This window comes from Granulicella pectinivorans (genome assembly GCF_900114625.1).
GTDB classification, from domain to species: Bacteria; Acidobacteriota; Terriglobia; order Terriglobales; family Acidobacteriaceae; genus Edaphobacter; species Edaphobacter pectinivorans.
The window spans coordinates 401,437-458,117 of the sequence record NZ_FOZL01000001.1 but is presented as its reverse complement, the minus strand read 5'-3'; the positions used below and the strand labels follow the sequence as shown (position 1 = coordinate 458,117).

The window sequence follows — 56,681 nt, the reverse complement described above, 5'->3', positions numbered from 1 at the left end:
TGCCGTCGATCATGTAGGTCGCCGGGGTGGCGAGTCCTCCGTAGGGCAGCTCCGTGTGCCAGAGGAGCTTTCCGTCGCTCGTGTCGAAGACGTGGAACTGGCGGTCGTAGACGGTGGCTGCGATGAACATGACGCCGCCGGCGGTGACGATGGGACCGCCGTAGTTGGCGCTGCCGGTGTTCGGCATGCCCTGGGCGACGAGCTCGGGATACTCGCCGAAGGGGATGCGCCAGAGGTACTTGCCGGTGTTGAGGTCGATCGCATTCAGAGTGCCCCAGGGCGTTGCGCTGGCGGGGTAGCCTTCTGGATCGAAGAAGCGCCGGTAGCCGGTGAAGCGGTATCGGGAATGGACCTCTCCGGCGGCTTCGAGCTCTTTCTTCTCCTCGGGGAGAGGGCCTGCGCCGAGATAGCGGACGAGCGAGGCGCGGTCGGCATCGGAGAGCTTCGCGAAGGAGGGCATGCGGCCTCTGCCGTCCTTCAGGATGTCTGCGATCTGGGGCTCACTGAGGCGCTCCGCTACGCCGATAAGAGTAGGAAAGACGGGCGGTACGCCGGTCGCCTGCGCTCCGTGGCAGACGGCGCAGTTCTGGCTGAAGAGCTCTGCACCGTGGGGATTGGCGGCGGCAGCGGCGGGTGTGCCGGGTGCGGGAGACCGTCTGCCCTGCGATCCTGTAACTTTAGGGCCTGTGTCCTCTCCGGTGCGGAGAAAGTCTTCCATCTGAGCCAGAAGATCGCCCTGGATGTTTGGAAAAGAGGGCATGCGGCCCTTGCCGCCGTGGATCAGTGCCTCGATCTGCGGGTTGGAGAGCCGTTTGGTGACGCCGAGGAGCGAGGGGAACTCGGGTGGTGAGCCGAGCCTCTGCTCGCCGTGGCAGACGGCGCACTGGCTGAGGTATACGGTCATGCCGGGGCCGTGGGGCTTGCTGTTGTCGGTCAGGGCTCCTGTGGTGACGATCTCCTGGGCGTTCAGGTAGAGGACGCCGGTCTTGCGGTCGATCGCGGGTCCGCCCCACTCGGCTCCGCCGTCGTAGCCGGGGGTGACGATGGTCTGCTGGTCGAGGGCGAGGGGTGTGAACTGGGCGGTGCCGACCTTCATTGCGCGAAACTGTTCGAGTGCCCAGGCGTGGGCCTCGGGGGTGCGTTGGGTAAGGTCGTCTTCGGTGAGGACCTGCCGGGCGTAGGGTTCCGGGGCGAGCGGGTGCGGCTGGGTCGGCGAGCTTACCTCGCCCGGGACGTCGCTCCTGGCGACCTTCATCTCCTCGATGGGGAAGAGGGATTGGCCGGTGACCCGGTCGAAGACATAGAGGTAGCCCTGCTTGGTGGGTTGCGCCACGGCGTCGACGCGCTTTCCATCGTGCAGAACAGTTGCGAGGACGGGGGCGGCGGGGAAGTCGCGGTCCCAGATATCGTGGTGTACGCCCTGGAAGTGCCAGATCTTCCTGCCGGTCTCGGCGTCGAGCGCGAGGAGGGTGTTGGCATAGAGGTTGTTGCCGGCCCGGTCGCCACCGTAGAAGTCGTCGACGGCGGAGCCGGTGGCGGCGAAGAGCATGCCGCGGGCGGCGTCGACCGTGAGGCCGGCCCATGCGTTGGCTGCGCCGGCGTTCTTCCATGCTCCCTCGGGCCAGGTCTCGTAGCCGGGCTCGCCGGGGTGGGGGATGGTGTGAAAGGTCCACTTCATCCTGCCGGTTTTGAGGTCGTAGGCGCGGATATCGCCGTGCGGGGCGGGGTGGGTTTCGGGCGCGCGGAAGCCCACGATGATGGAGTCCTTGTAGATGACGCCCGGGGTGGTCATCGCGACGGTGGCCCGCTTGGGGTCCATGTCGAGGCCTTCGCGGAGGTCGATGCGGCCGCTTTGTCCAAACGTTTCGACTGGTTTGCCCGTTTCGGCGTCGAGCTCGAAGAGGAAGTTCATGATGCCGACGAGGAGACGGCCCTTGCCGCCATCCTGCCAGAAGCATGCGCCGCGGACGGGCTGCGAACCGCTGACCCCGGGGTCGAAGCGCCAGATGAGCTTTCCCGTGGTGGCGTCGAGGGCGATGACTTTCTCGCCGTAGGTGACGCCGTAGAGCATGCGGCCTGCGATGAGGGGCGTGTTTTGCAGGATGCCGGCGTCGCCGGTGTCGTAGCGCCAGACCTGCTTGAGGTTCTTCGCGTTGGTGCGGTCGATCTGGGTGAGAGTGGAGTAGTGGTCGCCGCCGATGCCTCCGTAGACGGTCCAGCCCTGGTTCTGCGCCAGCGCGGCGCAGGGAAGGAGGATGAGGCCGAGGAGGAATTGGATGTAGCGCTTTTGCATGAGCGGCGGCTCCATCGGGATGGATTGATGGCGATCTGGAAACCCCACATCTCCACAGCGAGATGTGGGGCATCCGTCTTGGTGGCGGATTAGGCTCGTGCGGCGCGGATGGCTTCTTCGCGGGCGGCGCGGAGCTGGGTGACGGCGTCGCCGGTAGGGTAAAACTCCATGCAGATATAGCCCTTGTAGTTGAGCTTGGCGAGGAGCTTGTAGACGGCGTTGTAGTTGAGCTCGCCGGTGCCGGGTTCGTGTCGTCCCGGGACGTCGGCGATGTGGACGAGGGAGACGAGGTCGATGTTCTTCTCGAACTTTTCGAGGATGTTCCCGGCCTGTCGCTGCTCATGGTAGACGTCGTAGAGCACCTTGATCTTGGGGCTTTGGACAGCGCGGCACATCTGGAAGGCTTCGGTGACCGAGGTCAGGAAGGACGTCGCGTTCTCGAGCAGGTCGATGGGCTCGATGACGATCTCGATGTCGGCCTTCTCGGCGATGACCGCGATCTTCTTGAGGTTGTCGACGCAAACCTCGAAGGAGGACTTCGCGACGCGCTTGCCGGTGGTGAGAATGATCTGGGTGCAGCCGAGCTTGCGGGCCATGGCGAAGGAGAGGTTGAGGTCGGCAAGGAGAGCGTCGATGGTGTCGGGGTCGGCGAAGGAGCCCTTGACGCCGGCCATGGAGTCGACGCGGAGGCCGAGGGTTTTGAGGTGCGCGGCGGTTTTGAGGGCTTCGTCGTCGGACCATTTGCGCCATTCGCCGACGAGCTCGATCCCGCTATACCCTGCCTTCGAGACCAGTTCGATGGTCTGCTCGAAGGGGCCGAGCTTGTTGAGGGTCCAGAGCATGACGGAGAAGCGGAAGGGCGACGCGGCGGCGGTCTGCGCTACGGCGAGGGAGGGCAGGATCTCCATGGCACCCAGACCTGCGGCCATTGCTACGGCGTTTTGCGCAAACTGACGACGATTCATGGTTTTTATCCTTAGCGTTTTGGTTTTCGTGGAATCGGCTCCGGAGGAAGCCGAGCCAGTATACGGCGCAGGAGCGGGGAGGACAATTGCCGGACGGTGAAGGCACCGGCGAGGGCTTTGCCGCTTCGACCCCACCCCGCGCCACGCGACCGCCCGGATATGGGTGCCGTTCCCCTTGGGAGGGAGGGGCAGCATGTATACTTGAGAAAGCGAAAAATCCGTTTTTCCCCAATTTTGAACGACATTTTAGACCGAAACGCCTCGCACGGCGCGGTCTCCGTTGCGCTCCGCAACGACCATAGGACCCCAAGATATGATCTCCGTCTCCAACGTCACCATGCGCTACGGCCAGAAGCTCCTCTTTGAGGATGTCTCCGTTACCTTCGTCGAGGGCCGCCGTTATGGCCTTACCGGGCCGAACGGCGCGGGTAAATCCACCTTCATGAAGATTCTGACGGGCGAACTCGAGCAGCAGAAGGGCACCGTCGTCCGTCCGCGAAAGCTGGGCGTCTTGAGCCAGGACCAGTATGCGTTCGACGCGTATCGCGTGATCGACACCGTGATTATGGGCAACAAGCCGCTGTGGGCTGCGCTCGAAGAGCGGGAGATCATCTACAACAAGGCCGAGATGACGGACGAAGACGGATCGCGTCTGGGTGAGCTCGAAGGCATTGTGGGCGAGGAAGACGGCTACGAGGCCGAGGCGAATGCGGCGATCCTGCTGCAGGGACTGGACATCGCCGATGAGCTGCACGACCGCAAGATGAGCGAGCTACAGGGCGGCCAGAAGGTGCGTGTGCTGCTTTGTCAGGCGCTCTTCGGCGATCCCCAGGCGCTTCTGCTGGACGAGCCTACGAACTATCTGGATCTGGACTCGATCAACTGGCTGCAGGACTTTCTGGTTCGCTATAACGGCACCCTGATCACGATCTCGCACGATCGGCACTTTTTGAACTCGGTGTGCACGCATATCGCGGATATCGATTACGAGACGATCATCGTGTACAACGGCGGATACGACGACATGGTGGAGCAGAAGACCTCGGTCCGCGCCCGAATCGAGAGCCAGAATGAGCAGCGCGAGAAAAAGATTTCGCAGTTGAACGACTTCATCGCGCGCTTCTCGGCGGGTACGCGTTCGAGCCAGGTGAACAGCCGCAAGAAGGAAGTGGAGCGGCTTGCCCTGACGGATGTCGCCCGCTCGAATATCCAGCGGCCCTTCATTCGCTTCGAACAGATGCGCCCTTCCGGCCGAACCATTCTCGAGGCTGAGAAGGTGAACAAGAGCTATCCCCAGAAGGACGGCAAGATCGAGCACGTGATCCAGGACTTTACCGCCTCGGTTTCGCGTGGCGACAAGGTTGTCCTGATGGGCCGCAACGGACAGGGCAAGACGACGATGCTGAAGGCTCTGCTGGCGAACGGTCCAGGCGTGGATGAGACGGACGTTTCGATCGATTCGGGCGTGGTGAAGTGGGGCCATGAGGCGCAGATCGGTTACTTCGCGCAGGATCACAAGGGATCGATCCAGATGGGCATGACGGCGTCGGACTGGTTGCACCAGTTCGACCCGCAGGCGACGAAGGAAGATATCCGCGGCATTCTTGGACAGATGCTGTTCAAGGGCGAAGAAGGCTTGAAGATGACCAATGCGCTCTCCGGTGGAGAGGCGGCGCGTCTTCTGTTTTGCAAGCTGATGCTGCAGAAACCAAACGTGCTGGTGCTGGACGAACCCTCCAATCACCTTGATCTCGAGAGCATCAATGCATTGAATCTGGCTTTGCAGAAGTATGAAGGAACTGTATTCCTGGTGACGCACGATCTGGATCTGATCAATGAAGTGGCGACGCGAATCTGGCACTTCCATGGAGGACCTTCGAACTTTACGATCGAGGACTTCAAGGGGCCGTACTCGGAGTACCTGTTGCAGCAGCAGATGTCGGCTGCGAAGTAGGCGATTCGAGTCTTCGAGATGCCGTCCCTTCCGGGGCGGCATTGTTGCGTTTGCGCCTGGATTCTGGAGCTTCCGTCTGGATAGGATGAACCATATTTGAGGGGATGAAGCTCGGGTCTCTCTCTGGCAAGCAGAGGCCTCGGCATAGGGGGGCGACGGATGGGATACTAGGGCATGGCTACTGAATCGGTTCAACCTTCTCCGCGTGGCAAAAATGTACTTGGGCAGCCGATGCAGGTGTGCGGCTGCGATCCGATGACCGGTTTCTACCGGGACGGCTGCTGCAATACGGGTCCGGAGGATCTTGGGGTGCATACGGTGTGCTGCATCGTGGATGAGAAGTTCCTTGCGACGTCGAAGGCGCTGGGCAACGACTTGACGACGCCGCATCCGCAGTGGGGGTTTCCGGGGCTGAAGCCGGGCGACCGGTGGTGCGTGTGCGCGGCGCGTTGGCTCCAGGTACAGCAGGCTGGAGCGGCGTGTCCGATTGTGCTTGAGGCGACGCATGAAAACACGTTAAAGATTGTGCCGTTCGACCTTCTGATTCAGTTCGCGGTGATCCCGGACCAGTTGCACTGACGAAGTGGCGTGATGGGGCGTTGACGCCAAAGGGTTTGTGCTGGGGGAAGCAGAAAATGGGGGATTTTCCGCTTTCATGGAAAGGCCTCCGTGGGGATTTCTGTGTTTCGCTTTCCGCTTGACATCCGCGCCGTCAGGCATGAGGCTGGAGGTACCAGACGAAATTTCGATTTTTTGGGCATGTCCGGATCGGCATCGGCGTTTGAGCCGTCTCCTTTTTTAACTGCTCAACTGCCCGCAGCGAGCATTCGGGCACACAACCAGATAACGCCCGTCCGACGTCCAGGCCGATCGCATGTGCCTGACGCGAGACCAAACCGACCCACCCCTTATTGGAGCCACGCAACCCATGACCCTTCCCCTCTCTACCAAACGGTTCTGTACCTTTGCAGCGACCGCCCTGGTCTTTCTAGGCAGCCTGATTCCGGCCTCCGCGCAGACGTCGGGCGTGGGCAATATTGCCGGAACCATTAAGGACTCGACGGGCGCGCTTGTGCCGAACGTGACGGTCGTCATCATCAACACGGATACCGGCATCTCCCGTACGGTGACCACTACGGGTGCTGGTGAGTACACCGCTTCGTTTCTTCAGCCCGGCCACTACGAAGTGATCATCGGCGGCGGAGCGTACAGCAAGGTCGATCGTAAGGATCTTTCAGTGACGGTTGGTCAGATTCTGAGCGTCGATGCTGTGCTGACGGCCGGTTCTGTGAGCACGCAGGTTCAGGTCACCAGCGACGCTCCGATTCTGGATACGGATAAGACCGAAGTCTCGCAGACCATCGGACAGCAGTTGATTGGGAACCTTCCCGTCGCGAGCCGTAACTGGAGCTCCTTCGTTCTGAACACGCCGAACGTCGTGCCGGACGGCGGCACGGGCATGGTGAGCTTCCGCGGTATCTCGGGTTTGTACAACCAGAACTATGTGGACGGCGCGAACAATAACCAGATGCTGTTCTCCGAGGCGCGTGGCCGTTCTTCGGGTGCACCCTATGTTTATTCATTGGATGCGATCAAGGAGTTCCAGGCTGAGACCTCGAACTACTCCGTCGAGTTCGGTCAGGCTGCCGGCGGCCAGGTGAACGCGATCACCAAGTCGGGAACGAACACCCTCCACGGCGATCTGTTCTACTATCTGCGCTACCCGACTCTCAATGCGCTCGATCCGCAGACGAAGTACAACGCGAAGTTCAACACGACGAACACGGCGGCAGCGGCGTTCCTGCTGACGCAGCCGATTCACCAGCAGCAGCAGTTCGGTGGCTCGGTGGGCGGACCGATCATCAAGGATCGTCTGTTCTTCTGGTTTACCTATGACGGCTTCCGTCGCGTGGGCAAGGCACTTTATTACAACAACAATCCGATCACGCAGACGCCGACCGCAAGCAACTCGGGTGGAACGCTGATCTCCCCGACGCAGTGCCCGACGACGATTACGAGCACGCAGTGCGCTTCGGCGATCAACTTCATCCTGAACAACGGTTTCGGCGCTCCGACGCGCTTCTCAAAGCAGAACATCCTGTTCCCGCGTATCGACTGGCACATCAACTCGAAGAACGACATGTTCGTTAACTTCAACGGCGCGAACTTCGATTCGACCTACGGCTACAGTGGAGCCAGCACCTTCTCGGGCAGCTCGCCGACCACGAACGGTCCGACCAGCTACCATGAGCGCTTCCTGATTGCGGGCCTGACCACGCAGATCTCCGGACGTTCCATCAACCAGGTTCACTTCCAGTACGGACGCGATCTCGAGACGGCTGGCGCGAATGCCGCTGCTCCGAGCGTCGGGATCGGAACCCTGACCTACGGCATGCCCAACGCTCTTCCGCGTACGGCTGAACCGGACGAGAAGCGCACGCAGTTCACCGATGTCTTTTCGACCTCGCGCGGCCACCACACCTTCAAGTTCGGTGGCGATGTGAACCTCGTCCACGAGGTCATGATCAACCTGTTCCAGGGTGGCGGCATCTATAGCTACTCGGGCACGAACAACCAGACGAACTTCGCGAACTGGGCCGCTGATAGCTTCCGTGGCCAGCCGGGCAACACGGATCCCTATGCGGGATACCACTTCACCAGCTTTGTGCAGACGGTCGACGTGCTGAATCCGCCTGCGAAGGCCGGTCTCGATGACTTCTGGATGAAGATGTTCGATGGCTTCGCCGAAGACTCCTGGAAGATTCTTCCGAACCTGACGGTCAATGTGGGCGTGCGGTACGACATCCAGATTACGCCCCCTCCGATCAAGAACAACACCAACTACGGTGCGCTTTCGACCAAGTACAGCAGCACGATCAAGAACACGAGCCGTGTGCAGCCGCGTATCGGTATCGCGTGGTCGCCTTACGAGGGTACGGTAGTTCGCGCGGGCTACGGTCTGTTCTCTGCCCTGAACCAGGGTTCGACGTACTACGCGATGCGCGTCGAGAACGGCGTGATCCAGGTCAACTACAACTTCACCGGTTGCGGTTCGACCTGCACCGCGTCGAGTGCGGCTGCGGTCGGTCTGCAGTTCCCCAACGTCCCCTTCCTTCCGCCGGGGCCGCCGCTTTCGACGGCTGTGGTTCCGACCGGTGCGACGCAGCCTGCTGTCTCGGGTTCGGGCGCGCTTGGCTCGCAGAGCTTCCATGGTCTCGATCCGAACTTCGTTCCTCCGTACGCGCATGAGGCGGAGCTTGGTATCGAACAGCAGCTTCCGGGCAAGATGTCCCTTTCGGTCGGATACGTTGGAACGCGCGGTATGCGCCTCCCGGTCTTCGTCGATGCCAACCTGGTTGGACAGACGCCGCATGGTCTGCGCAGCTACAATGTACTCGATGGCACGGCTGCCCATAACCTGGTGAGCCAGATTACGGTTCCCGTCTACCTGATCTCGGATCGTATCAACCCTGCTCTGCAGTCCTACAACACGGGCTTTTCGGTTGCGAACACCTGGTATCACTCGCTTGCTGTAAGCGTTCGCCGTCCCTTCCGGAACGGTCTTGAGCTGATCGGTAACTATACCTGGTCGCACGCGACCGATACCGGTCAGGTCCAGGGTACGAACGGTACGTTCTACGGCGGCGACACCCCGCTCGATCCGAACAAGTTCAGCCGCGATAACGGAAACTCCGATATCGATATCCGCAATCGCTTCGTGATGAGCGCTGTGTACCAGCCCAAGATCATGGAAGACAACAAGTGGGTGAAGCATGGCCTGGACGACTTCCTGTTCTCGACCGGCTTCACTGCCTCGGGTGGTCAGCCGATCTTCCTGGCGATGAGCGGCACGGTCTATTCCGGCGGCGCGGGCAGCTATGGCTCGGGCGGCAACATCTACGGTGGTGCGATCAGCTCCGGTTCGGGTATTGCGACGACCGGCCGTCCCCCGCAGATCGGACGCAACAGCATCTACGCGCCGGGCTACTACAACTGGGATATGCGCGTCACGCGTGAGATTCCGATCTGGGATCGGGTCAAGTTCCAGCTCATCGGTGAGGCCTTCAACGTGATGAACAACCGCATCATCACCGGCGTGAATGGCACCTACTCGCAGTACACCTCGACGGCAGCTACAGGCGCGACAGCGGCCTACTGCCCGACGGGTGGTGCAGCTCCGGCTGGCTCAGCACTGCAGGGATGCATTCTGCCCTTTACCGGAACCGGTTCCTCGGCGTTCGGTGCTCCCTCCACCACGGGCAACAGCCTCTATGGCCCGCGTCAATTGCAGATCTCGGCCAAGCTGTCGTTCTAACGCGCAACAGCAACAAGAAAGCGGCTCCGGAGAGTTTCTCCGGAGCCGCTTTTGTTTGTCTGCGTGAGTCTAAGATGGTGCGCCCGAGAAGATTCGAACTTCTGACCTACAGCTTCGGAGGCTGCCGCTCTATCCAGCTGAGCTACGGGCGCCTAATTAGAATCGTACACGATCAGGCGGCGAGTTGACAGAGGTGCGCCGCACCACGCAGCATCAACAGGAGCGCCATTGGCCTCCACGAAAGCGAGATCTCCCACTTATGTTCCTGCGCACACTCTCTTCTGCTGTCTGTACGGGCTTGCTGGCTACTGCCTCGCTCGCACCTTTTGCGAACGCCCAGATGTCGATGCCGATGGCTCCGGCGGGCAAGGCTCCGCTGTCACCACCGGCGACCGCCACGACGACGTTGGCCGGCAAGACGGTTACCGTAAGCTACAGCGCGCCTTCGCTGCGTGGACGCCACCTGGGTGGACCGGAGATCGTCCCCTATGGCGAGGTTTGGCGTACAGGCGCGAATCCGGCGACGACGATTGTGCTGCCAGAGGGCGTGATGATTGGAAAGCTGATGGTTCCGGCGGGTACGTATACGCTGTTCACGCTGCCGACTGCCAAGGAGTGGACGCTGATTGTGAGCAAGAAGACGGGCGAGTGGGGCATTCCTTACCCCGAAGGATTCGATCTTGGGCGAACTCCAATGATGAAGAAGACGATTGGCTCGCCGCAGGAGGTGATGTCGATCTCGTTCGAGCACACGTCCGGAAACAAGACGGAGCTGCATGTGAAGTGGGAGACCACGGACGTGTGGGTCACGGTTGTGGTGATGTAGTTCGATACTGTGCTTCAACGAAGAGGCCGCCTGATCAGGCGGCCTCTTTCCTGTTGTGCAGAGTTTGATTTACCACTCCTTGGCGGCGGTGTCGGCGACCAGGGGGGTGGAGGCGATGGGTGCCTTCCAGCGGAGGATGGGTTTGCGGGCGGCGGTGGTCTCGTCGAGGCGCTGGAGGCGGGTGGTGTGGGGGCTGGTTTTGACCAGCTCGGGGTTCTCCTCAGCCTCGCGGGCGATCTGCTTGAGGGCGTCGATGAGGAGATCGAGCTCCTCGCGGGACTCGCTCTCGGTGGGCTCGATCATCATCGCCCCCGAGACGACCAGCGGGAAGCTGACGGTGTAGGCGTGGAAGCCGTAGTCGATGAGGCGCTTGCCCATGTCGCCGGTCTTGACGCCGTTCTTGGCCTGGAGCTTGTCGGAGAAGACGACCTCGTGGAGGGAGGGCGACTTGTAGGGCAGCTCGAAGGTGTCGAGGAGCTTGGCGCGGATGTAGTTGGCGTTGAGGACGGCGTCTTCGGTGGTCTGGCGCAGGCCGTCGGGGCCGTTGGCGAGGATGTAGGCCAGGGCCCGGACGAACATGCCGAAGTTGCCGTAGAACATGCGGACGCGGCCTACGGTCTGCGGACGGTTGTATTCAAGCCCCAGGGTGCCATCGGCCTTCTCGACCACGACGGGCGTGGGGAGGAAGGGCTCGAGGATCTTTTTGCAGGCCACCGGGCCGGAACCCGGACCGCCGCCTCCGTGCGGGGTGGAGAAGGTCTTGTGGAGGTTCAGGTGCATGACGTCGACGCCGAAGTCGCCCGGGCGGGTCTTGCCGACGAGGGCGTTCATATTGGCTCCGTCCATGTAGAGCAGGGCGCCCTTGGCGTGGAGGATGTCGGCGATCTTGTGGATCTCGGACTCGAAGACGCCGATGGTGCTGGGGTTGGTGAGCATGAGGGCGGCGGTGTCTTCGTCGACGAGGCGCTCGAGCTCTTCGAGGTCGACCATGCCGAGGGCGTTCGACTTGAGGTTCTGGACCTGGTAGCCGCAGACCGCTGCCGTTGCTGGGTTGGTGCCGTGGGCGGAGTCGGGGATGAGGATCTTCTTGCGAGCGTTGCCCTTGCTCTCGTGATAGGCGCGCACCAGGAGGATGCCGGTGAACTCACCGTGAGCTCCGGCTGCGGGCTGGAGCGTGATGGTGTCCATGCCGGTGATCTCGACGAGAGCGTCGGAGAGGGTCTTCATGATCTGGAGACAGCCTTGCGAGAGGCTCTCAGGCTGGTAGGGGTGCGCTTCGGCGATGCCCTCGAGGCGCGAGACGAACTCGTTGACGCGGGGGTTGTACTTCATGGTGCAGGAGCCGAGCGGGTACATGCCGAGGTCGATGGCGTAGTTCCAGGTTGAGAGGCGGGTGAAGTGGCGGATGATCTCGATCTCGGAGAGCTCGGGCATGATGCCGAGGTCGTCGCGCACGGCTGCGCCGAGTAAAGTGGCAGCGTCGATGGCGGGCACGTCCAGCTCGGCGAGGCGATAGGCCTTCTTGCCGGGGGAGGACTTCTCGAAGATGAGGTCCTCGTTCTGGTTGACGTGGGTGGTGACTTTCTTGGGAGTGCCTACGAATTTATCTGACATTGGAACCTTTCCAGCGTGACGAACTTATTCGGGACTTCGGTGCCGACGGGCTTGCGGTTGGAGTGACTCATCCTGGCTACTTCGCGGAGGCTTTGCGGTCACGAGCTAGTTTGATGGTGAGGGCAAACATCAGAGTGGACATCAGGAGCAGGATACGTGGGCCGATCTTACCGTCGGGGCTCTTCATGACCCAGAAAAACAGAGCGAGGATAGGCACGAGAGCGGCGAGCTGCCAGACGATGAGGCGATTCTCCTGATGGACTTCGGCGTACATCTTGGGGTCGTCGGTGGTGAGTGGCTTCATGGTTCTCCTCTCTGCTTCTGAGGCGGCTAGAATTCTTCTTCGTCCGCCAGGTCGCCGGCTTCGGAGTAGGCTCCGGCAACTGGGTTGTCCAACTCTTCTTCGCGCAGGGAAAGGCCGAAGGCCACTCCGTTTTCGAGTTCGATGGTGAGGGCTACGCCTTCGTCGAAGATGGCCTTGGTGACATTCTGGCCGATCTGCGCACAGAGGGCGTTGCGGTACTCGGGTTCGCCGTATCCAACCGAGAAGTCAGTCAGCAGGACGAAGGGCCACGCGTAGAGGCTGAAGACCGGGCCTTCGAAGCGGAGGCGGACGAAGTCCTGTACGAACTCCACCGCCACCAGCTCCTGTCCTACGATCTCTTCAATATCCATCGTTATGCCTTTGCCAGCGCGGCGGATGCTGCGTCCATCTGCTTGCGGGTGGTGACTTCGGTGGCGCACCAGAGGGTGGCGTTGGGGCCAAGCTCGGGGTACCACTTGGCCAACGGGAGGCCGCCGATGATCTTGTGGTCGAGGAGCTTCGCGTTGGTGGCTTCGGCGTTCTGAGGCAAGTCGAGAACGAACTCGTGGAAGCGGGGTGCTCCGTCGAAGAGGACGTTTCCTTTATCCGCCAAAACGCTCTTCAGGTATGCCGATTTCGCGAGGTTTTGCTCGGCCAGCTCCTTCATGCCTTCCTTGCCGTAGACGGTGAGGAAGATGGTCGTCATCAGCGCAACAAGGGCCTGGTTGGTGCAGATGTTCGAGGTGGCCTTCTCGCGGCGGATGTGCTGTTCGCGGGTGGAGAGCGTAAGGACGAAGCCTCGCTTGCCGTTGACGTCCTTGGTCTCGCCGATGAGGCGTCCGGGCATCTGGCGGAGGAACTTTTCCTTGCAGGCGATGACGCCGCAGTACGGGCCGCCGTAGCCGATGGAGACGCCGTACGACTGGGCTTCCATGGAGACGATGTCGGCCTCGACGGGAGGCTTGACGACGCCCAGCGAGATGGCTTCTGCGATCGAGACGATCAGCAGGGCGCCCTTCGCGTGTGCGATCGCGGCGATGGCGGCTACGTCTTCAATCGTCCCGAAGAAGTTGGGGGACTGGATGAGGACGCATGCCGTGTCGGCGTTGATGGCTGCGTCGAGCGCCTCAAGATCCACGCGTCCGTTGGCGGTGTAGCCGACCTCGGTGGTGGGGATCTCCTGGTGCTGCGCGTAGGTGGCGACGACCTCGCGGTACTCCGGATGCACCGTGCGAGCGATCACGGCGGCGTTGCGGCCGGTGACGCGGACGGCCATCATGATCGCCTCTGCCGCGCCGGTCGAGCCGTCGTACATGCTGGCATTGGCGATCTCCATGCCGGTCAGTTCGCAGATCATGGTCTGGAACTCGAACATGGCCTGGAGCGTGCCTTGCGCGATCTCGGGCTGGTAGGGCGTGTAGCTTGTCAGGAACTCGCCGCGCTGCACCAGCGAGTCGATGATGACGGGCTTGTAGTGCTTGTACACGCCCGCGCCGAGGAAGCTGGCGTAGCCGGTGGCGTTGTTCTCGGCATAGCCCTTGAAGCGGTCGATGATCTCGCTCTCGCCGTGCTGCCGGGGGATGGCGAGGTCGCGCTTGAGCTGGTATTCCGCGGGGATGGTCGCGAAGAGATCGTCGATCGTCGCGACGCCGATCTCTTCAAGCATCTCCGCACGGTCGGTGGGAGATTTTGGAAGGTAGCGCATAGGTCTTAGTGTCCGGTCTCTTCGCTGGTGAAGGTGTCGTAGTCGGTGGAGGAGAGAAGGCCTTCGACCTCGGCTGGGTCGGAGAGCTCGATCTTCATGATCCAGGTGGTGTTGGCTTCGGTGTTGATGGTCTCGGGGGCATCGTTGAGCGCTTCGTTGATCGCGGTGACGGTGCCGGAGACTGGCGAATAGAGGTCGGAGACGGCCTTCACGGATTCAACCGAACCGAAGATCGCGTGGGCGGTCAGCGTGTCACCGACCTTGGGCAGTTCGACGAAGACGATGTCGCCGAGCGAGTTCTGGGCGTAGTCGGTGATGCCGACGGTGCCGATGGAACCGTCGACGGAGATCCACTCGTGTTCCTTGGTGTATTTGAGGTTTGTGGGGTAGGGCATGTTTTTTGAATTCTCCGTCTTCGATTGTATGTTTTATGCAGCTTTTTAGCGGGGTGCAAATCCTGGATAGGGATCGAGTCCGGTGACGACGGCGAAGTGGAGCATGCCACGCTCGGCCAGCGGAAGAGTGTCAACGAGAGCCCGTGCCTCCTCTTCGGAGGAGGCTTCGAGCAGGATGGCTGCGCCGGGTTGGTCCTTGCGGCGCCAGATGGCACGGATGGAGCCTGCGGCATAGAGTTCGCGGACCCGATTCGCTTCGAGAGCGATGAGCTCCGGAGTCCACTGGTCAGGCGGGAAGAGGTCCATTCGGCGTTCGGTGAGGACGAGGAATTGCATGGGGCTCCGGGGTGATCTATCTCAGACGCGGCGGCAAGGCTACACGGTGGGTGCGACGACCTTCTTCGGGCGTTTGTAGAACGGTGTTGGGACGACCTTGGCCTTGACCAGGACGTCGCGGACCTTGACCGCCAGTTCGGTGTCGAGAGCCGTGTATTCGATGGGAACGTAGGCCAGTGCGATGTTCTTTTTCAGGAAGGGAGCGGGCGAGCCGCTGGTGATCTCGCCGATATTGACGCCGTCGGCGTTATAAACTGCGTAGCCGTCGCGACCGATGCCGCGCGCCATCATCTCGATGCCGACCAGCCTGCGGCGTGGGCCACCCTCCGCCTGGATGGCGAGCAGGGCCTCCTTGCCGACGAAGGACTCCTTGTCGAGCTTGGCGTAGCGGCCAAGGTTGGCCTCGAAGACGTTGATGGTATCGGAGATCTCGTGGCCGTAGAGGGCCATGGAGGCCTCGAGGCGGAGGGTGTTGCGTGCGCCCAGGCCGCAGGGCATGATGCCGAACTCGGCGCCCGCGGCGAGAATCTCGCCCCATACGCGGTGGCTGGTGGGCTCGTCCGATGGAATGTAGATCTCGAAGCCGTCTTCGCCGGTATAACCCGTGCGCGCAATCATCACGTTATACAGGCCGCAGACCTTGCCCCAGGTGAACCAGTAGTTCTTGATGGTGGAGAGGTCGGTGTCGGTCAGCTTCTGGAGCGTCGCTTCAGCCTTGGGGCCCTGGATGGCGAGCTGCGTGTAGTAGTCGGAGAAGTCGTTGATGTGGACCGAGGGCATGTGGCCAATGGTTTTGCGAACCCACTGGATATCCTTCTCGCGGGTTCCGGCGTTGATGACGATGAGGTAGTCATTCTCGGAGAGCTTGTGGACGACGACGTCGTCGACGAACGTACCGTTCGGGTACAGCATGGCCGAGTAGTGCGCCTGCCCCACCTGAAGCTTGGAGGCGTCGTTCATGCAGAGCTGGTTGACGGCGGCCAGCGAGCCGGGTCCGCGGAGCTGGATGTCGCCCATGTGGGAGACGTCGAAGAGACCGACGGCTTCGCGGACGGCCATGTGCTCGGCGATGAGGCCGGCATAGGTGACGGGCATGTCCCAGCCGCCGAAGTCGACCATGGAGGCCTTGTGCTCGCGATGACGGGCATTCAGGGCGGTCTTGCGGAGTACGGGGGACGAGGTCATTTCAGCCATGTGCAGGATTCCTTCGACGTAAAAACGTATGGATTAACGATAGCACCGTGATATGCCAGGGGCATCAGGGCAGGTGACGCCTCAGTTCCTGGGCCGTGCCGTCGGTGGCCGGGCCCTGTGTCTGCCAGCGAACAGTGCCGGTGGAGTCAACCACAAGGAGGTACGCGGAGTCGCCGCCTTTGTAGCGTGCCAGGGCGCGCCAGGCGTCTTCGCCGGTGATGATGGGGAGGAAGTGGGCATGCGCCCGTTCGGGGACGGACTTCTTCATGGATCGGGTGACGAAACCACGGAGGGGGCGTGGCACCGAGGCCAGCATGGCCAGCTCGTAGTACTGCACGGTGGGGGAGCCGTTGTAGTCGGCGGCGAGACGCTTGCCCCAGGCCGCGACCTCGTCCTGTGATCCTCGGGAGAAGCCGATGACGAGGATGGCGGTGTGGCCGTGGAGGTCGTCGGGAAGATTGACCTGGTTGCCGGCCAGCGCCTCGGTGTGGACGGCCGGGATGGATTGCGCAGGCAGAGCGAACGCGGACAGCAACGACGCTGCGCAGACGAGATGGGTCAGAGTACGAAACACAGTGAGATCCTCGTGAAAAACTCTCAGTTCTATCCTCTACGAAGTAGGGATGCCAAGTCCTTGGACGCACGAAACGTTGCGACCGCATTCACAATGCAGGCCGATCTGTTCGCGGTGCTGGAGCCAAGGTTGCGGCTATCGGGAGAGCAGGCTTCTGGGGTCGGAGACGAAGATGGCGAAGACGAGTGCGATGCGGAGCCAGAGCTTCATGGCTGCCCTCCTTGGCGTTCGATGCGTGAGACGTGCCCTGCAACGGGATTGTTTCCGGGGCGCATCTGGATCGCGTCTCAAATCACGACGGTCTCGCGATATTCGCCAAACACCGTCCGGAGTGTGTTGGCGATCTCGCCAACCGTCGCATACGCTTCGACGGCTTCGACGATGCGGGGCATGAGGTTGGTGGTGTGGCGGGCAGCTTCTTCCACGGCGCGCAGGGCGGCGGCGTGAGGGGTGGGGTCGCGGCGTTCGCGCAGAGCGCGGAGGCGTTCGACCTGGCGGCGTTCGAGGTCGGGGTCGATGGACTGGGTGGGGGTAGGAGCGGCTTCGCTCTGGAAGGCGTTGACGCCCACCACAATGGTCTCGCCGGAGTCGACGGAGCGCTGGTACGCGTAGGCGGCGTTCTGGATCTCGCGCTGGACGTAGCCCTGTTCGATGGCGCGGAGCATGCCCATGCCGTTGGGGTCGAAGGCGGCGATGGTGTCGAGATAGACCTGAGCACGCCGTTCGATCTCGTCGGTCAGGGATTCCACATAGTAGGAACCGCCGAGTGGGTCGGCGGTCTGGGCGATGCCGCTCTCGTGGGCGAGTACCTGCTGGGTGCGCAGGGCGATGCGGGCCGCCTGCTCGGTGGGTAGTGCCAGGGCTTCGTCAAAACCGTTCGTGTGGAGCGATTGAGTCCCGCCCATGATGGCTGCCATCGCCTCGACGGCGGTGCGTACGATGTTGTTCTCGGGCTGCTGCGCAGTGAGGGTCGATCCTGCGGTCTGGGCGTGAAAGCGGAGCATCCAGGATTTGGGGTCCCTGGCGCCAAACTCCTCGCGCATGATGCGAGCCCACATGCGGCGTGCCGCCCGGAACTTGGCGACCTCTTCGAAGAGGTTCGAGTGGGCGTTGAAGAAGAAGCTGAGGCGCGGGGCGAAGGCGTCGATGTCGAGGCCTGCGTTCAAGGCGGCGCGAACGTAGGTGACGCCATCGGACAGGGTGAAGGCGACCTCCTGCACGGCGGTCGAGCCGGCCTCGCGCATGTGGTAGCCCGAGATGGAGATGGTATTCCAGGCGGGAACCTCCACGGCGGCCCACGCGAAGATGTCGGTGACCAGGCGCATCGCGTCGGCGACCGGATAGATGTAGGTGCCGCGCGCGATGTACTCCTTCAGGATGTCGTTCTGGATGGTGCCGGAGAGCTTCTTCGGCTCGATGCCCGCTCGCTTTGCAGCGACGCAGTACAGCGCGAGCAGGATCGAAGCGGTGGCATTGATGGTCATCGAGGTGGAGATGCTGTCGAGGGGAATGCCGTCGAAGAGGCGCTGCATGTCCTCGATGGAGTCGATGGCGACGCCCACCTTGCCGACCTCGCCAAGAGCCAGGGGCGCGTCGGAGTCGTAGCCGATCTGGGTAGGAAGGTCGAAGGCGACCGATAGGCCCTTGGTGCCCTGGGCGAGCAGGAACTTGTACCGGCGGTTCGATTCCTCGGCGTCGCCCATGCCGGCATACTGGCGCATGGTCCAGAGGCGACCGCGGTACATGGTCGGCTGGATGCCGCGGGTGTATGGGTAGGTGCCGGGGGCATCAGGGCCGTAGACGAGCTCGACGGGAATGCCGGAGGTGGTTGTAAGAGGCTCTTCCGCCATGGGGGAGAGTGTACTGCCCGTGAGCGGAATCTGGCTCAGATTCCTGGGCTGCAGTCGCAATCCGTCTGGTGCGCTCCATCGGTGTGAGCGTTACAGGCATTCTTCCGATGGTCCGCAGGATCGTTTAGCCGCGGCTCTTACGGTTGGCGCGGACGAAGCTGCTGACGCAGAAGTAGGCGAAGAGGCAGAACATGCCGATCGAGAGCCAGAAGTGCTGCCGCTCGTAGGTGGAGGCGGTCGAGGAGATGCCGACGCGGTGGATCCAGACGCTTTGGGCTCCTCCTGCTGCGACCAGAGCGAAGAAGACTCCGGTGACCTCGAGCCACAGGACCTTTCCGGCGCGTGCCGTAGGCCCCCACACGGCCTCCCCAAACCTCTTGCCGCCGCGTTTGACCCCCTCGCGGGTGGCTTTGGCGGAGGCGGCCGCACGGACGACGGGTGGCGGAATGACGGTCGCGGTTCTCTGCGGAGCCGGTTTCGCCGCGGCGCGCGGGTTGGGCGACGCGGCTGCGTCGACGGCCTGGGCGATGGTCTTGCCAGCCAGTCTTGCTCCGATCCCCAATGCGCGACCGAACTTCACCGAATCCATGGAGCAAGTCTACAAGGGCCAACCCACCCGGGGAAACCATCGCGCATCCAACCCCCGAAGAACGCCCAAGGGAGATGGAAACCATGAAGAGCCTGATCTTTACCATTGGCGGAGTTTGCGCCGCAGCCGCCGGTTTTTTTGTCTGGAATACGATTCGCACCCAGGGCCTGATGGGCCGGACTCCGGTGCCGGTCGACCAACTGGCGCATCGCCTGGAAGAGGCCTGGGCGGATCATCACACCACTGCTTAGCAGTGCGTTCCGCGCCCGGGGTCCGCGGCTAAGCGAAGACAGGATCAAAAACCGGTTAAATGATGTGCGGCAGGAACGGTCATTGCGGCTCAACCGGCTTAGGGGTATGCTCGTCAAAAGAGGAGTTCGCTCCTTGTGCCGCAATGCCGTTACTGCCGTTGTTTCGCAAGCGGTGGTAGCGCCTCACCCGATGTGCCCTACCCGGAGGGGTCATTGAATCAACAGGTGAAAAATCTCATCCAGAAGCTCGGCGAAGCGATCCATGAGTCCGTCTCGGAGTCGGAGCATATAGCCGGCGTCGTGAAGAACATCCGCGAACAGGGTTTCGATGTCCTGCTCATGCTCGAGGCGACGATTGGCCTGAACGAGCTGGAGATGGACGAAGCCGAGTCCGCCACCCCGGGCGAGCAGGCGGAAGAGGTCGAAGGGCCCTTCACGTCTTCGGACCTCAGCTTCCTGAAGTCGCTTCGCATCAGCATCACCGAAGAGGATACGGAAGAGGTCGCGTCGGACGAGCCCTCGGAGTAAGCGGGCTTCGCGGACGTCGCATCGAGAGCACTCAACACGGCTCCGGAAGCCTGCCTGAACCTGCCTCAAAATCCAGCGCTCCCGTTTTGTTTCTCTTTGTTCAAACCAAAATGTTAGACTCCCGGCTCGGCGCACCTTTGGGTCGATTTCCGCATCCGAAGGGGGTGGCTTCTGTTTTTGTTGTCGTTTCGTCGCCGGAGCTCCAAGGCTGTGCGACACAGAGTGAGGTAAGTGCAACATGAGAGATACGCTTGGCGTTCTGCTGGCCGGTGGTGCCGGTGAAAGACTCTTCCCCTTAACCCGCGATCGCGCCAAGCCTGCCGTACCGTTCGCGGGGCAGTACCGCATCATCGATATCACGTTGTCGAACTGCATCAACTCCGACCTGCGGCATGTGTACATCCTCACCCAGTACAAGGCTCTTTCGCTCAATCGCCACATCCGCGAAGGATGGGGACCGGTGGTGGCCAATGAGCTAGGTGAGTTCATCGAGATTCTGCCACCCATGCAGCGCGTCTCGAAGAGCTGGTACCAGGGCACGGCGGATGCGGTGTACCAGAACATCTACTCGATCGGCTCCGAAGAGCCGAAGTACATCCTCATCCTCTCCGGCGACCACATCTACAAGATGAACTACGGCCTGATGATGCAGCAGCACAAGGCATCCGGCGCCGACGTAACGCTGGCGACGCTGCCGATCCACCCCGACCAGGTGTCGGCGTTCGGCGTGGTGGAGGTAGCGAAGAACGGCGAGGTCACCGGCTTTGAAGAGAAGCCCAAGGAGACCAAGACGCGGTCCCCCTGGACCCCCGACATGGTCGACGTCTCGATGGGCATCTACATCTTCAACACGGACATCCTGCTGCCGGAGCTCATCAAAGACGCCGAAGACCCGGACTCGAAGCACGACTTCGGGCACGACATTCTGCCCAAGCTGCTGGGCCGCTTCAAGATGATGGCCTACAACTTCGTCGATGAGAACAAGCAGCGTGCGCTCTACTGGCGCGATGTGGGTACGCTCGAGGCCTACTACGAGGCCAACATGGACGTCGCCGGCGTGACGCCGATCTTCAACCTGTACGACAAGAGCTGGCCCATGCGGACGCGCTCCTATCAGTATCCGCCGGCGAAGTTCGTCTTCGGCGAGATTGGCCGTACGGGTATGGCGATCAACTCGATCGTCGCTTCGGGGTCGATCGTGTCGGGTTCGGTGGTCCGGAACTCGGTGCTGTCGCACGATGTGCGCGTGAACTCATACGCCGACGTCGATTCGAGCATCATCTTCTCGCATGTGAACATCGGGCGGCACTGCCGCATCCGGCACGCGATCATCGACCGCGATGTGCATATCCCGGATGGCACGGTGATCGGGTACGACCAGCAGGAGGACCGGAAGAACTACTTCGTTTCGCCGTCCGGGCTTACCGTGGTCACGCGCGATTACTCGGTGTACGAGAACCCGGTCTCGCCGGAGTTTCTGCAACAGAACGAGAACACTTGGTAGAGAGACGTAGCGAAAAGCCCTGGCGATTGCCGGGGCTTTTTGTTTTGGAGGGATGATGCGCGAAGCATTGCTTGCTTGTCTGCTGACGGTGGGTGTGGCTTCAGGGCAGGCTCCGGCAAAAGCCCCGACGTTTGAGGTGGCGTCAGTGCGCGCTGTGCCTCCCGGCAAGGAGGGGATGACCGACACGGTCTCGTATGAGGGTGGGTCGTTCGTCGTCAAGAATGCGACGCTCGAATTCATGATTAACATTGCCTACGAGGTGCCGCCTTGGAACATATTGGGTAAACCGGACTGGCTCGCTGTGCGGCAGTACGACGTCTCTGCCAGGCCTGAGGGCGAAACCGGCATGACCTACGAGACGATGAGGCCCATGCTGCAGCAACTTTTGCAGCAGCGATTTCATCTGGCAGTGCATCGCGAGACTCAGAAGCGTGCCGGATATGCGCTGGTGGTGGCGAAGGGCGGGGTGAGGCTGAAGGCCGGGAAGGAGGGCGGGAAACAAAATTACATTATGGCCAACGGGATTCGGGGCGGAGGTGTCAGTCTTTCAGTCCTTGCGACCATGCTGGCCATTCCCCTTGGAAAGCCGGTGATGGACCGGACGGAGACAAAGGGAATCTACGAGGTCGATCTCCACTTCGCGCCGGAAAACTCGCCAGACTCAACCCTGCCCTCGCTCTTTACGGCGCTTGAGGAGCAGGCAGGGTTGAAGCTGGAGCCGCAGAAGGTGCCGGTGGGTATGCTCGTCATCGATCATGCGGAAAGCGAACCGACGGAGAATTGAACCCTACCAGAGCACGCCACGGATCGGAGCCTCAGGCTGCGGCAGTTCGGTTTCGCCCAGCATCTGACGCAGATTGATCTCGATCGAGCGCGTGATCGAGTTGAGGGGCACGTCATAGACCGTGTTGTCGAAGGGATCTTCGAGGTCGCGGCCGATCTTGTCGAGCGTCAGGAAGATGAATCCCACCAGCGTCGAGCCAAGCGGCGTGAACCATCCCATCGACGTGACCAGCGCGAGTGGCAGAAGCATGCAGTAGATATGGGTGAAGAGACGCGGGAAGTAGTCATACTGCTTGGGCATCGGCGTGTTCTTGATGCGCTCGGTGCCGCCCTGTGCGTCGGCGAGATCGTTGAGGGTGTTATCCAGCGCCTGCCACTCCAGCGGGTCGGCCCATCCGTTGTGCTTGCACTGCTGCAGAAGATCGCCCATGCGGAGTTGCAGGGTGAGGGGGACGTTATTCTGTCCGCGCAGGCTTTCGATGTCGACGTGCGCCGCAAAGGGCGCGAGCGCGGGCAGTGGATCCTGCTTGCGGAGGTGCGTGCGCAGCGCGTGAACGAAGGCGATCTGGTAATAGACGAGCCGCGTGCGCATCGCATGCAGCTCAGGCGACTCGACGTTGCCGGGAGCACGCAGGGTAACCGTCTGACGGGCCCAGCTACGGGCGTTGTTCACGATAGATCCCCAGAGCGTCCGGGCCTCCCACCAGCGGGCATAGGCCGACTGGTTCCGGAAGCCGAGGATCAGGCCGATGGCGGAACCGTAGAGCGCCAGCGGAATGTGCGGCAGGGCAACCCAGTCCCAATGCAGCAACTTCACCGCCACCACCACGCACACGTCGTACAAAGCCAGCAAAAGCAGGGGCTTGCCCGTGTACTGCACCATGCGGATGAGGTCCGGCCCCTTGGGAACGATCATGCCTTCTCGTCTCCGGAAAGATCGCCCTCGACGGTGACGGGATAGAAGTTCCGCGAGCCGTCCTCGGTAATCCTGACCTCGCCGGTGCCGATGTTGTACACCCAGCCCGAGATGGTCAGTTCTTCCCGCGCCATCGCTCCGGCGACGGAAGGATGCGTGCGCAGATGCTGCATCTGCAGAAGCACGTTTTCATACGTCAGCTTCTTCAGCCTGCTTTCGTGCGTGTCCTCCGGCGTCGTCAGGGAGTCGGCGACGCTCAGCGCGGCTGCTGCGTTGCGCATCCAGGTCTTGACCGTCGGCATGGACTCCATCCCGGCTGGATTCAGCAGGGCCTTCATCGCGCCGCAATCCGTGTGTCCGCAGATGGCGATATGCTTCACCTTCAGCGCGGAGACCGCGTACTCGATCACGGCCGAGACGCCGCCCAGCATCTCGCCATACGGCGGAACGAGGTTGCCGATGTTGCGCGTGATAAACACATCGCCCACGCCGGAGCTGGTGATCGATTCGGCGTCGATGCGCGAGTCCGCGCAGGTGATGATGAGCGCGTGCGGGGTCTGCGGTGTGGTCGCCGCGGTCTGGAACTTCTCCGCCTGCTCGGGATAAACCTCGGTGCGGAAACGCCGGATGCCTGCCTTCAGTTGGGAGAGTATGTCTTCCATGGTGTCTGGTCCTCTGGTCTGTTTGCCTGCCGTTTTTCAGAATACCGTTTTCGCGTGAAAGTGGGGTAAGCGTACGCTGATGTTTCCTGGTGGAATTTGTTTCCTGTCGGGAGGTATGATTTCGCCGTAGTGAATGGACGGAGGATTCAAATGCGAAGGCTTCTGATGGTGTTGGCGCTCGCGGTCGGTGTGGCGAAGGCGGACGTAACGCCTTCGGCTCTGTTCTCGGATCATGCGGTGTTGCAGAGCGGCATGTCCGTTCCGGTGTGGGGCACGGCGCAGGCCGGCGAGAAGGTCGCCGTGACGATCGCAGGGCAGACCCAGAAGGCGACCGCGGGCGCGGATGGCCGGTGGATGGTACGCCTCAAGAAGCTCAAGACCGGCGGGCCGTTCGACATGACGATCGCCGGCAAGAACACGGTCACCGTACACGATGTGCTGGTGGGCGAGGTCTGGGTGGGGTCGGGACAGTCCAACATGGCGTTCACCGTCTCGAAGAAGAAGGCCTCCTACGCGGGTTTGGCGGACGAGGATGCTGAGATCGCGGCGGCCAACTATCCGCAGATCCGAATCTTTATGGCGACGACCGCCAAGACCTACGAGCCGGCGGCGGAGATCGCAGGATCCTGGCAGGTCTGTACGCCGGAGAACGTACCTGCCTTCTCTGCGGTCAGCTACCTGTTTGCGCGCGATCTCCAGAAGGAGCTGAAGGTTCCGGTGGGCATGCTCGTCGTGGCGTTTGGCGCAAGTACGGCCGAAAGCTGGGTCCGGCGCGAAGCCCTCACCGCCAATCCCGCGCTCGCCCCCATGGTCACGCGCTTCGATGCCCTCGAGAACTTTTATAAGACGCATCCCGGAGCGACGACGGACCAGGTTCCCGCCGAGGCCAAGGCCCCGCAGACGATCAACGCAAGACCCGGCAAGGTGGGACCGCTCAAGGATCCGGTACAGGACCAGCATCAGCCCACGGTGCTCTTCAACGGCATGGTGCATCCGATTCTGCCCTATGCGATGCGCGGCGTCATCTGGTACCAGGGCGAGTCGATCACCGGAGGACTTGCCGGCATCGCCCGCTACCCCACCGTCATGGAGACACTGGTGAAGGACTGGCGCAGCCTCTGGGGCGAAGGCGACTTTCCCTTCTACGTGGTGCAGTTGGCTGCGCTGAACGACGTGAGCAACAACCCGCTGGTGCGCGAGGCGCAGTCGAAGATCCTTGCGCTGCCGAAGACCGGGATGGCGGTGACCATCGATATCGGCGACCCGAAGGATGTGCATCCGCACAACAAGGCTCCGCTGGGCGACCGTCTGGCGCGCATCGCGCTGGCCCAGACGTATGGGAAGAAGATCGAGTTCTCCGGACCGCACTATCTCGATGCGAGCGTTACGGATGATTCCGTGATCGTGAAGTTCGATCATGCGGCGGGGTTGATGGCGAAGAGCGGTGCGCTGAAGGGGTTCCAGGTCGCCGGGCCCGACCACGCCTTCGTCGACGCCGACGCGACGATCAAGGGCGACTTGATCGAGGTAAAGAGCGCCAAGGTGCCGATCCCCGTGGCCGTGCGCTACGCGTGGGCGAACTATCCCGAGGGCGCGAACCTGTATAACGGAGACGGGCTGCCCGCGGCGCCGTTCCGGACGGACAACTGGGACGCAAGCGCACCGGTGGAGGCCCAGATCACAGGCAAATAACAGGGGGCAGGGTGACGGCAACGCGAACGGGGTTTGGAGCGACGGTCTTCCTGGGTGCGTTTCTGCTTTTCTTGCTGGAGCCGATGGCGGCCAAGGGGCTTTTGCCCATCCTCGGCGGCTCCTCGGCCGTCTGGATCACCTGCCTCGTCTTCTTCCAGACGATGTTGCTTGGCGGATATCTCTACGCGCACTGGCTTACGCGGTCGGGCATGCGACGGGTGCATATCGGGCTTCTGGTTGCAGGTGTGGCGGCGCTGTTTCTCGCGCAGCATCTGGGGGCAATGGGCGACGCGCAGCATCCGGTTGCGACGATCTTCCGCACGCTTGGCATCACGATTGGTCTACCGTTTCTCCTCCTGGGCGCGACCAGCCCTCTGTTGCAGGTCTGGATGGCGCGGATCGAAGGAACGGGCGTTCGCTACGGGCTCTTTGCACTCTCGAACGTAGGCTCTCTGCTTGGGTTGCTGGCGTATCCGCTGCTGATCGAGCCGCATGTGAGTCTGCGTGGCCAGCGTGTGGGCTGGGCGGTGGGATTTGCGGTCTACGCGGCCCTCGCGGCATGGCTGGCGAGCCGTCCCGGGGTGTGGCAGCGCGAGGTCGTCGAGGAAACCGTGGAGCCACGGACCGAGGGCTGGGTCCGGGCAATGTGGTTCCTCCTGCCGATGGGCGCAGCGCTCCAACTGGCCGCGGTCACCAGCCACCTGACGGTGAACATCGCGGCGATTCCCCTGCTCTGGATGCTTCCTCTCGCGGCGTACCTGGTCAGCTTCATCGTGGCGTTTGAGTTGCCCCGGCTGTATCAGCGGGGCATCGTCGTGCGGCTTCTGGTCGTCATGATGGCAGGGCTGGGCTATGCGCTCACCAAGACCGACTCCGGCCTGCCCATCGCGATCAGCATTCCGTTCTTCCTGGTGGAGATGTTCGCAGCCTGCCTGTTCTGCCACGCCGAGGTCTACCGTCTGCGCCCTTCCGGACGCCATGAGGCGACAGCGTTCTACCTGCTGGTGGCGGCCGGGGGCGTGGCGGGAACCTTCTACGTCGCGCTGGTCAGCCCCCTGGTGTTTTCCGCGAACTACGATCTTGGCATTTCGTTCCTGGTCACGGCGGCGCTGGCCCTGGCGGTGACGTGGAAGGACGGCTGGGCGCAGAGACTGCTGTGGGGAGTGGGCACGGTGCTGCTTCTGGCGCTCGTCATCGGACTGCACGTTGCGTATGGGCGCCGTGTGCTGGAGATACGCCGGAACTTCTACGGCACGCTGCGGGTCACGGAGAACGACTCCCCCGCAGGGCCGATCCGCATGCTCACCAACGGCACGATCCAGCACGGAACCCAGATTGTGCGGCAGCCAGGCCTCGAGCGGATGCCGACGACCTACTACGCGTGGGATTCTGGCGTCGGGCTGGCCCTGAAGGGCGCGCACCGCGTGGGCGTCGTGGGCCTTGGTGTGGGCACGCTCGCGGCCTATGGCAAGCAGGGGGACTCGATCCGCTTCTATGAGATCAACCCGCTGGTGAGACCTGTGGCGGAGCGCTGGTTCAGCTATATCCATGACTCGGCCGCGACGATCAGCTTCGCCGACGGCGATGGCCGCGCGTCGCTGCATGCGGAGACGCCGCGGGGCTTCGACGTCCTTGTGGTCGATGCCTTCTCCGGCGATGCCATTCCGCTCCATCTGCTCACGGTCGAAGCCATGCGGGAGTACAAACGGCATCTCGGTCCGCACGGCGTCATCGCATTTCACGTCTCCAACCAGTATTTGAATCTTGCGCCCGAGATCGCCGCGCTGGCCAAGGCCTCCGGAATGGAGGCACGGCTCTTCGATACCGGTGGGGATGCCCCCAAGGGCGAGTACCGGGCCGAGTGGGTGCTGCTGAGCGGCGATCCTGCTTACTTTGAGCGGGACGGCATGGGTGGGGCGACGATCGCCGCCGTCCCGGGTGTCACGGCATGGACCGACGACTACTCCAGCCTGCTGCCTTTGGTGGAGTGGGGAAGGCCATAGCCCTTTGTTTATGCGGCAAACTTCAGCACCGGCCTTGCCTCTCGGGATGTCTGCTTCCGGGTATGCCTGATATTCTTTTCAAGGTAGAACGCAACTTATAGAGGTGTCCCAGATGGCAACAGCAACATTGGATACGGCCGCGATCGAAAACGCGCCCAAGGGTGTAGCGAAGGAATACAAGGTCCGCGATATCTCGCTCGCCGAGTTTGGCCGCAAGGAGATCGACATCGCCGAGCAGGAGATGCCGGGTCTGATGTCCGTGCGCAAGAAGTACGCCGCCGACAAGCCGCTCGCCGGCGTCCGCGTCACCGGTTCGCTGCACATGACGATCCAGACCGCTGTGCTCATCGAGACGATGGTCGCTCTCGGAGCCGACGTTCGCTGGGCAAGCTGCAACATCTTCTCCACGCAGGATCACGCCGCCGCCGCCATCGCTGCTGCCGGCGTTCCTGTCTTCGCCTGGAAGGGCGAGACCCTCGAGGAGTTCTGGTGGTGTACGAATGAGTCGCTGCGCTTCCCCGACGGCAAGGGCGGCCTGCTTGGACCGCAGCTCGTCATCGACGACGGCGGCGATGTCACCCTGCTCATCCACAAGGGCTACGAGATGGAGAATGGCGACAAGTGGGTCGACTCTCCCTCCGGATCGCTCGAAGAGACGGTTATCAAGAACCTCCTCAAGAAGGTTCACGCCGAGACCCCCACGCGCTGGCACGACGTAGCCACCGAGTGGAAGGGCGTCTCGGAAGAGACGACCACCGGCGTACACCGCCTCTACAAGATGATGGAGAAGGGCACGCTGCTCGTCCCCGCCATCAACGTGAACGACTCCGTGACCAAATCGAAGTTCGACAACCTCTACGGCTGCCGTGAGTCGCTCGTCGACGGCATCAAGCGCGCCACCGACGTCATGATCGCCGGCAAGGTTGCGGTCGTCTGTGGCTTTGGCGATGTCGGCAAGGGCTCGGCTGCTTCGCTGCGTGGTCTCGGCGCACGCGTCGTCGTCACCGAGATCGATCCCATCAACGCCCTGCAGGCCGCGATCGAAGGCTATGAGGTCACCACCGTCGAGGCCACCCTCGGACGCGGCGACATCTACGTCACCTGCACCGGCAACGTGGACATCATCACCCTCGAGCACATGAAGAAGATGAAGGATCAGGCCATCGTCTGCAACATCGGCCACTTCGACAACGAAATCCAGATGGAGCCTCTCAACGCCTTCGCCGGTGCCACCCGCCTGAACATCAAGCCGCAGGTCGACAAGTACACCTTCGCCGAGACCGGCAACAGCATCTTCATCCTGGCCGAGGGACGCCTGGTCAACCTCGGATGCGCAACCGGTCACCCCAGCTTCGTCATGTCGGCCAGCTTCTCCAACCAGACGCTAGCCCAGCTCGACCTCTGGAAGAACAAGGACGAGTACAAGGTCGGCATCTACATCCTGCCCAAGAAGCTGGATGAAGAGGTCGCCCGCCTGCACCTGGACAAGATTGGCGTCAACCTCACCACGCTGACCGAGAAGCAGGCGAACTACCTGAGCGTGCCGGTCGAAGGCCCCTACAAAGCCGAACACTACCGCTACTAAACCATCCTCGAAACCGGAAAACGGCCACCTCCTCGGAGAGCGGCCGTTTTCCTTTGGTGGACTGGACCGTTTGGCCCTGGCCCAGTCTTACCCTCGTACGCGAGCGTTGTGCTTGTCGCGATAAATTCTGCGGGACTCCTGGTTCTGCTGGTGGTTGATGACGCGGCGGTCCTGGTGGGTCAGATGGCCGTTGTCCTGCGCGCGCATGCCGCGTTCCTCGCGGTTGATGCCGGCCTCCTGGCGCTCTACGTGCCCTGTCTCGCGAGCCGTCATTTGCCCGCTGGCCACGCCATTGGCGATACGGTCCTGCTGATTGGTCTTGCGGTTCTGGATCTCCTGCGCGAACATGGAGGCGGGCACAAGAGCGAGGGAGAGAGCAAGGGCGGCAACTTTGGTCGTGATCGCGATCTTCATGGGAAACTCCTTTTCAAAACCCAGCCGCTTGGTTCGTATCTGCGACCGCTTACGGAAGGAGTAGACACAGCCTCCCACGTCGTGTTGCGGAGAATCGAAAAAGTATATTTCACTGAAAACAGGCAACTTTTTCCGCATTTGGGGGTAGCAACCGGATGCTCCGCAGGTTCACGAACGATTGCATCGCGGGATTTCGCCCGTGAATCTAACCGGTATGGAATGTTTTCTGGCAGACGTCAAAACGGAGCACGCAGGCAGCTATCTGAAGCAGCTATGCAGGCATTGGGGACACAAGTTCCCGGTGGAGTTTACGGACGAACACGGAAAGATTGAGCTGCCCACGGCAACCTGCGTGCTCGATGCCTCGGCAGCGGCCCTCGCGGTTGGGTTGACTGTGCAGGATGGTGGAGATGCGGAACGGATGAAGCAGGTCGTAGCAGAGCATCTGCAGCGATTTGGCTTTCGCGAAACGCTCGTCTTCGACTGGCGCGCTGCCTAGATGGTCGCCCCGGGCGACGAGTAGTCCTGCGCCGTGACCACCTGCAGCGCGGGCGCGTTGAGGATCTTGTTGTCGAGCAGGATGACCGTTGCGGCCGACCCGGAGTTGTAGGTCACGGTGCTGCCCGAGTAGATCGCCACCGTGGTCGCAATCGGCGTCGTGCCGGTCGGGTAGATTGCGATCTTATAGGCTCCAACAGGCACATTCACGTAGCCGGAGTTGGCGCCGAAGTTCTGGTTGATCAAGATAGGCGAAACGGCCGTGATCGCCGCTCCAGTCGGGACGAGGTAGATATCGACCGCGCCCACCGCAACCGACTCATCGAGGAAGCGAAGCGCGATCTGGCCCCCCGGAGCGGAGTTCGACTGGTCCTTCAGTACCGTAGCCTGGATGCTCGCTGCCACATTCGAGATCAGCAGCGTGTACTGCTGCGACCCCGCCAGGGTGGCCGAGGCACTTGCCAGCGAAAGCTTCGTGCCGGTCGACGTGGCCGTGAAGTTATAGCTGCCGGGCGTAATGGGAATGTACGAGGTGACGTTGCCGAAGCCGAGGTTATACGAGACCGGCACATTGGCCTCGTAGATGTCCAGGCCGGGAGCATCGGGCGAAGCATCGACGATGCGAATCTGCGACACGATAGTCGAGCCCGCGATGCTCTGGCAACCGACCAGCGAGAGTGGCCCGATCGCGGCGAACGCCAGTGCGGCACGCATCCACCCCCCCAGGCGACGGACGCGCTGGGGCGCGGGCACTGCCGCGGGGTGTTGCATCGTAGCCTGGGGTTCGAGCAGGGGCATAAGTCGAGAGGACAGTACGTTTCACTCTAAACGATTTCGGCGCATGGGGCGACGGCAGAGTGAGAGTTCGTATTCGCTTCGTCATCATCGGACGCCCGCCTATGCACCGCCCAGAGGACCCGTCCCCTCGATCCGCAGACCGTACGGAGCCGTGACACCACCGGGCGGCAGCGTCACCTTCAGGCCCTCCTGCGTCTGCGTAAAGGGCAGTGACACCGGCGTCTTCGCCAGGAACATGACTCTGGCGACCTTCATTCCGCTTGCAACCGCGAAGGTCGTCAGGAGTGCCGGCCCTGTAACCGGAGCCTTGTACCCGAAGGCGTAGACGCCTCCTCCCGCCGTGGTAAACCGAAAGTCCGCCTCGGTGATCGGCGTCGCGGGACGTCTTCCAATCGACGGTCCGGGCCGGTCGGTCGAGCCGCCCTTCCAGTCGCCCGGTGCCTCCGCCGGTGTGTTCGGGCCTTCGCCGATGTGCGTCCACGGACGGCTCCCGTAGATGCCTTCACCGTGGATCGCGAGCCACTCACCCACGGCCAGCAAAACCTTCTGCTGCGCCTCCGGAATGCTGCCGTCGCCCTTCGGCGAGATGTTCAGCAGCAGGTTTCCGCCCAGACTCGCCAGTTCGATCAACTCATGCAAGACGGAATCCGTGGAACGAATCGTCATGGGCTTCGGTGACTCGGTGTAGCCCCATGTGCTGCCCAGCGCATCGTCGCACTGCCACCCGCCCGCATAGGTCCAGCGTGGGGCCCGCTGCTGCTTTTCGAAGTCCGTCACCGAACCGAAGAGGTAGGCGAGATCCTTGGTCGCGAGCGTAGCCTCCTTGCCCCACTGCCTTGCCCGGTTATAGAAGTAGGCTGCAGCGCGCAGCTTTACATCGTCGTACTCGCGCGGATTCACCCCATTGTCGAAGTAGATCATCTGCGGCTCGTAACGGTCGACGAGCTCCTGCACCCGCGCCAGCCAGTCCTCCTGGAAGGCCTTTGAGGCGTTGCCCTCATTCATGCCTCCCGGAATCGGAGGGCCATAGAAACCGGCGTAGCGTGGATCGAACTGGTCGTTCGGCACCCCCGGCGCGGGGTAAGCGAAGTCATGGTGCTCCATCCGGTGGGTCGAAAGCCCGAAGATCAGGTTCTGCGCGCGCACGGCGTTGGCCAGTTCACCGATCAGGTCGCGCTTCGGTCCCATCTTTCCCGCCGACCAAGGGGTGATCGCGGAGTCCCACATCGCGAAGCCGTCGTGGTGCTCGGCCACCGGCACCACGTACTTCGCGCCGCTGCGGGCGAAGAGGCCGGCCCACGCCGTGGGGTCGTACTGCGGCACGGTGAACTGCGGGATAAAGTCCTTGTACCCGAACTTGTCCGGCGCACCGTAGTGCTCGGTATGCCATGCCGCGTCGGTCGTGTACATGTGCCTGGCGTACCACTCGTTGATCCGTGCCGGCATCGAGTACAGACCCCAGTGGATGAAGATGCCGAACTTCGCCTGGTTGAACCACGCGGGCAGCGTCCAGTTGTCGCGGAGCGACTCCCACGTCGGCGCGAAGGGCCCTGGGGCGAGCGGTTTGGGGGTTGCGTAGGTGGAGGGGCTGCCTCCGGTCTGGGCCTTGAGAGCAGTCGCCCCAGCAACGAGCGCTGCGGTTGTGAGAAACGTACGGCGGGTGTGAGCCATGGGCCGAGAATACACGACTGGAAACAGTGTTTATAGGGAAACTTTATCGTTGACTTCGCGATAGCCGCTTCGTCCAGCACATACGGCAAACGGGCATGCTGCCGTATGCGCCGGACACAGCACAGGTGCTATTTCTTGGCGGGCTGCTTGGCGATGATCGCATCCTTGATGCCGTCGTAGGTCTTCTGCGGCAGGATGCCCTTGCTGGTGAGCTGCGTCTTGTTCGCATAGGGCCGCCCCGCAACAATCTTCTGCGAGTACACATCGCCCACACCCGGCAGGGCCTTCAACTGCGCCACCGTGGCGGTGTTGATGTCCAGCTTGGCGGAATCGGCCACGGGCCTGGGCGCGGCAGCGGGCGCTGCGGCGGAGGGTTTGGCCTGCGCCCGGGCGAGGGTGGACTGGAACGCGAAGGCGGGAGCGAGCGCAAAGAGAAGCGCGGCGGAGAGAAGGCGACGGCGAAGATGCAGCATGAAGAAGGCTCCTGAAGCGGTGATGAGGCGTTTCGGTTACGGGGAGCGGGAGAGCTGGAATTCCGTGCCGCAACAGAGTAGCGCATTCTCGTGCATCCTGGAGATACCATGTCCGTGCGCGAAGGAATGCAAAACCGAAGACGAGCCGGAAAGGTCTGCGGCATCACCTTTCTCCTGTGCTTCTGCACCGCAGCCGCGCTCCACGTCGTGCGCCTGCAAGCCGTGCCTCCGGATCCAAACGGCATCCGCCTCCTTCAAATGGAGACGATCGCCATCTGGCTGGCGCTCGTACTCGCCTCGGCTCTAATGCTGATCGTAGCCGTCGAACTCTCCATTGTGGCCTGGCGTCTGCTGCGGAGCAGGCATCGGAATTGACAACCTGCCAGCCCCGGCTTAGCCTAAAGGAACGATGCGTCTTTCGCAGCACCATCACGGGCACTCCCATCATCACGCTCACGGCGTGTTGGCGGCTTTGTCCGGTCAAGCGAAGTAACAAGACGCTCGAACAGGATCTGAAGGCCCGCTGACGCGAATATCGCGAGCGGGCCTTTTTTACGTGTGTCGCATACGAAACGGAGAATGCATGAGTACCGCAGCAATCAAGATCGACTTTGAAAAGATGGATGGCCTCGTCCCGGGCATGGTGCAGGACGCCAAAACCGGTGAGTTGCTGATGCTCGGCTTCCTCAACGAGATCAGCTACCAGATGACCCTCGACACCGGATACGTGACCTTCTGGTCCCGCACCCGCAACAAGCTCTGGATGAAGGGCGAGACCAGCGGCAACCGCCTCAAGGTCGTCGAAGCCTCCACCGACTGCGACAACGACGCCCTCCTCTTCAAGGTGGAAGTCGAAGGCGACGGACTCGTCTGCCACGAAGGAACCGTAAGCTGCTTCACGAAAAATATCGTTACTGGAGAAGGCAAGTGAGCGTACTCAAGCTGGGAATCCCCAAGGGCAGTCTGCAGGATGCAACCATCGCTCTGTTCGAGCGCGCAGGCTGGAAGATCTACGTAAGCAGCCGAAGCTACTTTCCGTCCATCAACGACGTCGAGATCGAGTGCATGCTCGTCCGCGCGCAGGAGATGGCGCGCTACGTCGAACAGGGCCACCTCGACGCCGGCCTCACCGGCAACGACTGGGTCCTCGAGAACCAGACCGACGTCGAGTACGTCACCAGCCTCACCTACTCCAAGCAGAGCCGCCAGAAGGTGAAGTGGGTTCTCGCCGTCCCCGAAGACTCCAAGTACCAGAAGCCCGAAGACCTCGAAGGCGCGACCATCGCGACCGAGCTCGTCGAGTTCACCAAGCGCTACTTCGCCTCGAAGAACATCAACGTCAAGGTCGAGTTCTCCTGGGGCGCGACGGAAGTGAAGCCGCCCATGCTCGCCGACGCCATCGTCGAGGTCACCGAGACCGGCTCATCCCTCCGCGCCAACCGCCTCCGCATCATCGAAGTCCTCATGGAGTCCGAGACGCAGCTCATCGCGAACAAGGCCTCCTACGCCGACGCCTGGAAGCGCGAGAAGATCAACAATATCGCCCTCATGCTGAACGGTGCCATCGCCGCGCAGGGCCAGGTAGGCCTCATGCTCAACGCCCGCCGCGCCGATCTCGAACGGGTCCTCAGCGTCCTTCCCGCCCTCAACTCGCCCACGGTCTCGAACCTCACCGACCAGGCCTGGGTCGCGCTCAACACCATCCTCGACGAAACACTCGTCCGCGATGTCATCCCCAAGCTCAAGGCTGCAGGAGCAACCGGCATCGTCGAATATCCGCTGAGCAAGGTTGTTCTCTAGAGGAAGCGATGAAGGAACAGAGGATACAAGCCATGGTTCAGGAGATCACCGCAGCGTCCATCGCCGGACAGCTCGGCTCGGTCGAAACCTGCTTTATCCTCTGGCCCCTCATCCTCCAGACCACCCGCCCCATCGCCCCCGAAGACAAGGCCCTCGTCGGCACCGTCATCAACGAAACCAGCCACCTGCCGGTAGGCCGCCTCAAGGACGACTGGCACCCTGACTTCGTAGGCCCCAAGCTCGCTGAGCTCTACCGCTACGAGATACAGATTCGCGAAGACGTAAAGCATCTCTGCGAACGTCTGCAACAGCAGTTCGCAACCGATATGGAGAAGGCATGAAGCTGGTCAAGACCTACGGCAGAACCCGCGATACCGCAGCCGCTCTCATGGCAGAGCTGGAGCAGCGCGGCGCCGTCAGCACCGCAAGCGTCGAGAAGGTCGTCCGCGGCATCCTCGCCGACGTCCGCAAGAACGGCGACAAGGCCGTAGCCAGGTACGCGCAGCAGTTCGACAACCTCGCGCCCAAAGCCAGCCTCCTCGTCACGGAAGAAGAGATGCAGGCCGCATGGGAGGCCACCTCCCCTGAGCTGCGCGAAGCCATGCAGACCGCGCAGGACAACATCCGCGCATTCGCCGAAGCGCAGAAGCCCCGCGAGTGGACCAACACCTTTACCGAAGGCGTCAAGACCGGCCAGATCGTCCGCCCCCTCGGCTCCGTCGGCTGCTACGTCCCCGGCGGTCGCTACCCGCTGCCATCCACGCTGCTGATGACCACCACCCCCGCGCGCGTAGCGGGTGTCGAGCGCATCGTCGTCTGCTCGCCCAAGCCCGCTCAGGAGACCCTCGCGGCCGCCCACCTCGCCGGCGTCACCGAGTTCTATCGCATCGGCGGAGCTCAGGCCATCGCCATGATGGCCTACGGCACCTCCACGGTCGCACGCGTCGACAAGATCGTAGGTCCCGGCAATCTCTTCGTGACTGCCGCCAAGTCCATCGTCTCCACCGAAACCGGCATCGACATGCCCGCCGGCCCCACCGAGATCGTCGTCACCAGCGAGACCGGCGACCCCGCCGGCATCGCCGCCGACCTCGTCGCCCAGGCCGAGCACGACCCCGAGACCATGGCCGTCCTCTTCACCTCGAACGAGGCCCTCGGCCGCGCCGTCCTCGCCGAAGTGAAACTCCAGTCAAGGTCCAACAAACTCGCCAAACAAAGCCTCACCGCACGCGGCGCCATATTTGTAACGCAATCGGTCACAGAAGCGCAGGAGCTCACCAATCGCCTCGCGCCAGAGCATCTTTCGGTCGATTCCGCGCGCGATCTGGAGTGGGTGGAAAATGCCGGGTCCGTCTTCGTCGGGCCCTACGCCCCGCAGTCCATGGGCGACTACATCTCCGGCCCCAACCACGTCCTCCCCACGGGCCGCAACGGCCGCGTCCGCGGGGGCTTGAGCGTCGCCGACTTCGTCAAGGTCATCACCGTCCAGGAGTACACCCGCAAAGGCCTCGCAACCCTCGGTCCAAAAGCGATCCTCCTCGCCGAAGCCGAAGGCCTCAAAGGCCACGCCGAGAGCATCCGCATCAAGATGAAGCCCATCAGGAGAAAGTAATGGCAACGGTTACAAATACGGACGCTACCCAGATCAAGGCCCGCCGCGCCGTTCTCGCGATGCCCGAGTACCACCCTCCGCTCGCCGCCCGCACGGCGCTCCGTCTGGACTTCAACGAGAACACCTTCGCGCCATCGCCCCGCGTGCTGGAGCGCGTCCACGCCTTTACCGCCGAAGACCTCACCAAGTATCCCGAGCGCGAGCCCGTCGAGATCCTCGTCGCCAAGCACTTCGGGCTCCAGCCCTCCGAGGTGCTCCTCACCAACGGCGTCGACGAAGCCATCCACGTCCTCTGCACGGCCTTTCTCGAGGCCGACGACGAAGCCCTCATCTGCACCCCGACGTTCTTCATGTACGATGTCAGCGTCGGCCTCATGACCCCCAACCTCGTCCGCGTTCAGGCCGACGCCTCGCTGGAGTTCCCCTTCGAGCGCTTCCTCGCCGCCATCACCCCGCGCACCAAGCTCATCCTGATTGCTTCGCCGAATAATCCGACGGGAATTGTAGTGAGCCGCGAGCACCTCCTCGCCATCGCCGCCGCCGCGCCCCAGGCCGTCGTCTTCGTCGATGAAGCTTACTTCCACTTCCACGGCGAGACCACGCTCGGCGACGTCCCCAACATCCCGAACCTCATGGTCGGCCGCACCTTCTCCAAGGCCTATGGTTTGGCCAACCTGCGCGCAGGCATGCTCGTCGGCCCGGCCGAACTGATCAACTACGTCAAGAAGGTCTGCTCGCCCTACAACATGAACGGCGTCGCGCTCGCCTGCCTCACCGAAGCCCTCGCCGACCAGACCTACCTCGACTGGTACATCCGCGAAGTCCACACCGGCCGCGAGCGCGTGCAGGCGGCCCTCACGGAACTCGGCGTGCCCTTCTGGCCGTCGTCCGCCAACTTTGTCCTCATGAACATCGGCCCCAAACACAAGCAGCTCGTGGACGTCATGCGCACCCACGGCGTCCTTCTGCGCGATCGCTCCTCCGACCCCGGCTGCGACGGCTGCGTTCGCATCACCATCGGCATTGAAGACCACGTGACCCGCGGCATCGCCGCCCTCAAAACGTCCCTCGAAGAGATCGGCTGGACCGCAACCCAAGGAGCAAAGTAAATGACTGACGCAATCCGTCGCGGCACCATCCAGCGCGACACCACCGAGACCAAGATCAACCTCACCCTCACCGTAGACGGCCAGGGCACCTACACCGTCTCCACCGGCATCCGCTTCTTCGACCACATGCTCGAGCTCTTCACCCGTCACGGCGGCTTCGACCTCGACCTCACCTGCAAGGGCGACCTCGACGTCGATCAGCACCACACGGTGGAAGACGTCGGCATCGCACTCGGCGAAGCCTTCCTCCAGGCCCTCGGCGACAAGAAAGGCATCCTGCGCGCCGGCTACTTCGTCATGCCCATGGACGAGACCCTCGCCGTCGCCGCCATCGACCTCAGCGGACGCACCGCCTACGCGGTCGACGACCAGGTCGACGTGCCCATCGTCGGCGACTTCCAGACTGAACTCCTCACCGACTTCTTCGAAGGCTTCGCCCGCGGCGCCAAGTGCAACGTACACGTCAAGACGATGTACGGCCGTTCCAACCATCACAAGATCGAGGCCATCTTCAAAGCCTTTGCACGCGCCATGCGCGGAGCCTGCAGCCGCGACGAACGGATGAAGGAGATGCTTCCCAGCACCAAGGGCCTGTTGTAACGCGGTTGTTTTCTGGTTGTCATCCCCGAAGGGGATCTGCGGTTGCTCTTGCCGTTGCCCTTTTGGTTGTCGTTCCCGAAGGGAATCTGCTTCTGTCTTTGTTGTCGCTTGTGCTGTTGTCTCTGAGATAGGCCTGGGCTTTAGCCCAGGCTCTTCCATCCACCACAAAACCGGGCTTTAGCCCCTGGGATATGGTTTCCATGACGCCCCGCGAAGAGATCGAAGCCATGCTCGCCGCCCGCACCGAAGCCCTCGCCCGCTTCGATGCCGACGCCGTCATCGCCTTCTACACCGAAGACTGTGAGCTTATCGTCAACGATCTCCCCGCGCTCACCGGCCCCGCCGCCATCCGCGACTTCTTCGCCTCCATGTTCGCCGAAGGCTCCTTCGAGCCCGAGATCGTCATCCAGGACCTCCGCTGCGAAGGCACCCTCGCCGTCTTCTACGCCCGCCAGCTCCTCACGCTCGCCTCCCGCCGCGAGCCCACTACCGACCAGTACGCGATGCGCCACATGGCCACACTGTCGAAGGCCTCCGGCCGCTGGCTCATCGTGCGCAGCATGGTCTCCCTCGAAGGCCCCGGCGCCATCGAGAAAATAGAACTGGAGCCCGAAGCATGATCGCCGTCATCGACTACAAGGCCGGCAACCTCACCAGCGTCGTCAAGACCCTCAACTATCTCGGCGCCGAGACCCTCGTCACGCAAGATCCCGAAGTCGTCCGCACCGCGAGCCGCATCGTCCTCCCTGGCGTAGGACACTTCCGCGCGACCGCCCTGCTCAACGAGCTCCACATCACCGAAGCCGTCCGCGAGAGCATCACCCGCGGCGCGCTCTTCCTCGGAGTCTGCGTCGGCCAGCAGTGGCTCTACCAGGGCTCCACCGAAGCCCCCGAGACCCCAGGCCTGGGCCACTTCCAGGGCGAGGTCGAACGGTTCCCGACTCACATCGAGGGCGACCTCCTCAAGGCCCCCCACGTAGGCTGGAACTCCCTCGAAGACATCCGCCCCGACTCCCGTCTCCTGCGCAACATCCAGCCCGGCGAGTTCGTCTACTACACCCACTCCTGGCGCGCCCCGGTAACACCGGACACCGCAGCCACCACGCCCTACGGCGGCTCCTTCACCGGCGTTGTGGAACGCGGCAACGTCATGGGCGTCCAGTTCCACCCGGAGAAGTCCGCCTCGGTAGGCCTCCGCGTCCTCAAAAACTTCATCGACCTCTAGCAAGAAGCGCCACCAATCCGGGTGCCCCACATCTCGCCTTTGAGATGTGGGTTCATCGCCACCAAACCACAAGGAAGCCTCATGTTGACCAAACGCATCATCGCCTGCCTCGACGTCCGCGACGGACGCGTCGTCAAGGGCATTCAGTTCGTGGACATCATCGACGCCGGCGACCCTGCCGAACTGGCCCACCGCCACGCCGCCGGCGGCGCCGACGAGATCGTCCTCCTCGACATCACCGCCACCCACGAGGGCCGAGGCACCCTCCTCGACACCGTCCGCCGCACCGCCGCCACCCTCTTCGTCCCCTTCACCGTAGGCGGAGGCATCCGCTCCGCCGAAGACGCCGCGGCCGTCTTCCACGCCGGAGCCGACAAGGTCAGCATCAACTCCTCCGCCATCGCCCGCCCCGCACTCATCGGCGAGATCGGCGGAAGCTTCGGCGCACAAGCCGTGATCGTAGCCATCGACGCCCGCCGCGGCCCGCTCGGCGTGGAAGACGCAGAGGTCTACGTCAGCGGAGGCCGCAAGCCCACCGGCCTCAACGTCGTCGAGTGGGCCCGCGAGGCCGAACAGCGCGGCGCCGGCGAGATCCTCCTCACCTCCATGAACACCGACGGAATGCGTAACGGTTTCGATTGCGAATTGACCCGAGCCGTCTCCGAAGCCGTCCAGATCCCCGTCATCGCCTCAGGAGGCGCAGGCTCCGCAGCCCACTTCGCCGATGTCTTCAAGGCGGGCAAAGCCGACGCAGCCCTCGCCGCCAGCATCTTCCACTTCGGCATCACCGACTCCCGCGCCCTGAAGGCTGAGGTCGCCGCCGCCGGCGTGCCCATGCGCTTACCCTGCTAACCTTCACTTTTCGAGGCATTCGGATTTTAGGACGCCTCGCGACTCTAAGACTCCCCTTATCGCCCAGTCTACGGAGTTGTAGTTGCCAAAACCCGATTGGGCGATCGGGAAAGCCTGCGCCTCGGACTTCGTAACAAAGTCCCCGTTCTCGTCAACGACGTCGTAATTGTCGCGACCTCCGGCACCACGGAAGCGCACGAACTGATGCTTGCTCAACATGTCTCCCGCTTCGAGCGGTTTGGACTCCATAATCTCCCAATATCCTCGAGCCCATCCGAGGTTGTTCACAACGCTTGGTCCAATCAGGAGATTACTCGGAACCAATAGCGAACGATCAGGCTTCATTTCCGAGATAGCGTCATAGATGTAAATGAGATTGAAGTCCTTCTTCACTCCCCAGAAATGCGCCCGTTTGATGAGCCTGCCCCACAGAAAAATGCCGATTTGAGGAGAGAGCCGAAAGAAGTCGCCGACCTTCGCGGAGCGACGTTTGTCCGTCAAGCGCACCGCAGTAACAGCATTGGCTTCTTCGAGACTCCTGAGAACACGCATAATAGGCTAAGTCTAACAACGGGCCAGCGGGTATCTGCGAAGATAGTCAAATGCTCATTCCATCCATCGACCTCATGGGCGGCAAGATCGTCCAGCTCGTCCAGGGCCAAACCCTCAAGCTCTCCTTCGACGACTTCGACTACTGGATCGACCGCTTCTCCAAGTACCCGCTCGTCCAGCTCATCGACCTAGACGCAGCCATGCGCCAGGGCGAGAACCGCACCCTCATCGAGATGATCTGCAAGCGTCTCCCCTGCCAGGTAGGCGGCGGACTCCGTACAGCGGAAGACGGCCAGGCCCTGCTCGACGCTGGAGCCAAACGCGTCATCTACGGATCGTCCCTCTTCGGCACGCCCACCGAAGGCGAAACGCCGCGCCGCCACCCGCTCATCCGCCTCGAGTTCGCCGAGTCGCTCAAGAAGGTCCTCGGCGAAGACGCCCTCTGCTTCTCCGTCGACACCAAGGCCGGCAAAGTTGCGGTCAAGGGCTGGAAGGACTCCGTCGAGCTCACCCCCGAAGAAGCCGTCACCTGGCTCGAAGACTCCTGCGCCGCCTTCCTCTACACCCACGTCGACACCGAAGGCACCATGACCGGGTTCCCCATCGATGTCGCCGCGATCCTGCGAGCCACCACCGCGAAGCAGCTCATCGTAGCCGGAGGCATCAAGGCACAGTCCGAGGTCGACGAGCTCGACCAGATGGGCGTCGACGCGGTCGCCGGCATGGCCGTCTACTCCGGAGCGATGGAAGCCTAGTCAACCAGCCGCTGGCGGAGCGTTAGTTGTCGTTCCCGTTCGCATCCGCCAGCGCATAGTACCCCTTGCGCGCCTGGATAGTCAGCCCCTTGCCGCACGTCAGGTCCAGCTTCCGGTACGTCCCATCGGCCTTTGGATTCAGCGGCGTGTAGCTCAGCAGATACTGCGTGCGCAACTCATCCTGAATCTGGTCGAAGGCCTCTTCGAGCTTCTTACCGTTGTTGCCCACGTCGATCACGCGGCCTCCCGTCTCGGAGGCCAGCCTGCGCATATCCGACGCGCCGATGCTGCCGAAGGTCCCGAAGTTCCCCCGGTCGGCGATCAGGATGACGTACACGATCGCGTTGGCCTTCTGCGCCGCCTCGATCGAGCTCTTCAGCGTCTCCTGCGATCCCTGGTCGCCCCCATCGGTCAGCAGCACCAGAATCTTGCGCCCGGCCTCCTGGCGCAGCTTGTCGTTCGCCGCCAGAAACACCGCATCGAACAGCAGCGTCCCGCGCGCCGCTCCGTTGCCCGTCACCGAGCCCGAACCCGTCCCGGTGTTGATGCTCGCCTTGTTGATCGCGCGCCGAAGCTGCGCCGGGGAGTTCGTATAGTCCGCCAGCAAATCCACATTGATATCGAACGAGATCAGAAACGCCTCATCCTTGGGCTTCAGCACCTCTTTCAGGAACCGAGCCCCGGAGTCCTGCTCCAGCGGAAGCACATACTGCTGCGAACCCGACGTATCCAGCAATATCCCGATCGTCAGCGGCAGATTCTTCTCCTGGGTAAAGTTCTTGATTGGCTGCTCGACCTTGTTTTCGAGCACCGTGCAGTCTTCCTTGTGCAGATTCGTGATGAACCCGCCCTTGTCGCGTGCCGAAAAGTACATGTTCACGAGGTTCGCCTTCACCTTCAACGTCTCGATCTGCTGGCCGTCCTCAGGCTCGGCGCCGGCCGCGCTGCTCGGCGGCGGCGGCCCGGAGGGCGAAGGAGCATCCTGCGCATGCAGGCTGGGAAGCAACAAAAACGAAGCGGAGAGAAGCAGGAGACGGAGCGCTTTGGTCGGCACTGGGCTGGACGCAGGGGCTTGCATGCCTCATTAGACGACAACTTTGTCCGATCAGTTTCGAGAACGGACAATCCCGTGGGCAAACATCGCCGGGAACCGCGCGTCCAATAGACACCGTGAGGAGTTCCCAACGGGATTAATTGCCTGCTCCGGGCGTGACGCTGAGGCGCTCGGCTGGTAGTCTCGTGGGATGGACCCGTGTGCGTTTTCGCGGCAAAGTTTCTTGTTTTCGTAGGATTACGGTTTTTGGGGGTTGGCAGGTGAACGATAGGTTGATGGCAACAACGCTGGCTTGCCTGATGTTGGCGCAGAGCGGTGTAATGAACGCGCAACAGCAGACCGACGCGCAGCAAAAACAGCAGCAGGCGATTCCCGACGCGCCCGCACCGGCCCTTCTGCAAGGGGTTACCCCGGGCAAGGGCGCGCCGGCACCCGCAAGCACCGACCTCCTGCCGCCCGCCGACCAGTCCGCGCCCAGTTCCGCGCTGCCCGCCACGCCGGCGGCGCCCAAGACATTCGCTCCCGACGATCAGGCCGGTCCTCCGCCGGAGATCACCGACGCCAAGACCTTCACCATCCACAAACAGGTCGACTTCGTCGAAATCCCCTTCACCGTCAAGGATTCCAAGAACCGCCTCGTCCCCGGCCTGGACTGGCGCGAGGTCCGCGTCTACGAAAACAACGTCCGCCAGCACATGAGCTACTGGACCGTCGATCCCTTCCCCCTCTCAGTCGCGCTCGTCATCGACCAGAGCCTCCCCTTCGACACCATGAGCAAGGTGAACACCGCTCTCGGAGCCTTGCAGGGTGCCTTCACCGCGTATGACGAGGTCGCTGTCTTCACCTACAACAACGGCCCCAAGCTCCGCACCGACTTCACCGCCGCCCAGAGCGCCCGCCTCGGTGCCGTCCTCGAGCAGTCCAAGACCACCGGACGCGAGGCCTACCCCATCATGGACGGCCCGCTGGCCCAGAACACCGTCATCAACGGCCGCAACGTCGACCCCAACACCTCCGCCAACCGCGGCCACCAGGGCCTGACCCCCAACGCGCCGCGTGAGGTCCACACCCTCAACGATGCCATCCTGGCCGCCGCCGTCGCCACCACCAAGGCCGGCAAGGGCCGCCGCCGCATCGTCTATGTCATCTCCGACGGCAAGGAGTACGGCAGCCAGGCCAAGCAGAAGGACGTCATCAAGTATCTGCAGCGCAACGACGTCGCCGTCTACGGCACCTTGGTCGGAGACTCCGCCATCCCGGGCCTGGGCTTCCTCGACCGCATCCATATGCCCTTCCAGATGCGCGACGACATCCTGCCGGTCTACGCCGGAGCCACCGGCGGCCAACTCGACGCCGAGAACCGCACCAACGGCATTGAGAAGAGCTTCGCCAAGATCGCCGAGCAGGTCCGCACCCAGTACACGGTCGGCTACTACACCAAGGAGCCCTTCGTCGACGGCAAATACCGCGAGGTTGAGGTCAAGGTGTTGCGTCCGAATCTGTCCGTCATCGCCAAGAGGGGCTACTACCCGTCCGCCAGGGATAGCGCGCCCACCGGAGCGCTTCCTCAGACAGCCAAGTAAAAGCAAGCGCAGTCTCTTCCGGGCCGGACGGGGTGCTCCCCCATCCGGCCCGCGACGTTTTTTGAAGGAACAGGCACGATGACGACATGGCTGGGACTGGCCGCGGCCTTCTTCTGGGGCAGTGGAGACTTTTCAGGAGGCATGGGCGTAAAAGCCGCCGGCGGACGCCTCTCCGGTGCCCTGCGTGTGGTTCTCCTCAGCCACGCCACCGGCCTCACCATCCTGCTGGCCATCGTCCTGCTCGCTCACGATGCCGCTCCCCACGGAGCCCTCCTCGCATGGGGCATCCTGGCTGGCATCGCCGGCGGCGGCGGAGTCGTCATGTTCTACATCGCCCTCGCGCGCGGTGCCATGGGAGCCTCCGCCGCCATCAGCGGCCTGCTCACCGCCGCCATTCCAGCCGTCGTCGCGGTCTGGGTCGATGGCGCACCCGGCATCCAGAAGGTCATCGGATTCGCGGTCGCGGGCGGTGCCATCTGGCTCATCGCCTCGGCCTCCGGCCATGAGGCGCGCGGTACCACGGGCCTTGCCATCCTCTCCGGCGCCGGCTTCGGTATCTACTTCGTCGCGCTGCGCTTTGCCGGTACCTCAGGCAGCATCTTCTGGCCCATGGCCACCTCGCGCATGGCCAGCGTCACCCTCTGCGGCCTCATGCTGCTCACCCTGCGGATGCGCGGGCAAGCCGGGGAAAACACGCTCACCCGCAACGCCGTCGCCTGGGCCATCGGAACCGCCGTCCTCGACACCAGCGGCAATCTCTTCTTCCTGGCCGCGGCCCGCGCCGGACGGCTGGACGTGGCTGCCGTGCTCGCCTCGCTCTACCCCGCCACTACCATTCTGCTGGCCGCCATCTGGCTCAAGGAGGCTCCAACCCGGCGGCAGGCCTGCGGCATGGCGCTGGCGGTCGTGGCTGTCCTGCTGATCACCGTCTAGCGAACCCGGAAACAGACAATGAAAAGCCCCACGAGGAACGCACGCTGCGTCCGTCGCGGGGCACCCTGCTGTCGCGGGTCAGATTTTTAGGAAGGCTTGACGTCTTCGGGCTTGGGGGTAACGGAGTGCGCGGCGTTGGCCGTCTTGTCGTCCTCGGTCACGCCCTTCAGGCCATCCTTGAAACCCTTGAGCCCCTCGCCGAGGCCTTTGCCGAGCTCAGGCAGCTTCTTGCCGCCAAAGAAGATGATCGCGATACCGGCGACGATAATGAGGTGCCACGGTTGGAAGAGTTCCATACTAGTTCTCCTTGAAGCAGGACGCCTGAGAATCGGCTGTCACACGTAATTGTCGCACAGCGCGGGGATGCTTTTCGCGCCGTCCTTCGTCCTACACTGATACGAACCATGCAGGATCCGGCACGCGACAGAGCAGAGGCGCCTTGAACCGTATATCCTGATGCTTGTACGTTCGAGCGCGACAACCGGATGGGAGTTCGGCCTGCGCCCAAGATTAGAAGAAGACAAGTGGAGAATGATGGCGATCTCGAAGATGCGGAAGTTTGTAATCGGTAGCCTTGGCGCAATGGTGCTGTTGGCTGGGGCGGGCGTAGCTTCCGCGCAGGGCAAGCTCGGAGCCGCGGCTCCTGTCACCTACACCAACAAGTGGGAAGGCTACCTCGGCTTCACCCTGAATAACTTTCAGGCCGGCCAGAACCTCACCTCGCACATGAACCTCGGCGGTATCGAGGTCGAAGGAACCCGCTGGCTGAATCAGCGCTGGGGCGTCGCCGCGGACGGACGCATGGACGCCGGCACCACGCCCGTCACGCCCAACCCCTACGACAACGCCCGCGTGCTCGTCTATCGCGAAACCTTCATGGGCGGCGTGCAGATGCGCGGACCCCGCAACCAGTACGCCGCACTCGGCCTCCAGGCCCTCGCCGGCGCATCCCACGGCACCTTCAGCCAGGGACCCAACGTGGCGCCTGAACTCGTCGGCCTCTACACCGACCGCACCAAGCCCATGTTCTCCCTCGGCGGCAACGTGGACGTCAACCTCTCGGCCCGCATGGCCATCCGCCTCGCACCGGCCATCATCCTCGAGCACTACGGCAACGAGACCCGCGAGTGGTTCGGTCTCTCCGGCGGTGTCGTCTACCGCTTCGGCCAGAAGACCCACCGCTAAACGCAGCGACGCAATCAACAGAAAAGCCCCGGATAATCCGGGGCTTTTCTGTTGATTGCTAGGTAGCCTTTAGCTCTTGTCTTGGCTTCTAGGTAGCCCAAGGCTTTAGCCTCGGGTCTCACAGGGCGTCAAAAAGTCGGGCTCTAGCCCCTTGGAGGATGCACTTCGATCCTCACCGAAACAGCGCAAAGCGGTCGCTGAGCGACACTCAAACCTCGCGTCCGAATCAAACGCGTGGAGCAGCTACGCAGGCTTTCCCAATTCGGCCTCAAGCAGCCGCTTCTTTCGCTCCACGCCCCAGCGATATCCCGTCAGCGCTCCATCCTTGCCGACAACCCGGTGGCAAGGCACCGCAATCGCAATCGGATTCGCCCCACACGCCGAAGCCACCGCACGCGACCCCGTCGGCATGCCGAGTGACATCGCCAGTTCGCGATAGGTCCTCGTCTCGCCCCGCGGAATCTGCCGCAGCGCCGCCCAAACCCTCTGCTGGAACGCCGTAGCCCGCACATGCGTCGGGAACAGCGCCGCCGCGGGATGCTCCGTCATCGAAGCCGCCACAAAGTTCACCGCATCCGCCAGCCAGCCCTTGTTCGGCTTCGCGACGGCCAGCGTAGCCTTCGAGAACCGCTCCCGCAGATCCTTCTCCAGCTCCGTGTCGTTCTTGCCGAACGCGATCGTGCACACACCCAGATCGGTGGTGGCCACCAGCATCCGCCCCAGAGGACTGTTCGTAATCGCATACCGGATCAAAAGCCCCGCGCCGCCCTCGCGCATCTCCTTCGGCTTCATCCCCAGCGTAGCGCCGCTGCCCTCATAGAGACGGCTCGACGAGCCAAACCCAGCCTGGTACATCGCATCCGTAATCGAGACCGGTCCCGCGGCCTTGGCCGCTCGAAGCCGGGCCCGCAACCCCACCGAGCCCTCGGCCGCCGGCGTCGGAGCTGTCTTCGGGGCGCGAATCTTTTCCTTGAACTTCTCCACCCGCTGCGCCTTGGCAAACTCACCCGGCGTCACTCCCAGCACGCGCTTGAACCCACGCAGAATCGTCAGGCGTCCCACACCCGTGGCCTTTGCCACATCCTCGAGCTTCGTCCGCTCGCCCGCATGTGTCTTCAGGTAGTCGGTCACCGCAGCGATGGCCTCCGCCTGCGGATCGTTCTTCGCCTCCACCTGCTTTGGGTCGCACCGCAGGCAGGCGCGATAGCCCGCCGCCTCAGCCAGTTCGGGCGTAGGGAAGAACGTCACATTCTTGCGCGTCGGCCTGCGGCTCGCGCAGCTCGGACGGCAGTACACCTTCGTCGACTTCACCGCGTACACGAACATCCCGTCCGCCCGCGCATCCCGCTCCAACACCTGTTGCCACTGTTTCCCAGGAAACACACTGGGAATCGAACTCACAACGTTTTCCATATCTTGTCCCTCTACCAGTATCCTCCACTCTGTTCGATGTTCGAAACACTCCGCAATGTTCAGTCAAAGTGGGCCCGGACAATCCCATTCCAGCCAACGGAAGGCCCCCACAGTCCAATCCCCGCCCCTCAACTGTCCGATTACCGAAACGAAACCAGACCACTTTTCCAAAATCTGCGATTACCGGCAAATGGCCACGCTTTCCATGCATTTCGCCACGTTTTACCGTCCAGAATTCTTCTGGTGAAACATTGGGCTTTTCGCATCGGCGCCCCGTAACCCCTTTAGAAGTCCACGATTACGGCAAGGCACCAAAATGATCCAGAACGGACCACTTTCGGGGTGCGTTTGCAGGCAGTGGTCCAGCCTCTAGGGCTTGTTTTCGACTGGAACCGGCGTCCCATCCGCATCGATTTCGTTCGATTCCACGAAGAACTTCACCAGATCCGCATTTCCAAACGAGGTAGTAATCGCGACATCCGCCGCATCCCGACCCGTCGCCATCAGCACGCGGCCATAGCGAGGCTCGTTATGGCGAGCATCCATCGTCCACCACCGCCCATCCAGCCACACCTGGTACCACGCACTGAAGTCCCCCGCACCGCTGTACGGAATGCGGATATCCCCAAGATATCCAGTCACATAGCGCGCCGGAATGTTCTGGCAGCGCGACAGCGTAACAGCCAGATGCTGGTAGTCGCGGCACACCCCCACGCGCTCGGTGAAGACATCCATGGCGGTTTTGGTGGGACGCGCCTGCTTGTAGTCGAACCGCACCTTCTCATGCACCCAGTCGCGAATCGCAACGGCGCGTGTCCACCCCGGCGCCATCCAGCCGAACAGGTCCTGTGCGATCGGCACAAAACGGTCGACCTCGCAGTACCGGCTAGGTAGCAGAAACTGAAGAACTTCGTCCGGCAAATTTTCAACCGGCGCCTGCTGCGCATACGCGGCGATCTCGTCCTTGCTCTCCGGCGCCTCCACAACGGCGTTGCCGGAGAGCTTCAAGAGCCCCGCGGGCGCCACAAAGCGTGTGCAGCGGTTGCCGAAGGAGTCCCGGTACTGGCGTGTGGGTACGGTGCCGGCCTCTCCCTCGACGGAGAGGAAGTTCCCGCTCCTGACGTTGCCTTCGATCGAAGGATCGAGATTCAGCAGGGCGACCATCGCGGTCGGGTGTTGCATCTGGAAGTGAATATCGAACTCGGTACGGATCAGCATAGGGGAAGGCAACCTCGAAAAAGGAAAGTGATGCAAAAGCGGTGAGGCAGAGCCATAGGATGACGCTGTGAGCCGGGGCGATGTATGGGGTGGTTCTCTAGAACTATCGGTTTCGTCCGGTGAAGTCCACTTAAACCGCAAAAGGAAAAGGGCGGACCCCGAAGGATCCGCCCTTTTCACGGCACTGCGTTTCGTCTACTTGGCAGCCAGAGCCGCAACCCCGGCCTGCTCCGCGAGAGCGGCGGCCTTGTCGGTCGCCTCCCACGTGAAGTCCGCTCCGGTACGGCCAAAGTGCCCGTACGCCGCGGTCTGCTGGAAGATGGGACGGCGCAGATTCAGCCCTTCGATGATGCCCTTGGGGGTGAGGCCGAAGTTCTTGCGAACCAGCGTCTCGAGCGTCTCTTCGCCCACCTTGCCGGTACCGAACGTGTCGACCAGAACGCTCACCGGCTCCGCCACGCCGATCGCGTAGGCAAGCTGGACTTCGCAGCGGTCGGCCAGGCCGGCAGCCACGATGTTCTTGGCGATGTAGCGCGCCATGTAAGCCGCGGAACGGTCGACCTTGGTCGAATCCTTGCCGGAGAAGGCTCCGCCGCCATGACGGCCCATGCCGCCATAGGTGTCGACGATGATCTTGCGACCGGTCAGACCGGAATCACCCATCGGCCCGCCAATGACGAAACGCCCCGTCGGATTGATGTGGTACTTGGTGTTTTCGTCGAGCAGGTTCGCCGGAATGACGGCCTGGATGACGTGCTCGAGGATCTCGGCGTGCAACTGCTCGTTGGTCAGAGTGCTCTGCGGATCCTTGTCGGCGAACTCGGCGTGCTGGCTGGAGATGACGACGGCGTCCACACGCACCGGCTTGTGGTTGGCGTCGTACTCCACCGTGACCTGGCTCTTGCCGTCCGGGCGAAGGTAGCCCATCTTGCCGTTCTTGCGGACTTCCGTGAGCTTCGCGGCCAGCTTGTGCGCCAGCGAGATCGGCGTCGGCATATACTCCGCGGTCTCGTTGGTAGCGTAGCCGAACATCATGCCCTGGTCGCCGGCTCCCCCGGTATCGACGCCCTGCGCGATGTCGGGCGACTGGCGGTTGATCGTCGAGATGACGCCGCAGGTGTCGCAATCGAAGCCCTTCTTGGCATCGTCGTAACCGATAGAGCGGACGGTCTCGCGCACGACGGTCTGGAAGTCCACGTAGGCCTTGGTGGTGATCTCACCGGCGACGACGACGAGGCCGGTGCAGGTCAGGGTCTCGCAGGCCACACGGCTGGTGGGATCCTGCGCGAGGCAGGCGTCCAGGATGGCATCGGAGATCTGATCGGCGATCTTGTCCGGATGGCCTTCGGTGACTGACTCACTGGTAAATAGAAAACGGTCGCGCTTCGCCAAGACAACTCCTTTGGTAGTACCTGTTCGCAGGGCCAGTCAACGGAGAACACACCGGACCAAACCCAATCCTATTATTTTACCTGCCCGTAGACCGTGCGGCAAAGCAACGGAGCTATTGGGGCGGAAGTCGCCCCGAACGGTGAGATCGTGCATTGAACGGGGTAAAGCAAAACGGCGTCCCTCGTGTCGAGGAACGCCGTTCTGGGTTGGTCGCGGGTGGTTTAGAAGCTGATCTTGCCGGCCACCTGCAGGATGCGAGCTTCGCGAGCGCCGTTGACGACGCCGAAGGTGCTCGGTGTCGTCGCGGCTACCGCAACGCCGTTGAAGTTGGTGTGGTTCATCACGTTGAAGGCCTCGCCGCGAAGCTGGAACTTCACCTTCTCGGTGATCTTGAAGTTGCGGAAGAGACCGGTGTCGATGCGATAGAAGCCCGGTCCCAGGATGGTGCCGCGCTTCGCGTTACCGGGCTGCCCGAGAGCAGCGCTGGGTGCGGCGAAGGCGCTGGTGTTGAACCAGCGCAGGCGGGTGTGGATAGGGGCACCGCCGTTGGCGGAGTTCGGATCGGAGACTTGATCCGGACGGAGGCCAGCGGGGCTTGCTCCCAGGATGGCGAGACCGGCAACGTCGGCGTTGGTCACACCGTTGATCGCAATACCGCCCGAAGAGGAGACGGTGAGCGGTACGCCGGACTGTGCCTGCAGGATGCCCGAGATCTCCCAGCCGCCGAGCGTCCGGCCAAGGAGGCCCTTCTGCTCGTGCAGCCACGGCAGATCCCACACGCCGTCGATGGTTGCAATGTTGGTGCGGTCCGAGGGGCTCTTTCCGTAGTCGGCGTTGATGTTGTACGCGTTCTGGGGCGGGCCGCTGCGATCCGCGGGGCTGTTGGTCAGCGACTTCGACCAGGTGTAGTTGCCGTCGATCATGCTCTCACCCTTGAAACGCTTCTTCACCGAGACCTGCAGCGAGTTGTAGTTGCCGGTAAAGATGTTCTGGATGGAGTACATGCCGCCGTAGCCCTTGTAGGGGCGGATCTGGTTGGCGAGCAGGGTCTGGGTGGAGTTCAGGAAGCCACCCACGGGCAGGATACCCGCGGCCTTGGCCGCGCCGGGCTTCAGCGAGTTGATATCGATGTAGCCCAGCAGATGGGTGTCATGCGCGCCGACGAAGGAGACGTCGAGCACGAGCGACGAGGTCATCTGTTGCTGAATGCCCATCGAGTACTGTTGCGAGTAGGGGGTGGAGAAGCTTGAATCCGTCGAGTAGATCGTCGGCAGCGCGGTGCTGGCGGCTGCTGCGGTTCCACCCGCCGGGTTGGCCAGGTTGGTGTAGGTGTAGTTTGCCGTCCCGACGTAGGGAGGGTTGTAGAAGATGTTCTGCTCGAAGCTGCCGTAGAGCGAGGCGTCGAACGCTACGCCATAGCCCATGCGGAAGGCGGTCTTGCCGTCGCCGAAGACGTCGAACGCAAGACCGAGGCGTGGAGCGAAGTTCTTCGTGTCTGCCTTGCCGACCGCGCGGCCATACGGTGAGGCATGTCCGTAGCTGCCGGGCGTGCCCAGAATGATGCCGTTGAGGGGATCGAAGCTCGGATTCGGTACACCCGTGTTCAATCCATACGTGTTGGCGCACGGAGCGGTGTAGCAGATCTTGCCCGCCGAATCGATCGTCGGGGCGTTCGCTGCTACGTAGGTTGCGGGGTCGAAGTTCGAGAGCTGGTTGTTGTTGTCATACGGCTGCTGGAAGTAGGAGTAGCGCACGCCGAGGTTCACGGTGAGGCGAGAGCTGACCTTCCAGTTGTCCTGGATAAAGGCCTCGAACTGCCTGGCATGCATGTCCGGCGTGCGCACGCTGGAGTTCTGCGTGAAGCCGCCGGTCGCGGTGCCGGTCAGGAAGTTTGCGAAGCTCTGTTCGAAGGTGTTGTCCAGGTTGCTGGTGGCCTGGGAGGCGGTGGGCAGCGAAGCGGTGGTTGCGGTGAAGGTGAATCCGCCTGCGTTGCCGCCGGTCAGGTTCTCGGTCTTCTCGTACCAGTCGATAAGGCCGCCGAAGATGAAGGTGTGGTTGCCCAGGATCTTCGTGGCTGTGGCGAACGCGTTCTGGTTCACGTTGTAGTCGTTGTAGATACCGGCGTTGGAGATGCCGGTGAACCCGGTGAAGGTGAGGTTTGGGATGACGCCCAGGCCGTTGGCATAGGGCAGCTTGATGGCGTTGACAACATCCGGCGAGTTCGCCGTTGAGGCGGCGCCGATGGGCGTGCTCAGAATCGCGCCCGACGAGTACGCGTAGCCGCCGTCGAAGAGCAGCGTGGGACGAGCCGCGTAGGTGGCGTGGATCAGGTGCTGGGTTGCCGGGGAGCGAGTTGAGGTGGTCTGGACGCCGGGAAATCCGCCGCTGGAACCGTAGCCGCTTGGCTCCTGGGTCGGGATGCTGTCATGCACAAGACGGTAGAAGACGTTGATCTTCTGGCCGATCGCCTGGTCGACACGCGCGACCTCCTGGGTGTCGTTGTAGATGTTGCGGGCGTTGTAGGTGTAGGCGTGCGGATCCTGGCCGGAGCCGGGGTTGGGCAGGGGAACGTTGGCGTAGATGTCCTTGAGGTACGCCTGTGCCGCCGGAGAGATGGTGGTGACCTGTGTCGTACCCGCATCGTTGCACTTCGCTCCGCCTGGGGCGAGGTTGGTGCAGATGGCGAAAGGGAACGTTCCGGCGCGCTCAGCAGCGGTTGGGACGAGCGGAGTGGTCGTCGTGTAGGAGATCACACGGCGGAACTCCTGCGAGTAGAAGAAAAAGGTTTTGTCGTGACCGTTGAAGACCTTGGGAATCCATACCGGACCGCCGAGCGTGAACCCGAAGTCGTTGTAGCGCAGCGGAGGACGCGCGGTCGGAATCGCGGTGAGCTTGTTGAAGTAGTTGTTGGCGTTCAGGGCGTCGTTGCGGAAGAACTCATACGCATTGCCGTGGAAGGCGTTGGTGCCGGAACGGGTAACGACGTTGATCTGTCCGGCGGCCGACCGGCCGAAGGCAGCCGAGTAGATGCCGCGCTGCGTGTTGAACTCGGCGATGGCGTCCACCGAAGGGAAGGCGAGCAGGGTGAGGTTCGAGCCGCGATCGACGTTGTCCGCGCCGTCGATGGTCCAGTTGTTGGCGCTGGTGCGCTGTCCGCCGACCGAAAACTGGACGGTGTTGGCGGTTCCAAGGGGGCTTGTGGGGCCAATGTAGATCTGGTCGTTGGTGCCGGCGTAGGCGACACCAGGCTGAAGAGCCAGAAGCTGCTCATAGTTGCGCGTGTTCAGCACAAGTTCGCGCATCTGGGTCCCGTTGATCAGGCCCGAGACGGAGGCGTCCTGCAGGTTGACAGCCAGCTTGTCGGCGGCGACATCGATGCTCTGGTCGACGCTGCCAACGGTAAGGGCGCTGCTGACGGTGAGGTTATCGTCCACGTGCAGTACAAGACCGACGACCTGCACGGTCTTGAAGCCGGCTGCTGCGATCTTGATGTTGTACGTGCCCAGAGGCAGCGAGGTTGCGCTGTACACGCCCGAGCCGTTGGTGGCCACGGTGCGGATATCACGATTCTGGTCGGTGTTGGTAAAGGTGACGGACGCGCCCTTGACGGCGGCACCACTTGGATCCTTGATCGTTCCGCTGATGGAGCCGGAGACCTCTTGCGCATATGTCGAAACAGAACATAGCGCCACGACTGCCAGAATGGCAGTCCATAGAACGCGTTTCATCATTCGCATCACTACCTCGTAAGTTTGTTGCTTGATTTAGGCAGACGTGCTCTGCCGTTCGCCCCCGCAGCGGTTCCCGGATAGCCTTCGATTCAGCTCCCTCGTCCGCACGTCGGCTCTTCCTTCCATGCCCGAACCCTTGAGGCTTTCGCCTGTGCCCGGCTTGAATGTGGGATTACGTTATCCCAGCCACTTGGGGAGGTGGTCTGAGCAGCGTTTCCAGTTCAGTCATGGAAAAAATGGAAGATTACAAACAAGTAAAGAACGCGGCTCACCGGATGTCAATGCGGGGCCGGCCTAGCTTTGTCCGCCGGTCCTTGCCGGAAGAACCATTTCCGCAGGGTTCGCGTGCAGAACCAGCTTTGCCCGCACCACATAGTGCCATGCCGCCCATGCCGAGGCAGCCAGCGCCGCCAGAAGAAGGAAGACCCCAATCCAGCGCCAGCCCATGCCGCGACGTTCCGGAGCGCGATTCTTCTTGACGTTCTCCGCGAACTCCACCCAGTCGCGCTCGCTCCCGCTGGTGACGCCGAGCTCCTGGCAGCTCTTCTCGAAGCGTTCGAGCCATTCCGCCTCTTCAAGTCCGAGTGCCCCGACATAGCTGCGCACGATGCCCTTGCGGAAGACCCCACCCGGCAGGTCGCCGTACTCGCCGGCTTCGAGCAGCCGCACGTTCTGCGGCGAGAGCTTGGTGACAGCGCAGATCTCCTCCACGGATATCCCGCGCGCCTCCCGCTCTGCTCTCAACTCATCGCTGTACCGTGTCATCTTCGGTCTTTCGGGAGAAAGTCGTGCAGCCTGTCCAGCCTCATCTTCGCCGATTATTTCGTGCTACGCCGCTATGGCCTCAAATTTTATTCAACCACCGTCACTTTGAGAAACCCCAAGGACTGCCGGAAGTAGCCGCATATACTCGTAAGGTGACCAAACTTGTCGTCGGCAATCTCATCCATCGTCCCCTCCGCTCCCTGATCAGCGCCTTTGCCGTCGGCATCGAGGTCATCATGATCCTCTCGATCGCCGCCGTGATGTTCGGCATGCTGAACGGAACCAAGACCCGGCAGAGTGGGATTGGGATGGATATGATTGCGCATCCGGGGGCGGCTTCGAACCTGGTTGGTCAGACCAGTGCGTCCGCCTCGGTGAAGGATGCCGCCGTTCTGCTCAGGCTGCCCCACGTGCTGGTGGCGGCACCGGTGTATGTGAAGCTTGTCGCCGGGGCGTCGCTCGAGAACATCTATGGCATCGACTTTGCGAGCTTCGATGCGCTGAAACCGTTCGTCTTCTTGTCGGGTGGGCCGTTCCAGCACGACTACGACATCATCGTCGACGACTTTGTGGAGGCCAAGGGCTTTCATGTGGGGTCGAAGATGAAGGTGCTGGGGCACGAATTCACGGTCTGCGGCGTGGTCGAGCATGGCAAGGGCGGGCGTAAGTACATTCCGATCAAGACGATGGGCGACATCGACACGAATCCCGGGAAGGCCAGCCTCTTCTATCTGAAGACGGAGAACCAGCCGCAGTTCCAGGAGGCGGTGCGCAAGGAGCTGCTCGCGACCGACGGGCTGCAGGACTGGGATGTGCAGACGCTGCAGGAGTTTCTGGACACGATCACACCGGAGCGCATGCCGGGCTTCAACATCGCGCTGCGGATCGTGGTGGGGATTGCCAGCATTATCGGGTTCCTGGTGATCTTCCAGTCGATGTACACGGCGGTGATGGAGAGGACGCGCGAGATTGGCATTTTGAAGTCGATGGGGGCTTCGAAGGCTTATATCGTCTCCGGCATTCTGCGCGAGACGGGGCTTCTGGCTGCGGTGGGGATCGTGTTCGGGATCGCTTCGACTTATCTTTTGCGGGCGATTCTGCACTACAAGATTCCGGCGCAGGACTTCTCGCTGACTCCCCGCTGGGTTGGGATTGCCACGCTGATCGCCTTGACCGGCGCTTTGTTTGGAGCGCTTTACCCGGCGTTGAAGGCAGCTCGCAAGGATCCGATCGACGCTCTTTCGTACGAATAGCGAGCGGGCGAGTCGCTGTTGCGGCTTGATTATCGCTGCGCGTCCACGCAGAATGAGCTTTAACCCGATTGCCTCATCCAAACTCCATCCCGCCCCGCGCGTCGCTCGGCCTGCGCGTTCTGCACGCTGGCATGCTTGCCGCCGCGGCGGTGCTGTTTGCGCTGCACTATGTGCATCTGCGGGCGGACTTTCCGAACAATTCGCCATGGGAGGACTGGTCGAAGTACACGGATGAGGGCTGGTATGGGGATGCCGCGATCCGGCACTACCAGTTGGGGCACTGGAACGTTCCGGGAGACTTCAATCCTGCGGCGGCGCTGCCGGTTTGGCCGTTCGTGGAGGGGCTGCTGTTCCGGTTTACCGGGGTGACGCTCTCAGCGGCGCGTGCGCTCTCGGTGACCGTGTTTGGATTGATTTTGCTGGCTTCGTACCTGCTGATCCGGCGCTGGCGACCGCGTGCGCATGGGGAGCCGACGCGGCAGAATCTCTCCCCGGCACTGTCTGTCCTGCTTCTGGCGGCGAGCCCGTTTTGTTTTGTTTTCACGCGATTGGCGATTCTGGAGCCGATGCTGATCCTGCTGACGCTGCTGGCTCTGCACGCGGCGACCTCCGCGCCGCGGGCTCTCGCGAGGGCGGGATGGCTCGAGCGTTGGGCTCCGACGGTGGGGCTCGGGCTTCTGCTTCCGCTGGTGGTCCTGACCAAGACAACGGGGCTTTTCCTGATGCCGGCGGTGGCCTTTCTGTTGTGGTCCGCGTCGGGGAGGAGGTTGGGGCCTTTCCTGCGGACGGGCGTTCCGGCTGTCGTGATTGGGGTTCTGGGGTGGCTGGGGTATTTCTTGGTCGCGGTGAGGCCGCACTACCTGGGGGACTACCGCTACCTGTTTTCGGCGAATGCGTATACGGGCATCACGCTGGGGACGGCGGTTTCCGTGGTTTGGGATGCTTTTACGAGCGGGA

Annotated in this window: 54 protein-coding genes and 1 tRNA gene (2 of these 55 only partly in view); 28 read left to right on the top strand and 27 right to left on the bottom strand. The window is 62.4% G+C overall.

The annotated features are described in order from the left end of the window. Together BM400_RS01765 and BM400_RS01760 are read right to left on the bottom strand one after the other, a co-directional pair. On the bottom strand, positions 1-2,293 hold the 5' portion of the coding sequence (locus tag BM400_RS01765) for a c-type cytochrome (RefSeq protein ID WP_245781626.1). It extends 86 nt beyond the left edge of the window; the window shows 2,293 of its 2,379 coding nt (coding positions 1-2,293); its start codon is at positions 2,291-2,293; its stop codon lies beyond the left edge, outside the window. A gap of 89 nt (positions 2,294-2,382) precedes the next feature. Further along, positions 2,383-3,258: a TIM barrel protein gene (locus tag BM400_RS01760; RefSeq protein WP_089836066.1), complete on the bottom strand. Its 876-nt coding sequence runs from the start codon at positions 3,256-3,258 to the stop codon at positions 2,383-2,385. 313 nt (positions 3,259-3,571) lie between these two features. Between BM400_RS01760 and BM400_RS01755 the strand changes: the two genes are divergently transcribed. From BM400_RS01755 to BM400_RS01745, 3 genes are all read left to right on the top strand, one after another. Beyond that, entirely contained in the window at positions 3,572-5,212 is a 1,641-nt protein-coding gene (locus tag BM400_RS01755; protein ID WP_089836064.1) for an ABC-F family ATP-binding cassette domain-containing protein, read from the top strand. 174 nt (positions 5,213-5,386) lie between these two features. Continuing rightward, a complete protein-coding gene (locus tag BM400_RS01750; protein ID WP_089836062.1) occupies positions 5,387-5,791 on the top strand; it encodes a DUF2237 family protein in 405 nt (134 codons plus the stop codon). 349 nt (positions 5,792-6,140) lie between these two features. Beyond that, positions 6,141-9,527, top strand: a complete 3,387-nt coding sequence (locus tag BM400_RS01745; protein ID WP_089836060.1) for a TonB-dependent receptor — start codon at positions 6,141-6,143, stop codon at positions 9,525-9,527. Between the two features lie 75 nt (positions 9,528-9,602). Here the strand turns inward: BM400_RS01745 and BM400_RS01740 are convergent. Beyond that, positions 9,603-9,679 (bottom strand) — tRNA-Arg (locus BM400_RS01740). Positions 9,680-9,786: 107 nt separating this feature from the next. Here BM400_RS01740 and BM400_RS01735 point away from each other — a divergent pair. Continuing rightward, positions 9,787-10,353, top strand: a complete 567-nt coding sequence (locus BM400_RS01735) for a DUF2911 domain-containing protein (protein ID WP_089836058.1) — start codon at positions 9,787-9,789, stop codon at positions 10,351-10,353. Positions 10,354-10,422: 69 nt separating this feature from the next. On the opposite strand, the gene gcvPB is transcribed toward BM400_RS01735, so the two are convergent. From gcvPB to BM400_RS01685, 10 genes are all read right to left on the bottom strand, one after another. Continuing rightward, complete coding sequence (gcvPB, locus tag BM400_RS01730) at positions 10,423-11,967, bottom strand: aminomethyl-transferring glycine dehydrogenase subunit GcvPB (protein WP_089836056.1); 1,545 nt, start codon at positions 11,965-11,967, stop codon at positions 10,423-10,425. Between the two features lie 76 nt (positions 11,968-12,043). Beyond that, complete coding sequence (locus BM400_RS01725) at positions 12,044-12,271, bottom strand: hypothetical protein (protein WP_089836054.1); 228 nt, start codon at positions 12,269-12,271, stop codon at positions 12,044-12,046. A gap of 26 nt (positions 12,272-12,297) precedes the next feature. Next, positions 12,298-12,642 carry a hypothetical protein gene (locus tag BM400_RS01720; RefSeq protein ID WP_089836052.1) on the bottom strand — a complete coding sequence of 115 codons (345 nt, stop codon included), beginning with the start codon at positions 12,640-12,642 and terminating at the stop codon, positions 12,298-12,300. Between the two features lie 2 nt (positions 12,643-12,644). Continuing rightward, complete coding sequence (gene gcvPA, locus BM400_RS01715; protein WP_089836050.1) at positions 12,645-13,976, bottom strand: aminomethyl-transferring glycine dehydrogenase subunit GcvPA; 1,332 nt, start codon at positions 13,974-13,976, stop codon at positions 12,645-12,647. A 5-nt stretch (positions 13,977-13,981) separates the two neighbouring features. Continuing rightward, the gene (gene gcvH, locus BM400_RS01710) at positions 13,982-14,371 is read right to left on the bottom strand and encodes a glycine cleavage system protein GcvH (protein WP_089836048.1); all 390 of its coding nucleotides are present in this window, start codon (positions 14,369-14,371) and stop codon (positions 13,982-13,984) included. Positions 14,372-14,416: 45 nt separating this feature from the next. Further along, a complete protein-coding gene (locus BM400_RS01705) occupies positions 14,417-14,707 on the bottom strand; it encodes a muconolactone Delta-isomerase family protein (RefSeq protein ID WP_089836047.1) in 291 nt (96 codons plus the stop codon). Positions 14,708-14,746: 39 nt separating this feature from the next. Further along, entirely contained in the window at positions 14,747-15,901 is a 1,155-nt protein-coding gene (gcvT, locus tag BM400_RS01700) for a glycine cleavage system aminomethyltransferase GcvT (protein ID WP_245781625.1), read from the bottom strand. Between the two features lie 64 nt (positions 15,902-15,965). Further along, complete coding sequence (locus BM400_RS01695; RefSeq protein ID WP_089836043.1) at positions 15,966-16,475, bottom strand: hypothetical protein; 510 nt, start codon at positions 16,473-16,475, stop codon at positions 15,966-15,968. Between the two features lie 287 nt (positions 16,476-16,762). Next, positions 16,763-18,325 (bottom strand): acyl-CoA mutase large subunit family protein, encoded by a 1,563-nt coding sequence (locus BM400_RS01690; protein ID WP_089836041.1) that lies wholly within the window; start codon positions 18,323-18,325, stop codon positions 16,763-16,765. A 124-nt stretch (positions 18,326-18,449) separates the two neighbouring features. Beyond that, a complete protein-coding gene (locus BM400_RS01685; RefSeq protein ID WP_141223771.1) occupies positions 18,450-18,914 on the bottom strand; it encodes a hypothetical protein in 465 nt (154 codons plus the stop codon). A gap of 83 nt (positions 18,915-18,997) precedes the next feature. On the opposite strand from BM400_RS01685, the gene BM400_RS21870 reads away from it, so the two are divergent. The 4 genes from BM400_RS21870 (at position 18,998) to BM400_RS01670 (ending at position 21,981) form a co-directional block, all read left to right on the top strand. Further along, on the top strand, positions 18,998-19,165 hold the full coding sequence (locus tag BM400_RS21870; RefSeq protein ID WP_175528815.1) for a hypothetical protein: 168 nt from the start codon (positions 18,998-19,000) through the stop codon (positions 19,163-19,165). A 225-nt stretch (positions 19,166-19,390) separates the two neighbouring features. Next, complete coding sequence (locus BM400_RS01680; protein WP_342714543.1) at positions 19,391-19,693, top strand: hypothetical protein; 303 nt, start codon at positions 19,391-19,393, stop codon at positions 19,691-19,693. A gap of 238 nt (positions 19,694-19,931) precedes the next feature. Beyond that, positions 19,932-21,197: a glucose-1-phosphate adenylyltransferase gene (gene glgC, locus BM400_RS01675; protein ID WP_089836035.1), complete on the top strand. Its 1,266-nt coding sequence runs from the start codon at positions 19,932-19,934 to the stop codon at positions 21,195-21,197. 52 nt (positions 21,198-21,249) lie between these two features. Then, the gene (locus BM400_RS01670) at positions 21,250-21,981 is read left to right on the top strand and encodes a TIGR03435 family protein (RefSeq protein WP_089836033.1); all 732 of its coding nucleotides are present in this window, start codon (positions 21,250-21,252) and stop codon (positions 21,979-21,981) included. Between the two features lie 3 nt (positions 21,982-21,984). On the opposite strand, the gene BM400_RS01665 is transcribed toward BM400_RS01670, so the two are convergent. Together BM400_RS01665 and BM400_RS01660 are read right to left on the bottom strand one after the other, a co-directional pair. Continuing rightward, positions 21,985-22,896 carry a bestrophin family protein gene (locus tag BM400_RS01665; RefSeq protein ID WP_089836030.1) on the bottom strand — a complete coding sequence of 304 codons (912 nt, stop codon included), beginning with the start codon at positions 22,894-22,896 and terminating at the stop codon, positions 21,985-21,987. Continuing rightward, positions 22,893-23,558: a carbonic anhydrase gene (locus BM400_RS01660; RefSeq protein WP_089836028.1), complete on the bottom strand. Its 666-nt coding sequence runs from the start codon at positions 23,556-23,558 to the stop codon at positions 22,893-22,895. Before BM400_RS01660 ends, BM400_RS01665 begins: the two co-directional genes overlap by 4 nt. A gap of 150 nt (positions 23,559-23,708) precedes the next feature. Here BM400_RS01660 and BM400_RS01655 point away from each other — a divergent pair, with 150 nt between their 5' ends. From BM400_RS01655 to ahcY, 3 genes are all read left to right on the top strand, one after another. Then, on the top strand, positions 23,709-25,250 hold the full coding sequence (locus tag BM400_RS01655) for a sialate O-acetylesterase (protein WP_089836027.1): 1,542 nt from the start codon (positions 23,709-23,711) through the stop codon (positions 25,248-25,250). Positions 25,251-25,261: 11 nt separating this feature from the next. After that, positions 25,262-27,253: a fused MFS/spermidine synthase gene (locus tag BM400_RS01650; protein WP_089836025.1), complete on the top strand. Its 1,992-nt coding sequence runs from the start codon at positions 25,262-25,264 to the stop codon at positions 27,251-27,253. Between the two features lie 112 nt (positions 27,254-27,365). Beyond that, the gene (ahcY, locus tag BM400_RS01645) at positions 27,366-28,838 is read left to right on the top strand and encodes an adenosylhomocysteinase (protein WP_089836023.1); all 1,473 of its coding nucleotides are present in this window, start codon (positions 27,366-27,368) and stop codon (positions 28,836-28,838) included. Between the two features lie 87 nt (positions 28,839-28,925). Here the strand turns inward: ahcY and BM400_RS01640 are convergent, their stop codons facing one another. After that, entirely contained in the window at positions 28,926-29,252 is a 327-nt protein-coding gene (locus tag BM400_RS01640) for a hypothetical protein (protein ID WP_089836021.1), read from the bottom strand. Positions 29,253-29,466: 214 nt separating this feature from the next. On the opposite strand from BM400_RS01640, the gene BM400_RS01635 reads away from it, so the two are divergent. After that, entirely contained in the window at positions 29,467-29,751 is a 285-nt protein-coding gene (locus BM400_RS01635; RefSeq protein WP_089836019.1) for a DUF2218 domain-containing protein, read from the top strand. Here the strand turns inward: BM400_RS01635 and BM400_RS01630 are convergent. The 3 genes from BM400_RS01630 to BM400_RS01620 all read right to left on the bottom strand — a co-directional run bounded on the left by BM400_RS01630 (position 29,748) and on the right by BM400_RS01620 (position 32,692). Continuing rightward, positions 29,748-30,548 (bottom strand): DUF4397 domain-containing protein, encoded by an 801-nt coding sequence (locus tag BM400_RS01630; RefSeq protein ID WP_089836018.1) that lies wholly within the window; start codon positions 30,546-30,548, stop codon positions 29,748-29,750. The genes BM400_RS01635 and BM400_RS01630 overlap by 4 nt on opposite strands. Before the next feature lie 99 nt (positions 30,549-30,647). Beyond that, positions 30,648-32,219, bottom strand: a complete 1,572-nt coding sequence (locus BM400_RS01625) for an alpha-L-fucosidase (protein WP_089836016.1) — start codon at positions 32,217-32,219, stop codon at positions 30,648-30,650. A 128-nt stretch (positions 32,220-32,347) separates the two neighbouring features. Beyond that, the gene (locus tag BM400_RS01620; protein WP_089836013.1) at positions 32,348-32,692 is read right to left on the bottom strand and encodes a ComEA family DNA-binding protein; all 345 of its coding nucleotides are present in this window, start codon (positions 32,690-32,692) and stop codon (positions 32,348-32,350) included. A 108-nt stretch (positions 32,693-32,800) separates the two neighbouring features. Between BM400_RS01620 and BM400_RS01615 the strand changes: the two genes are divergently transcribed. The 10 genes from BM400_RS01615 to hisF all read left to right on the top strand — a co-directional run bounded on the left by BM400_RS01615 (position 32,801) and on the right by hisF (position 39,890). Beyond that, a complete protein-coding gene (locus BM400_RS01615; protein ID WP_089836011.1) occupies positions 32,801-33,067 on the top strand; it encodes a hypothetical protein in 267 nt (88 codons plus the stop codon). A gap of 208 nt (positions 33,068-33,275) precedes the next feature. After that, positions 33,276-33,623, top strand: a complete 348-nt coding sequence (gene hisI, locus BM400_RS01610) for a phosphoribosyl-AMP cyclohydrolase (RefSeq protein ID WP_089836009.1) — start codon at positions 33,276-33,278, stop codon at positions 33,621-33,623. Beyond that, the gene (gene hisG / locus BM400_RS01605; protein ID WP_089836007.1) at positions 33,620-34,492 is read left to right on the top strand and encodes an ATP phosphoribosyltransferase; all 873 of its coding nucleotides are present in this window, start codon (positions 33,620-33,622) and stop codon (positions 34,490-34,492) included. Before hisI ends, hisG begins: the two co-directional genes overlap by 4 nt. A gap of 32 nt (positions 34,493-34,524) precedes the next feature. Further along, positions 34,525-34,833, top strand: a complete 309-nt coding sequence (locus BM400_RS01600) for a hypothetical protein (protein WP_089836005.1) — start codon at positions 34,525-34,527, stop codon at positions 34,831-34,833. After that, a complete protein-coding gene (gene hisD, locus BM400_RS01595) occupies positions 34,830-36,104 on the top strand; it encodes a histidinol dehydrogenase (RefSeq protein ID WP_089836003.1) in 1,275 nt (424 codons plus the stop codon). Before BM400_RS01600 ends, hisD begins: the two co-directional genes overlap by 4 nt. After that, a complete protein-coding gene (locus tag BM400_RS01590; RefSeq protein WP_089836002.1) occupies positions 36,104-37,213 on the top strand; it encodes a pyridoxal phosphate-dependent aminotransferase in 1,110 nt (369 codons plus the stop codon). The genes hisD and BM400_RS01590 overlap by 1 nt, the downstream gene beginning before the upstream one ends. Further along, entirely contained in the window at positions 37,214-37,813 is a 600-nt protein-coding gene (hisB, locus tag BM400_RS01585; protein WP_089836000.1) for an imidazoleglycerol-phosphate dehydratase HisB, read from the top strand. It begins immediately after the preceding gene. Positions 37,814-38,013: 200 nt separating this feature from the next. Next, positions 38,014-38,433 carry a YybH family protein gene (locus BM400_RS01580; protein ID WP_175528814.1) on the top strand — a complete coding sequence of 140 codons (420 nt, stop codon included), beginning with the start codon at positions 38,014-38,016 and terminating at the stop codon, positions 38,431-38,433. Next, positions 38,430-39,038: an imidazole glycerol phosphate synthase subunit HisH gene (gene hisH / locus BM400_RS01575; protein WP_089835996.1), complete on the top strand. Its 609-nt coding sequence runs from the start codon at positions 38,430-38,432 to the stop codon at positions 39,036-39,038. The genes BM400_RS01580 and hisH overlap by 4 nt, the downstream gene beginning before the upstream one ends. An 81-nt stretch (positions 39,039-39,119) precedes the next feature. Beyond that, a complete protein-coding gene (gene hisF / locus BM400_RS01570) occupies positions 39,120-39,890 on the top strand; it encodes an imidazole glycerol phosphate synthase subunit HisF (protein ID WP_089835994.1) in 771 nt (256 codons plus the stop codon). A 3-nt stretch (positions 39,891-39,893) separates the two neighbouring features. On the opposite strand, the gene BM400_RS01565 is transcribed toward hisF, so the two are convergent. After that, positions 39,894-40,442 (bottom strand): Imm26 family immunity protein, encoded by a 549-nt coding sequence (locus tag BM400_RS01565; protein ID WP_089835992.1) that lies wholly within the window; start codon positions 40,440-40,442, stop codon positions 39,894-39,896. A gap of 50 nt (positions 40,443-40,492) precedes the next feature. Here BM400_RS01565 and BM400_RS01560 point away from each other — a divergent pair, with 50 nt between their 5' ends. After that, entirely contained in the window at positions 40,493-41,197 is a 705-nt protein-coding gene (locus tag BM400_RS01560; RefSeq protein ID WP_089835990.1) for a 1-(5-phosphoribosyl)-5-[(5-phosphoribosylamino)methylideneamino]imidazole-4-carboxamide isomerase, read from the top strand. A gap of 22 nt (positions 41,198-41,219) precedes the next feature. Here BM400_RS01560 and BM400_RS01555 read toward each other — a convergent pair whose 3' ends face one another. Further along, a complete protein-coding gene (locus BM400_RS01555; protein WP_089835988.1) occupies positions 41,220-42,275 on the bottom strand; it encodes a VWA domain-containing protein in 1,056 nt (351 codons plus the stop codon). Positions 42,276-42,526: 251 nt separating this feature from the next. Between BM400_RS01555 and BM400_RS01550 the strand changes: the two genes are divergently transcribed. Then, the gene (locus BM400_RS01550) at positions 42,527-43,834 is read left to right on the top strand and encodes a VWA domain-containing protein (RefSeq protein ID WP_245781624.1); all 1,308 of its coding nucleotides are present in this window, start codon (positions 42,527-42,529) and stop codon (positions 43,832-43,834) included. 78 nt (positions 43,835-43,912) lie between these two features. Further along, on the top strand, positions 43,913-44,767 hold the full coding sequence (locus BM400_RS01545) for a DMT family transporter (RefSeq protein ID WP_089835984.1): 855 nt from the start codon (positions 43,913-43,915) through the stop codon (positions 44,765-44,767). 86 nt (positions 44,768-44,853) lie between these two features. Here BM400_RS01545 and tatA read toward each other — a convergent pair whose 3' ends face one another. After that, complete coding sequence (gene tatA / locus BM400_RS01540) at positions 44,854-45,063, bottom strand: twin-arginine translocase TatA/TatE family subunit (RefSeq protein WP_089835983.1); 210 nt, start codon at positions 45,061-45,063, stop codon at positions 44,854-44,856. 235 nt (positions 45,064-45,298) lie between these two features. Between tatA and BM400_RS01535 the strand changes: the two genes are divergently transcribed. Continuing rightward, complete coding sequence (locus BM400_RS01535) at positions 45,299-45,952, top strand: hypothetical protein (RefSeq protein WP_141223770.1); 654 nt, start codon at positions 45,299-45,301, stop codon at positions 45,950-45,952. 243 nt (positions 45,953-46,195) lie between these two features. Here the strand turns inward: BM400_RS01535 and BM400_RS22715 are convergent, their stop codons facing one another. The 5 genes from BM400_RS22715 to BM400_RS01510 form a co-directional block, all read right to left on the bottom strand. Further along, positions 46,196-47,353: a bifunctional transcriptional activator/DNA repair enzyme AdaA gene (locus BM400_RS22715; RefSeq protein ID WP_281245473.1), complete on the bottom strand. Its 1,158-nt coding sequence runs from the start codon at positions 47,351-47,353 to the stop codon at positions 46,196-46,198. 381 nt (positions 47,354-47,734) lie between these two features. Further along, the gene (locus tag BM400_RS01525; RefSeq protein ID WP_089835977.1) at positions 47,735-48,583 is read right to left on the bottom strand and encodes a transglutaminase-like domain-containing protein; all 849 of its coding nucleotides are present in this window, start codon (positions 48,581-48,583) and stop codon (positions 47,735-47,737) included. A 195-nt stretch (positions 48,584-48,778) separates the two neighbouring features. Continuing rightward, positions 48,779-49,975, bottom strand: a complete 1,197-nt coding sequence (gene metK, locus BM400_RS01520; RefSeq protein WP_089835975.1) for a methionine adenosyltransferase — start codon at positions 49,973-49,975, stop codon at positions 48,779-48,781. Positions 49,976-50,196: 221 nt separating this feature from the next. Continuing rightward, complete coding sequence (locus BM400_RS01515) at positions 50,197-53,712, bottom strand: TonB-dependent receptor (RefSeq protein ID WP_089835973.1); 3,516 nt, start codon at positions 53,710-53,712, stop codon at positions 50,197-50,199. A gap of 288 nt (positions 53,713-54,000) precedes the next feature. After that, complete coding sequence (locus BM400_RS01510) at positions 54,001-54,471, bottom strand: helix-turn-helix domain-containing protein (RefSeq protein ID WP_089835970.1); 471 nt, start codon at positions 54,469-54,471, stop codon at positions 54,001-54,003. Between the two features lie 152 nt (positions 54,472-54,623). Between BM400_RS01510 and BM400_RS01505 the strand changes: the two genes are divergently transcribed. Continuing rightward, the gene (locus BM400_RS01505; protein WP_089835968.1) at positions 54,624-55,724 is read left to right on the top strand and encodes an ABC transporter permease; all 1,101 of its coding nucleotides are present in this window, start codon (positions 54,624-54,626) and stop codon (positions 55,722-55,724) included. Positions 55,725-55,792: 68 nt separating this feature from the next. After that, positions 55,793-56,681 carry the 5' portion of a hypothetical protein gene (locus BM400_RS01500; protein ID WP_089835966.1) on the top strand. The gene runs 785 nt beyond the window's last position, so 889 of the gene's 1,674 nt are visible here — the first part of the coding sequence; it begins with the start codon at positions 55,793-55,795; its stop codon lies beyond the right edge, outside the window.

Bases quoted from the DNA above. Each gene is read 5' to 3' on its own strand.
- BM400_RS01620 (WP_089836013.1), bottom strand. From the start codon at position 32,692: ATGCTGCATCTTCGCCGTCGCCTTCTCTCCGCCGCGCTTCTCTTTGCG.
- BM400_RS01525 (WP_089835977.1), bottom strand. From the start codon at position 48,583: ATGCTGATCCGTACCGAGTTCGATATTCACTTCCAGATGCAACACCCG.
- BM400_RS01580 (WP_175528814.1), top strand. From the start codon at position 38,014: ATGACGCCCCGCGAAGAGATCGAAGCCATGCTCGCCGCCCGCACCGAA.
- BM400_RS01550 (WP_245781624.1), top strand. From the start codon at position 42,527: ATGGCAACAACGCTGGCTTGCCTGATGTTGGCGCAGAGCGGTGTAATG.
- hisI (WP_089836009.1), top strand. From the start codon at position 33,276: ATGAGTACCGCAGCAATCAAGATCGACTTTGAAAAGATGGATGGCCTC.
- BM400_RS01615 (WP_089836011.1), top strand. From the start codon at position 32,801: ATGTCCGTGCGCGAAGGAATGCAAAACCGAAGACGAGCCGGAAAGGTC.
- BM400_RS01670 (WP_089836033.1), top strand. From the start codon at position 21,250: ATGATGCGCGAAGCATTGCTTGCTTGTCTGCTGACGGTGGGTGTGGCT.
- BM400_RS01510 (WP_089835970.1), bottom strand. From the start codon at position 54,471: ATGACACGGTACAGCGATGAGTTGAGAGCAGAGCGGGAGGCGCGCGGG.
- BM400_RS01590 (WP_089836002.1), top strand. From the start codon at position 36,104: ATGGCAACGGTTACAAATACGGACGCTACCCAGATCAAGGCCCGCCGC.
- BM400_RS01625 (WP_089836016.1), bottom strand. From the start codon at position 32,219: ATGGCTCACACCCGCCGTACGTTTCTCACAACCGCAGCGCTCGTTGCT.
- hisH (WP_089835996.1), top strand. From the start codon at position 38,430: ATGATCGCCGTCATCGACTACAAGGCCGGCAACCTCACCAGCGTCGTC.
- tatA (WP_089835983.1), bottom strand. From the start codon at position 45,063: ATGGAACTCTTCCAACCGTGGCACCTCATTATCGTCGCCGGTATCGCG.
- BM400_RS01665 (WP_089836030.1), bottom strand. From the start codon at position 22,896: ATGATCGTTCCCAAGGGGCCGGACCTCATCCGCATGGTGCAGTACACG.
- hisF (WP_089835994.1), top strand. From the start codon at position 39,120: ATGTTGACCAAACGCATCATCGCCTGCCTCGACGTCCGCGACGGACGC.
- gcvT (WP_245781625.1), bottom strand. From the start codon at position 15,901: ATGGCTGAAATGACCTCGTCCCCCGTACTCCGCAAGACCGCCCTGAAT.
- hisB (WP_089836000.1), top strand. From the start codon at position 37,214: ATGACTGACGCAATCCGTCGCGGCACCATCCAGCGCGACACCACCGAG.
- BM400_RS01755 (WP_089836064.1), top strand. From the start codon at position 3,572: ATGATCTCCGTCTCCAACGTCACCATGCGCTACGGCCAGAAGCTCCTC.
- glgC (WP_089836035.1), top strand. From the start codon at position 19,932: ATGAGAGATACGCTTGGCGTTCTGCTGGCCGGTGGTGCCGGTGAAAGA.
- BM400_RS01640 (WP_089836021.1), bottom strand. From the start codon at position 29,252: ATGAAGATCGCGATCACGACCAAAGTTGCCGCCCTTGCTCTCTCCCTC.
- BM400_RS01705 (WP_089836047.1), bottom strand. From the start codon at position 14,707: ATGCAATTCCTCGTCCTCACCGAACGCCGAATGGACCTCTTCCCGCCT.
- BM400_RS01515 (WP_089835973.1), bottom strand. From the start codon at position 53,712: ATGCGAATGATGAAACGCGTTCTATGGACTGCCATTCTGGCAGTCGTG.
- BM400_RS01555 (WP_089835988.1), bottom strand. From the start codon at position 42,275: ATGCAAGCCCCTGCGTCCAGCCCAGTGCCGACCAAAGCGCTCCGTCTC.
- BM400_RS01655 (WP_089836027.1), top strand. From the start codon at position 23,709: ATGCGAAGGCTTCTGATGGTGTTGGCGCTCGCGGTCGGTGTGGCGAAG.
- BM400_RS01690 (WP_089836041.1), bottom strand. From the start codon at position 18,325: ATGGCGGAAGAGCCTCTTACAACCACCTCCGGCATTCCCGTCGAGCTC.
- BM400_RS01535 (WP_141223770.1), top strand. From the start codon at position 45,299: ATGATGGCGATCTCGAAGATGCGGAAGTTTGTAATCGGTAGCCTTGGC.
- BM400_RS01745 (WP_089836060.1), top strand. From the start codon at position 6,141: ATGACCCTTCCCCTCTCTACCAAACGGTTCTGTACCTTTGCAGCGACC.
- BM400_RS01560 (WP_089835990.1), top strand. From the start codon at position 40,493: ATGCTCATTCCATCCATCGACCTCATGGGCGGCAAGATCGTCCAGCTC.
- gcvPA (WP_089836050.1), bottom strand. From the start codon at position 13,976: ATGCGCTACCTTCCAAAATCTCCCACCGACCGTGCGGAGATGCTTGAA.
- hisD (WP_089836003.1), top strand. From the start codon at position 34,830: ATGAAGCTGGTCAAGACCTACGGCAGAACCCGCGATACCGCAGCCGCT.
- BM400_RS01660 (WP_089836028.1), bottom strand. From the start codon at position 23,558: ATGGAAGACATACTCTCCCAACTGAAGGCAGGCATCCGGCGTTTCCGC.
- BM400_RS01630 (WP_089836018.1), bottom strand. From the start codon at position 30,548: ATGCCCCTGCTCGAACCCCAGGCTACGATGCAACACCCCGCGGCAGTG.
- BM400_RS01635 (WP_089836019.1), top strand. From the start codon at position 29,467: ATGGAATGTTTTCTGGCAGACGTCAAAACGGAGCACGCAGGCAGCTAT.
- BM400_RS01720 (WP_089836052.1), bottom strand. From the start codon at position 12,642: ATGGATATTGAAGAGATCGTAGGACAGGAGCTGGTGGCGGTGGAGTTC.
- BM400_RS01545 (WP_089835984.1), top strand. From the start codon at position 43,913: ATGACGACATGGCTGGGACTGGCCGCGGCCTTCTTCTGGGGCAGTGGA.
- BM400_RS01725 (WP_089836054.1), bottom strand. From the start codon at position 12,271: ATGAAGCCACTCACCACCGACGACCCCAAGATGTACGCCGAAGTCCAT.
- BM400_RS01750 (WP_089836062.1), top strand. From the start codon at position 5,387: ATGGCTACTGAATCGGTTCAACCTTCTCCGCGTGGCAAAAATGTACTT.
- BM400_RS01735 (WP_089836058.1), top strand. From the start codon at position 9,787: ATGTTCCTGCGCACACTCTCTTCTGCTGTCTGTACGGGCTTGCTGGCT.
- BM400_RS01565 (WP_089835992.1), bottom strand. From the start codon at position 40,442: ATGCGTGTTCTCAGGAGTCTCGAAGAAGCCAATGCTGTTACTGCGGTG.
- gcvH (WP_089836048.1), bottom strand. From the start codon at position 14,371: ATGCCCTACCCCACAAACCTCAAATACACCAAGGAACACGAGTGGATC.
- BM400_RS21870 (WP_175528815.1), top strand. From the start codon at position 18,998: ATGAAGAGCCTGATCTTTACCATTGGCGGAGTTTGCGCCGCAGCCGCC.
- BM400_RS01760 (WP_089836066.1), bottom strand. From the start codon at position 3,258: ATGAATCGTCGTCAGTTTGCGCAAAACGCCGTAGCAATGGCCGCAGGT.
- BM400_RS01600 (WP_089836005.1), top strand. From the start codon at position 34,525: ATGGTTCAGGAGATCACCGCAGCGTCCATCGCCGGACAGCTCGGCTCG.
- BM400_RS01685 (WP_141223771.1), bottom strand. From the start codon at position 18,914: ATGGATTCGGTGAAGTTCGGTCGCGCATTGGGGATCGGAGCAAGACTG.
- gcvPB (WP_089836056.1), bottom strand. From the start codon at position 11,967: ATGTCAGATAAATTCGTAGGCACTCCCAAGAAAGTCACCACCCACGTC.
- ahcY (WP_089836023.1), top strand. From the start codon at position 27,366: ATGGCAACAGCAACATTGGATACGGCCGCGATCGAAAACGCGCCCAAG.